Annotated in this window: 49 protein-coding genes and 1 pseudogene (1 of these 50 running past the window's edge); 15 read left to right on the forward strand and 35 right to left on the reverse strand. The window is 70.1% G+C overall.

All coding sequences use genetic code 11. From position 1 onward, the window contains the following. The first annotated feature begins 29 nt into the window (after positions 1-29). On the forward strand, positions 30-464 hold the full coding sequence (locus B073_RS0123135; protein ID WP_018540461.1) for a hypothetical protein: 435 nt from the start codon (positions 30-32) through the stop codon (positions 462-464). Between the two features lie 60 nt (positions 465-524). Here B073_RS0123135 and B073_RS0123140 read toward each other — a convergent pair whose 3' ends face one another. From B073_RS0123140 to B073_RS48825, 7 genes are all read right to left on the reverse strand, one after another. Beyond that, positions 525-1,274, reverse strand: coding sequence for an anti-sigma factor (locus B073_RS0123140; protein ID WP_018540462.1), 750 nt, complete (start codon positions 1,272-1,274; stop codon positions 525-527). Then, the gene (locus tag B073_RS0123145; RefSeq protein WP_037812445.1) at positions 1,267-1,881 is read right to left on the reverse strand and encodes an RNA polymerase sigma factor; all 615 of its coding nucleotides are present in this window, start codon (positions 1,879-1,881) and stop codon (positions 1,267-1,269) included. Before B073_RS0123145 ends, B073_RS0123140 begins: the two co-directional genes overlap by 8 nt. Positions 1,882-2,021: 140 nt before the next feature. Next, positions 2,022-2,834: a serine/threonine-protein kinase gene (locus B073_RS0123150; RefSeq protein WP_018540464.1), complete on the reverse strand. Its 813-nt coding sequence runs from the start codon at positions 2,832-2,834 to the stop codon at positions 2,022-2,024. After that, positions 2,831-4,744, reverse strand: a complete 1,914-nt coding sequence (locus tag B073_RS0123155) for an ABC transporter ATP-binding protein (protein ID WP_037812447.1) — start codon at positions 4,742-4,744, stop codon at positions 2,831-2,833. The genes B073_RS0123150 and B073_RS0123155 overlap by 4 nt, the downstream gene beginning before the upstream one ends. A 390-nt stretch (positions 4,745-5,134) precedes the next feature. Then, positions 5,135-5,431, reverse strand: coding sequence for a putative quinol monooxygenase (locus tag B073_RS0123165; protein WP_018540466.1), 297 nt, complete (start codon positions 5,429-5,431; stop codon positions 5,135-5,137). A 41-nt stretch (positions 5,432-5,472) separates the two neighbouring features. Beyond that, positions 5,473-6,216, reverse strand: coding sequence for an aldo/keto reductase (locus B073_RS40785; protein ID WP_267881428.1), 744 nt, complete (start codon positions 6,214-6,216; stop codon positions 5,473-5,475). Next, positions 6,213-6,539: an aldo/keto reductase gene (locus B073_RS48825; protein ID WP_267881429.1), complete on the reverse strand. Its 327-nt coding sequence runs from the start codon at positions 6,537-6,539 to the stop codon at positions 6,213-6,215. The genes B073_RS40785 and B073_RS48825 overlap by 4 nt, the downstream gene beginning before the upstream one ends. A 237-nt stretch (positions 6,540-6,776) precedes the next feature. Here B073_RS48825 and B073_RS0123175 point away from each other — a divergent pair, with 237 nt between their 5' ends. Beyond that, positions 6,777-7,655 carry a helix-turn-helix transcriptional regulator gene (locus B073_RS0123175; protein ID WP_026247644.1) on the forward strand — a complete coding sequence of 293 codons (879 nt, stop codon included), beginning with the start codon at positions 6,777-6,779 and terminating at the stop codon, positions 7,653-7,655. Positions 7,656-8,189: 534 nt separating this feature from the next. On the opposite strand, the gene B073_RS0123180 is transcribed toward B073_RS0123175, so the two are convergent. Continuing rightward, on the reverse strand, positions 8,190-8,597 hold the full coding sequence (locus tag B073_RS0123180; protein ID WP_018540468.1) for a hypothetical protein: 408 nt from the start codon (positions 8,595-8,597) through the stop codon (positions 8,190-8,192). Positions 8,598-8,930: 333 nt separating this feature from the next. Further along, positions 8,931-9,539 (reverse strand): TetR/AcrR family transcriptional regulator, encoded by a 609-nt coding sequence (locus B073_RS40790; protein WP_234025141.1) that lies wholly within the window; start codon positions 9,537-9,539, stop codon positions 8,931-8,933. A 71-nt stretch (positions 9,540-9,610) separates the two neighbouring features. Here B073_RS40790 and B073_RS0123190 point away from each other — a divergent pair, with 71 nt between their 5' ends. Then, positions 9,611-9,910, forward strand: coding sequence for an alpha/beta fold hydrolase (locus tag B073_RS0123190; protein ID WP_018540469.1), 300 nt, complete (start codon positions 9,611-9,613; stop codon positions 9,908-9,910). A 109-nt stretch (positions 9,911-10,019) separates the two neighbouring features. On the opposite strand, the gene B073_RS0123195 is transcribed toward B073_RS0123190, so the two are convergent. The 7 genes from B073_RS0123195 to B073_RS0123225 all read right to left on the reverse strand — a co-directional run bounded on the left by B073_RS0123195 (position 10,020) and on the right by B073_RS0123225 (position 16,521). Beyond that, positions 10,020-10,499 (reverse strand): GNAT family N-acetyltransferase, encoded by a 480-nt coding sequence (locus B073_RS0123195; protein ID WP_018540470.1) that lies wholly within the window; start codon positions 10,497-10,499, stop codon positions 10,020-10,022. A gap of 38 nt (positions 10,500-10,537) precedes the next feature. Then, positions 10,538-11,443 (reverse strand): MOSC domain-containing protein, encoded by a 906-nt coding sequence (locus B073_RS0123200; RefSeq protein WP_018540471.1) that lies wholly within the window; start codon positions 11,441-11,443, stop codon positions 10,538-10,540. A gap of 63 nt (positions 11,444-11,506) precedes the next feature. Next, a complete protein-coding gene (locus B073_RS0123205) occupies positions 11,507-12,964 on the reverse strand; it encodes an L-lactate permease (RefSeq protein WP_158690186.1) in 1,458 nt (485 codons plus the stop codon). Between the two features lie 188 nt (positions 12,965-13,152). Beyond that, positions 13,153-13,971, reverse strand: coding sequence for an AraC family transcriptional regulator (locus B073_RS0123210; RefSeq protein ID WP_018540473.1), 819 nt, complete (start codon positions 13,969-13,971; stop codon positions 13,153-13,155). A gap of 155 nt (positions 13,972-14,126) precedes the next feature. Beyond that, positions 14,127-15,020, reverse strand: coding sequence for an ABC transporter ATP-binding protein (locus B073_RS0123215; protein WP_018540474.1), 894 nt, complete (start codon positions 15,018-15,020; stop codon positions 14,127-14,129). Positions 15,021-15,156: 136 nt separating this feature from the next. After that, the gene (locus B073_RS0123220; RefSeq protein ID WP_158690187.1) at positions 15,157-16,083 is read right to left on the reverse strand and encodes a hypothetical protein; all 927 of its coding nucleotides are present in this window, start codon (positions 16,081-16,083) and stop codon (positions 15,157-15,159) included. A 135-nt stretch (positions 16,084-16,218) separates the two neighbouring features. Next, positions 16,219-16,521 carry a hypothetical protein gene (locus B073_RS0123225; RefSeq protein WP_018540476.1) on the reverse strand — a complete coding sequence of 101 codons (303 nt, stop codon included), beginning with the start codon at positions 16,519-16,521 and terminating at the stop codon, positions 16,219-16,221. A gap of 744 nt (positions 16,522-17,265) precedes the next feature. Between B073_RS0123225 and B073_RS0123230 the strand changes: the two genes are divergently transcribed. Further along, on the forward strand, positions 17,266-20,082 hold the full coding sequence (locus B073_RS0123230; protein WP_018540477.1) for a helix-turn-helix transcriptional regulator: 2,817 nt from the start codon (positions 17,266-17,268) through the stop codon (positions 20,080-20,082). 152 nt (positions 20,083-20,234) lie between these two features. On the opposite strand, the gene B073_RS48060 is transcribed toward B073_RS0123230, so the two are convergent. Beyond that, positions 20,235-20,636, reverse strand: coding sequence for a MarR family winged helix-turn-helix transcriptional regulator (locus tag B073_RS48060; RefSeq protein ID WP_037812458.1), 402 nt, complete (start codon positions 20,634-20,636; stop codon positions 20,235-20,237). On the opposite strand from B073_RS48060, the gene B073_RS48065 reads away from it, so the two are divergent. Further along, positions 20,604-21,470, forward strand: a complete 867-nt coding sequence (locus tag B073_RS48065; protein WP_026247646.1) for an SDR family NAD(P)-dependent oxidoreductase — start codon at positions 20,604-20,606, stop codon at positions 21,468-21,470. The genes B073_RS48060 and B073_RS48065 overlap by 33 nt on opposite strands. A gap of 352 nt (positions 21,471-21,822) precedes the next feature. Here B073_RS48065 and B073_RS0123245 read toward each other — a convergent pair whose 3' ends face one another. Continuing rightward, complete coding sequence (locus B073_RS0123245; RefSeq protein WP_018540480.1) at positions 21,823-22,707, reverse strand: sigma-70 family RNA polymerase sigma factor; 885 nt, start codon at positions 22,705-22,707, stop codon at positions 21,823-21,825. A gap of 369 nt (positions 22,708-23,076) precedes the next feature. Then, positions 23,077-24,063, reverse strand: a complete 987-nt coding sequence (locus B073_RS0123250) for an LLM class flavin-dependent oxidoreductase (protein WP_037812450.1) — start codon at positions 24,061-24,063, stop codon at positions 23,077-23,079. Between the two features lie 217 nt (positions 24,064-24,280). On the opposite strand from B073_RS0123250, the gene B073_RS0123255 reads away from it, so the two are divergent. Further along, a complete protein-coding gene (locus B073_RS0123255; protein ID WP_018540482.1) occupies positions 24,281-25,528 on the forward strand; it encodes an MFS transporter in 1,248 nt (415 codons plus the stop codon). Positions 25,529-25,627: 99 nt separating this feature from the next. Here B073_RS0123255 and B073_RS45865 read toward each other — a convergent pair whose 3' ends face one another. The 6 genes from B073_RS45865 to B073_RS0123290 all read right to left on the reverse strand — a co-directional run bounded on the left by B073_RS45865 (position 25,628) and on the right by B073_RS0123290 (position 34,243). Next, complete coding sequence (locus tag B073_RS45865; protein ID WP_018540483.1) at positions 25,628-27,532, reverse strand: IclR family transcriptional regulator domain-containing protein; 1,905 nt, start codon at positions 27,530-27,532, stop codon at positions 25,628-25,630. 5 nt (positions 27,533-27,537) lie between these two features. Continuing rightward, a complete protein-coding gene (locus B073_RS44280; protein WP_018540484.1) occupies positions 27,538-28,140 on the reverse strand; it encodes an RNA polymerase sigma factor in 603 nt (200 codons plus the stop codon). A gap of 754 nt (positions 28,141-28,894) precedes the next feature. Beyond that, positions 28,895-30,064, reverse strand: coding sequence for an anhydro-N-acetylmuramic acid kinase (locus tag B073_RS0123270; RefSeq protein ID WP_018540485.1), 1,170 nt, complete (start codon positions 30,062-30,064; stop codon positions 28,895-28,897). Between the two features lie 262 nt (positions 30,065-30,326). Beyond that, positions 30,327-31,451, reverse strand: a complete 1,125-nt coding sequence (locus B073_RS0123275) for an MFS transporter (RefSeq protein ID WP_037812464.1) — start codon at positions 31,449-31,451, stop codon at positions 30,327-30,329. Positions 31,452-31,869: 418 nt separating this feature from the next. Further along, positions 31,870-33,591, reverse strand: a complete 1,722-nt coding sequence (locus B073_RS0123285) for an acyl-CoA dehydrogenase family protein (protein WP_018540488.1) — start codon at positions 33,589-33,591, stop codon at positions 31,870-31,872. A gap of 94 nt (positions 33,592-33,685) precedes the next feature. Further along, positions 33,686-34,243, reverse strand: coding sequence for a PadR family transcriptional regulator (locus tag B073_RS0123290; RefSeq protein ID WP_018540489.1), 558 nt, complete (start codon positions 34,241-34,243; stop codon positions 33,686-33,688). Between the two features lie 277 nt (positions 34,244-34,520). On the opposite strand from B073_RS0123290, the gene B073_RS0123295 reads away from it, so the two are divergent. The 4 genes from B073_RS0123295 (at position 34,521) to B073_RS0123305 (ending at position 37,422) form a co-directional block, all read left to right on the forward strand. Further along, positions 34,521-34,805 carry a hypothetical protein gene (locus B073_RS0123295; RefSeq protein ID WP_018540490.1) on the forward strand — a complete coding sequence of 95 codons (285 nt, stop codon included), beginning with the start codon at positions 34,521-34,523 and terminating at the stop codon, positions 34,803-34,805. 40 nt (positions 34,806-34,845) lie between these two features. Next, positions 34,846-35,148 carry a hypothetical protein gene (locus B073_RS0123300; RefSeq protein ID WP_018540491.1) on the forward strand — a complete coding sequence of 101 codons (303 nt, stop codon included), beginning with the start codon at positions 34,846-34,848 and terminating at the stop codon, positions 35,146-35,148. 502 nt (positions 35,149-35,650) lie between these two features. After that, positions 35,651-35,857 (forward strand): hypothetical protein, encoded by a 207-nt coding sequence (locus tag B073_RS48070; RefSeq protein WP_234025142.1) that lies wholly within the window; start codon positions 35,651-35,653, stop codon positions 35,855-35,857. Between the two features lie 95 nt (positions 35,858-35,952). Then, positions 35,953-37,422 (forward strand): amidase, encoded by a 1,470-nt coding sequence (locus B073_RS0123305; RefSeq protein ID WP_026247649.1) that lies wholly within the window; start codon positions 35,953-35,955, stop codon positions 37,420-37,422. Positions 37,423-38,255: 833 nt separating this feature from the next. Here the strand turns inward: B073_RS0123305 and B073_RS40805 are convergent. From B073_RS40805 to B073_RS0123345, 8 genes are all read right to left on the reverse strand, one after another. After that, complete coding sequence (locus B073_RS40805; RefSeq protein WP_018540493.1) at positions 38,256-38,849, reverse strand: aldo/keto reductase; 594 nt, start codon at positions 38,847-38,849, stop codon at positions 38,256-38,258. A 277-nt stretch (positions 38,850-39,126) separates the two neighbouring features. Next, positions 39,127-40,962: a peroxidase family protein gene (locus B073_RS0123315; protein WP_018540494.1), complete on the reverse strand. Its 1,836-nt coding sequence runs from the start codon at positions 40,960-40,962 to the stop codon at positions 39,127-39,129. A 101-nt stretch (positions 40,963-41,063) separates the two neighbouring features. After that, positions 41,064-42,425 (reverse strand): hypothetical protein, encoded by a 1,362-nt coding sequence (locus B073_RS0123320; protein ID WP_018540495.1) that lies wholly within the window; start codon positions 42,423-42,425, stop codon positions 41,064-41,066. Positions 42,426-42,436: 11 nt separating this feature from the next. Further along, positions 42,437-43,870: a cytochrome P450 gene (locus B073_RS0123325; RefSeq protein WP_018540496.1), complete on the reverse strand. Its 1,434-nt coding sequence runs from the start codon at positions 43,868-43,870 to the stop codon at positions 42,437-42,439. Then, the gene (locus B073_RS0123330; protein ID WP_018540497.1) at positions 43,867-45,270 is read right to left on the reverse strand and encodes an FAD-binding oxidoreductase; all 1,404 of its coding nucleotides are present in this window, start codon (positions 45,268-45,270) and stop codon (positions 43,867-43,869) included. The genes B073_RS0123325 and B073_RS0123330 overlap by 4 nt, the downstream gene beginning before the upstream one ends. Positions 45,271-45,349: 79 nt before the next feature. Continuing rightward, on the reverse strand, positions 45,350-46,954 hold the full coding sequence (mdlC, locus tag B073_RS0123335) for a benzoylformate decarboxylase (protein WP_026247651.1): 1,605 nt from the start codon (positions 46,952-46,954) through the stop codon (positions 45,350-45,352). Between the two features lie 341 nt (positions 46,955-47,295). Then, positions 47,296-48,339, reverse strand: a complete 1,044-nt coding sequence (locus B073_RS0123340; protein ID WP_026247652.1) for a hydroxymethylglutaryl-CoA reductase — start codon at positions 48,337-48,339, stop codon at positions 47,296-47,298. A 109-nt stretch (positions 48,340-48,448) separates the two neighbouring features. Further along, positions 48,449-49,252: a GbsR/MarR family transcriptional regulator gene (locus tag B073_RS0123345; protein WP_018540500.1), complete on the reverse strand. Its 804-nt coding sequence runs from the start codon at positions 49,250-49,252 to the stop codon at positions 48,449-48,451. 265 nt (positions 49,253-49,517) lie between these two features. Between B073_RS0123345 and B073_RS0123350 the strand changes: the two genes are divergently transcribed. The 3 genes from B073_RS0123350 (at position 49,518) to B073_RS0123360 (ending at position 52,479) form a co-directional block, all read left to right on the forward strand. Then, the gene (locus B073_RS0123350) at positions 49,518-50,180 is read left to right on the forward strand and encodes a DUF4097 family beta strand repeat-containing protein (RefSeq protein WP_018540501.1); all 663 of its coding nucleotides are present in this window, start codon (positions 49,518-49,520) and stop codon (positions 50,178-50,180) included. A 307-nt stretch (positions 50,181-50,487) separates the two neighbouring features. Beyond that, positions 50,488-50,706 carry an EF-hand domain-containing protein gene (locus tag B073_RS0123355; protein WP_018540502.1) on the forward strand — a complete coding sequence of 73 codons (219 nt, stop codon included), beginning with the start codon at positions 50,488-50,490 and terminating at the stop codon, positions 50,704-50,706. A 252-nt stretch (positions 50,707-50,958) separates the two neighbouring features. Next, a complete protein-coding gene (locus tag B073_RS0123360; RefSeq protein ID WP_026247653.1) occupies positions 50,959-52,479 on the forward strand; it encodes a serine/threonine-protein kinase in 1,521 nt (506 codons plus the stop codon). A gap of 131 nt (positions 52,480-52,610) precedes the next feature. On the opposite strand, the pseudogene B073_RS40810 reads toward B073_RS0123360, so the two are convergent. Further along, positions 52,611-53,365: pseudogene (locus tag B073_RS40810) on the reverse strand (class I SAM-dependent methyltransferase). 551 nt (positions 53,366-53,916) lie between these two features. Between B073_RS40810 and B073_RS0123370 the strand changes: the two are divergent. Further along, a complete protein-coding gene (locus B073_RS0123370; protein WP_018540504.1) occupies positions 53,917-54,342 on the forward strand; it encodes a PPOX class F420-dependent oxidoreductase in 426 nt (141 codons plus the stop codon). A 231-nt stretch (positions 54,343-54,573) separates the two neighbouring features. Here the strand turns inward: B073_RS0123370 and B073_RS0123375 are convergent, their stop codons facing one another. After that, positions 54,574-55,611, reverse strand: a complete 1,038-nt coding sequence (locus tag B073_RS0123375; protein WP_018540505.1) for a polysaccharide deacetylase family protein — start codon at positions 55,609-55,611, stop codon at positions 54,574-54,576. A gap of 179 nt (positions 55,612-55,790) precedes the next feature. Between B073_RS0123375 and B073_RS0123380 the strand changes: the two genes are divergently transcribed. Then, a protein-coding gene (locus tag B073_RS0123380; protein WP_026247654.1) for a putative glycoside hydrolase crosses the window boundary here: on the forward strand, positions 55,791-57,194 show its 5' portion. The gene runs 186 nt beyond the window's last position; only the first 1,404 of its 1,590 coding nucleotides appear in the window; its start codon is at positions 55,791-55,793; the stop codon falls past the right edge of the window.

Genomic DNA, 57,194 nt, shown 5'->3' on the forward strand with positions numbered 1-57,194 from the left:
CGAGACTCAGACGAAAGGTCACCACGCACATGACCTCCCACGATCCCGCACTGCCCGCGTCCGGCGACGACCCCGCCTCCGTCGAGCGGCTCGCCGCCGCCCTGCGCCGGGACGCCGCCGATCTGGAGGTCTACGCCCAGGTGCTCACCGTGACGCTGGCGGACGCGCTGCCGCCGGGTTCGGTGGCGGTCGAGCGCAAGCGCACCATGGCCGACCGGCTGGCCGGGCGGGAGGGCAAGGTGGCCCGGCTGGACCTCTCCCTCGGCGAGCAGCGCCTGCTGCTCAACCTCTCCGGCGGTCGGCCGAGCGGCGAGATCTGCAAGGAGGTACGGGGCGTGATCCTCTCCCGGCGCCCGGCGCCCCTGGACGAGTGGGTGCGGGAACTGGCCGAGGCGATCGCCGCCCGCGCGGAGTCCGACGCCCGGGCCCGGGCGGCGCTGGAGCGGCTGCTCCTCGGAGGCTGACCCGCGCGGCGAGATTCCGATCAGGACACACCGTTCAGCGCACTCTTCAGCACACACCGTTCAGCGCACCGTGAAGTGCGCGGTGGCGAGCACGCGGCCGTCGGCCGAGGCGAGACGGACGCCGGAGAACGTGGAGGGGGTCACCGGTGCCGGACCGCCCCAGTAGCCGTCCCCGTCGCGCACGGTGAAGGTGCCGAGGCGGACGGCTGTGCCGTCCGTACGCTCCAGTAGGCAGGTCACCTTGCCGCTGTACGGAATCCCGGCATCGGCAAGATCGACGGACATGAACACCCAGCCCTCCGCCCCGGTGTGGGCGTAGATCTCACCGGCCGGGCGGCCGTGTCCCGCTCCGGCCCCGGTGAGCGGCGCCTGCAGCATCCCCGTGGCCGTCTGAACGGGCCGTGCGGGCCCGGCCACCACCTCTTCGATGGCCGAACCGAGGGCCCAGCCGCCGAACCCGAACCCGAGCGCCAGTACTGCGGCGGCGGAGGCGATCCGTAGCCGTACGCCCCTGCGGATGCCGGCGCGCCGGGACCCGAAACCGCGTGCGGTCTCGCGTCCGTTGCGCGCAGCCCGGGCCTGGGTCAGCCGCCGTGCCACCCGGGCCTCGAAACCGGCCGGCGGCTCGCGACCGGGCAGGAGGCCCAGCAGCCCGTCGCCGACGAGGGCGAGCTGCCCGATGTTCTCCCGGCAGTCGGCACAGCTGTCCAGATGGGCGGTCGCCTCGGCCCGGGCCCGTCCCGAGAGCACGCCCAATGCCAGCTCGGCACCGATCTCGTGCAGCTGTTCGCAGGTCAGGTCCTTATTCATGGCCGCCTCGCTCCGGAGACGTGGGGTGCGGAGGTGCGGAATCGGGTGAGGTGAGTGCGGTCCGTAGCTTTCCCATCGCGGTTCTGATCCGTGTCTTGGCGGTGCCCAGTGGGATGTGCTCCCAGTCGGCGACCTGCTGGGCCGTCATCCCGTAGATCCCGGCCATCACCAGGGCGCGGCCCTGTTCACCCGGCAGTCGCGCGACCGCGGCCCGCAGCGCGGAGGACGCCTCGTCCGCGAGGGCCTGCTGCTCGGGGGTGCTCGTCACCGCGCCCAGGAGTGCGTCGAGGTCCTCGGGGGCCACCGGCTCCGGCCTGCGGGAGCGGACGGCGTCGATGGCGAGGTTGTGCGCGATGGTCGTCAACCAGGCCGTCACCGATCCGCGGCGGGAGTCGTAGACCTGCGCGTGCTGCCAGGCCCGCTCGAACGTCTGCTGCGCGATGTCCTCGGCGAGCTGCTGATCACGGGTGACCGCGAGGGCCACGCCGAAGACCGTGTGCTGGAATCGGCGTACGAACGTGACGGCGAGCTCGGGGTCGCCGGTGGCCAGGCCGGCCAGCAGCGCCTCGTCCGGGATGCGTCCGACCGGGAGCCGCAAACTCTGCATACTCCTACGTACGGTCCGCCCCGGCCAGGGGATTGCCTGGCGGTTACGGAAGACCACACCACCATTCTGGCCGAGTCCTGACTGTTGCCGGCGAATGTGTACCGACGGTGTGCAGCCGGTGACTGGCAGGTCGTTGGGCTTCAGGCGGCCGTCGCGGTGCTCCGGCGGCCGTGAAGCGTCAACTCGTCCAATGCTGCAGCGAGTTGGGGCAGACGCGGTCGATCGGCCGGGTCGGTGGCCAGGCAGCCGTCGATGACTGCGGCGAGGGCGTGCGGCAGGCGCCGGTGGGTGGTGACGGGCAGGACCGGCATGGGGGCGCGCCCGGTGGCCGCCTCGTACAGGGTGCTGCCGATCCCCCAGACATCCGTCGCGGGGCCGAGTATCCCGCCGCGCGCCTGCTCGGGAGCGAGGTAGCCGATGGTGCCGATGCCTGGCGGAGCGGGCCCCGGTGGGCGGGCGATGCTCAGGTCGAGCAGCTTTGCGCGCCGGCAGTCGATCACGATGTTGGAGGGCTTCAGGTCCAGGTGCAGCAGGCCCTTTCCGTGCAGATAGTGCACCGCCGAGCAGAGCTGCAGGCCGAGAAGGGCCAGGTCGTGGGCGGCCAGGCGGTGCCGGCGGCGGTCGATGAGGTGCGCCAGGGTCTCTCCGGTGAGCGTCTCCAACACTGCGAACGGTTGGGGGTGCTCACCCGTCTCGTAGCCTCGGACCAGGTGTGGGTGGGTGAACGACTGGAGCCAGCGGCCCTCGCACAGCAGTTGCGCGCGCAGGCACCGGTCGCCTCGCCGATCCGGGCGCAGTACCTTCACCACGCATCGGCACTCCCGCTCCTGGCTCCAGGCGTCGTAGAGGTCCAGCCAGCCGGTGCGGCACAGGTGCGCGAGAACCTCGTAGCGCGGGGCCACCGTCGCGCCGGCCGCCAGCGGTGCCGGCTCAGGGGCCTGGATCCGGCTCATGGCAGCACCTCGGCCATCGGTGCGTCGCCCGTTCCAGGCCACCGGCGTGTGCCGTGGACCGACCCGTGCGACCCGCGGGTGTCGTCGTCCGCGCCGTGCAGCCGGTAGAGCCGCGCATAGACCGCGCTGCGGCCGAGCAGTTCCTCGTGCGTGCCGTGGTCGGTGACCCGGCCGTGTTCGAGCAGCACGATCCGGGTGGCGTCGCGGACGGTGAGGAGGTTGTGGGAGATCAGGATCGTGGTGCGTCCGCGCATCAGCAGACGCAGTGGTTGCAGGATGTGCCGGCCGGATTCCGCGTCGAGGCCGGTGGTCGGCTCGTCGAGGATGAGGAGCGGCGCGTCGCGGATCATGGCGCGGGCGATGGCGAGGCGCTGCCGCTGCCCGCCGGAGAGCAGCCGGCCGCGCTGGCCCACCACCGTGTCGTAGCCCTGCGGAAGCCGGCTGATGAACTCGTGTGCGTCGGCGGCGACGGCCGCTGCGACGATGGCGTCGTCGCTCGCGTCCGGGCGGCCGTAGGCGATGTTGTCGCGGACCGTGCCGTGCAAGACCAGGGTCTCCTGGAGCAGGATCGCGATGGTGTTCCGGATGTCGTCCAGGCGCAGGTCGCGAAGATCATGCCCGTCCAGGCGGATGGTGCCGTGGTCCGGGTCGTAGAAGCGCAGCAGCAGCTTGGCGACGGTCGACTTGCCGGCGCCGCTCGCTCCCACCAGCGCCAGGGTCTCGCCGGGCGCCACACTGAACGAGACCCCGGAGAGGGCCGGTTGCGTCGTGGTCCCCGGGTATCGGAACGAGACGTCGTCGAAGTCGATCGCACCGCGGGCACGGACGGGCGCCCGCGGCGCCGTGGCCTGGACGACTTGCGGCCGTTGGTCGAGCAGCTCGATGATCCGCTCTGCGGACGCGGACGCCGAGTAGAAGGTGTTGCTGAGGCCGGAGATGCCGCGGATGGGGCCGTAGAGCCGGCTCAGCAGGGTCAGGAAGACCATCAGGCCGCCCAGGGTGAGACGGCCCTGGGCCAGCTCCCAGATGCCCAGGCCCATCACCAGCAGCGCGCCGACCAGTTCGATGACGTCGACGATCGTGGCGTATACAGCACCGATCCGCGCGGACGCCATGGCGGCCCGGAACCTGCCGAGGTTCTCCCGCTCGAATCTGTCCTGCTCCCATCGCTGCCGGTTGTACGCCTGCACCAGGGCGATATTGCCCAGGGCCTCTTCGGTGATCGCGCTGATCGAGCCGGTGCGGCGCCGCCGCTCCCGCGACGCGGCCTTCACCCGCCGGGAAAAGCGCCGGGCGATGTACCAGAACGGCGGAGCGATGACGAGGGCGAGGACCGTCAGGTCCCAGCGAAGATAGAACAGCACACCGAGGAAGACGCCCAGGCGCATGACCTGTGCGAGGGCGTTCACGATCCCGGAGAGCAGAAATGTCTCCACCGCGTCGACGTCCCCGGTCACGCGGGAGAGCAGATCGCCGAGCCGCCGCCGCTCGAAGAATCCGAGGGACAGCCCTTCGACGTGACGGAAGAGAGCCGACCGCAGCGCCAGCAGAAAGCGCTCGCTGACCCAGGTGGAGGTCACGTCGTCGGCGAAGGCGAGCATTCCGGCAAGGAAGGTGAAGCCGACATAGGCAAGCGCAATCGGCAGGAAAAGGTGCAGATTGCGCGGGATCAGCATGTCGTCGATGACGATTTTGAAGAGCCAGACCTCGGCGGCGTCGACGACCGGCCCCAGCACGACGAAGACCAGAATCACCGCCAACCAGCGACGACCGCCGCGCGTATAGGGCCAGAAGCGCCGGAAGATCTCGCGCAGTGGCACCGGCGGGGCGGCCTCGACGATTCCGGCCGCATCATCGGGATCCTCCGCGACGGACAGCAACCGCCGAACGGCCCACCTCAGACGGCTCATTTAGCCTCACCGACCGACCGATGCGGCCGGGCGGAAAGCCCGGCCGCTGAACAGAAACGGCGAAGGTTCAGTAACCCTCTCCACGGTCCCGGCCGTGGCCGTGGCGATCGTCGCGGTCGTGGTCCCGGTCGTGGCGTCGACGACGATCGTGGTCGCGTTCGTCGTGGTCCCTGCGCCGGCCTCGCGTCGTGTGGTCACGACGGTCACGGCCCAGCGCGGGAGCCAGGTTGTCCAAGACTCCCATGCTTGCCCCTTCCTCCTGGTCCCCGGTGAATCCATCCATCAATTGCGTATACGGAAGGAAACGCAAAAGGGATTGCAGGGATGCAGAAGATGGGGGATGCGGGCGCCACCCCGGCCGGCCGGATCGCCAGTCTCTCGGTCGCTGCCTCAGGTGCCGGGCGCGGCCACCAGTTTCCGTACGGTCATCGGTTCCGCGAGGACGAGGTCCAGGACCCGGCGGACGTGGTGGAAATGCGCGGTGGCGAAGTGGGCGTCAAGGGCCTGCGCATCGGTCCACTCCTCGACGATCACCATGCGGGCCGGTTCGTTGGGGTCCGCATAGGGGTGGTAGGCCAGGCAACCCGGCTCGTCCAACGACGGTTCGATCATGGCTTCCAGGGCGGTGCGGAGCCGGTCCTCGTGTCCGGGGGCGGCCAGGCATTCGGCGACGACGGTCAGTGACATGGCAGGCATTCCTCCAGTGGTGCGTGGGGATGGTGGGGATGTCAGGGGCGGGCCGGGCCGGTGCCGGCGCCGGAGGCGGTGATGGCGCCGGAGGTGGTGATGGCGCCGGCCACTTCGTCCATGTCGGCCGAGGTGAGCTGGAGGGTGCCGGCGTTGATCCATCCGTCGACCTGGGCCGGTTGGCGGGCGCCGACGATGGTGCCGGTGAGGCCGGGCCAGGCCAGCGCCCAGGCAATGGCGATCTCGGCGACGGTGGCGCCGTGGCGTGCCGCGATGGGGCGCAGGGCCTCGGCCAGCTGGAGGTTGGCGGCCAGGCCGGTGGTGAAGTCGGGGTGAACGGCGCGCCAGTCGTCGGCGGGCAGATGGGCCACGCGCTCGGCGGAGAAGGTGCCGGTGAGCAGGCCGGACTGGAGTGGTGAGTAGACGATGACGCCGGTGTCGTGGGCGTGGGCCCAGGCTATTTCGGGGGCGGCGGAGCGGTTGACGGCGGAGAACGGCGGTTGGATGACGTCCACGTGCGCGATCTCCTCGGCGGCCGCCAGCTGCTCGCGGGAGTGGTTGGACAGGCCGATCGCACGGACCTTGCCTTCGGCCTTGAGGTCGGCCATGACCTGCCAGTACACCGCCAGCGGCGTGGCGTCGGGAGAGACGGCGCCGGAGCCGTCGCCGACCTGCTCCTGCGATCCCCCGGTGTCCGGCCAGTGCACCTGGTAGAGGTCGAGGTGCTCGACGTTCAGCCGCCGCAGCGAGTCCTCGACCTCACGGCGGACACTGGCGGGCTTCATGGTGCGACGCGGCGGTGCCTGGGGGCGGTGGGGTCCCAGACCATGCCGACCTTGGTGAAGACGTAGGGGCGTTCGGACTGGGGCAGGTCGGCGATGGCCTTGCCGACCAGTGTCTCGGAGTGGCCCAGGCCGTAGACGGCGGCGGTGTCGATCCAGTTGACGCCGGAGGTGAGGGCGTGGCGGATGGCGGCGACGGATTCCTCGTCGTCGGTGGCGCCCCAGCCGAAGCGCCAGCCGGTACCGGAGACGGCCCAGGAGCCGAAGCCGACGGTGCTGATGTCCATGCCGGTGGTGCCCAGCGGGCGAGTGGGGAGGCTGGTCATAACAGGTCTTTCCTGTCCGGGAGTTGGTATGCGTGTTGGATATGCGCGTGGGGTGCGAGTCTTGGGTGTACGTGCGAGGGGTGCCGAGGGCGTCGTCGGTGGTCCGGGTCGGCTTCCGTCGGTGGACACCACTCTGCTCGACCGGTGGAGAGGAAGGGAGCGGCAGGCGGTGCCTGGGCACGGCATGACCAGGCTGAGCGGGCGACACCGAGCACCGACAGGGGCGATACTTCCGGCATGGCATTGGATCGACGTGCAGAACTGGGTGAGTTCCTCCGCTCCCGCCGGGCCCGCCTGCGGCCGGAGGAACTGGGATTGCCGGCATACGGCGGACGCCGCAGGGTTCCCGGACTGCGGCGGGAGGAACTGGCGCAACTGGCCGGAGTGAGCGTCGATCACTACGTACGGCTGGAGCAGGGCCGCACCCTGCACTTCTCGGAAGCGGTACTGGACGCCGTCGCCCGGGCGCTGCGCCTGGATGCCGTGGAGCGCGCGCACCTCTACCGCCTGGCACGGCCGTGGCCGGAGGCGGGCGGCGCGGACGGTGCGGCCGACCAGGAGCAGGGGCGGGTGCAGCGGGTACGGCCGGGTCTGCTCCGGCTGCTGGACTCGACGCCCGACGTCCCGGCGTACATCGTCGGCCGGGACACCGACGTGCTGGCCTGGAACCGCCTCGCCGCTGCGCTGATCACCGATTTCGGCGCCCTGCCGCCCCGCCAGCGCAACCTGGCCCGCCTGGTGTTCCTGGACGAGGGCATGCGCAGCCTGTACGCCGACTGGCGCGGCAAGGCATCCGATGTGGCGGCGTACCTCCGCCTGGACGCCGGCCGCCACCCGGACGACCCGCGGACTGCCGAGCTGCTGGACGAACTCACCGCCGCCAGCCCGGAGTTCCGCGAGGCATGGGCCGAACACCGGCTCAAGGACAAGACCCACGGGCGGTATGTCTACCGTCACCCCGTGGTGGGAGAACTGGACCTGGGATTCGAGACGTTGCGACTGCCCGACGACCCGGACCAGGCACTGATCGCCCACACCGTGGACGAAGGGACACCGTCGGAGACGGCCCTGCGACTGCTGTCGAACTGGGCACCCGAAGCACTGCCGGTGGGCTGAGCCGGTGGACTCCTGTATGCCTGCGGGGGTCGGCCTCCCCGCGCGGGCTTGCGTGTCTGTGGGCGCTCCGGGGCCGCAGGCCCGTTCGGTATCGCGGGCCGCCGCAGTAGGGCCCGGCCCATCGGACAGACCCGCCGAGAACGCATCCCTGGCTCCGCTGGCCCCCGACTCGGGTAATGAATCGCGCCGCGCGGATTGAAGGTGGAATCAGTCGGTAAAGAGTTCCCCCGCGTCCGGTGAGAAATTCCTTGCAAAGGCCGGCTGCGGCGTAAGAGGCCCCGAACGTGCCGAAGACTTCTGCGCATGGCTACGACAATCCTCGACAGAACTGCCCCGACCGGCGGCGCCGTCCGGCGCGCGTCCTGGCGATCTCCGGTGGGTCAGCCCGCGTACGCCTGTCCGGCGCTGCTGGTCATCGCCGTGCGCTCCGGCTCATCAGCCGACCATCGCCGCCAGACAACCGCCCCTGCCCGTTCTGTCACGTCGTCATGGTCGGAACTGGAAACGCCCCCTCGTCGGAGGGGGCGTTCCGCGCTACTTGGCAGCGCGCTTCTTGCGTGCCGGCTTCGCCGCAGGAGCCTCGGACTCACGCGCGATACCTACGAAGGACTTGACCGATTCCTGGAGCTTGACCAGATTCTCGGCGCCAAGGTCGGCCTCGTACCACTTGAGGTCGAGAACCTGACGGATGCCGATCTCCTTGGTGCCGTCTTCGTTCGTCTCCCCGGTCTCGTACTCCTCGTCGACCATCGCAGGCACGGCGAACTTGACCGTGGTGACGCCGTCCGTGACCTCGGGGTTGAGGTCATCCTGGAGAATCGAGCGCCAGTAAGTCGCCTTCTTGACGATCTGATTGCCGACCGGAATAGGAGTAATTACCTCCTGAACGCCCGGCTCGCCCTTCTGGGATTCGTCAACCTGGATGGTTTCCTTCACGGTCATTCTGCCGCCCCTTTCCTGTTTGGTGCGACACGAATTCTAGTGGAAATAGGGGAGTTGAAGCCAATCGGCCTTGGGGTGAACTTCTCTGGTTTCCGTGCCTCGGTGTATGTACCCGAGCTGTCGATGTGCGTGATGTCGACTGTTGAGAAACGTAGATTCGCGTCGAGAACCGAGCTGATCAGTGCCCGCTGCGGTGAGGAGAGTCCCGCTGACCCTGCTGTGTGATGGCGGTGCCGTCAAGGAGATCGGCGGATCGGGAACCCAGGTGGTTCACTGTCCCTTCGCGCCCGTACGGCCACTCTTCGGTCTCCGCCCGGCCGCTGTCAGGTCTCTCTATGAGGCCTCTATCCGTTCGTGGCTGTCGTCAGGCCGTCGACGACCAAGTCGGCGAGCACGCGGGGGAGTTCGTCGCTGAGAGGTTCCTGCGTCAGGAGTGCTCGGCTGTGCAAGGGGGGCGATCAGTGCTTCGAGTGCCAGGCGTGGGTCGGTGCCTGGACGGAGCTCGCCCCGGGCGATGCCGCGTTCGATCATCACCGTGGCCAGCTCGATCCGGGACCGCCAGAATCGTTCGCGCGCCTCGGCCAGTTCGGGATCGTCCACCGCCATCAACGTGACGCGGGCGAGCGCGGAGCCGAGTGGGTCGTTGAGGTAGTGCGCCACCAGGGTGGCGAAGGTCTGCAGATCCTCACGCACGGACCCGGTGTCCGGTACGGGGATGTGCTGGTCGCTGGCGGCGAGTGCGGCGTCGACCAGGAGGTTCTCGCGAGTGCGCCAACGGCGGTAGAGGGAGGTCTCGTTCACCCCGGCCCGTTTGGCGACGTCGGCGAAGCTGAACCGAGCCGTGCCGCCTTCCGTCAGAGCCTCCACCGCGGCGTCCAGCACCGCCTTCCGTACGCGTGCTGCCCGGCCACCTGGTCTGCGCCGGATCTCGCCGTCGCTCACTCGCCTCACCCTCTCCCCATAACCCTAACGTCGAAGAAGCCTTCACCCCCGGACGCTCCTTCGCCTTCGGCATGGAAGGCATCGTCGGCAACGCCCTCGGCCTCGACGAACTCCCCGCGCCTGAGCAGATGTCGGCCCACTTCTCCGGCTTCGACCTGCGGCCCCTGCTCGACCGGGACGCCAACGCCCCCATGCTCGTCATCAACGGGGCGGACGACGTCCATGTGCCGCAGCACGACACCCTGGCCTTCCAGGGCCGCCGCGACACCCGCGTCGAACTCCACCCCGACACCGGCCACTGCGCCGTCACCAGACTGTCCGAAGTGATGCCGATCATCTTCACCTGGCTCAAGGAGACCTTCAAGAGCTGAACGGTCTGCGGCAACGGCCGGTGGGGGAGGAGGGGGGTGGTGTGTTGTGGGTGGCAGGTGGCAGGTGGCAGGTGGCAGGTGGCAGGTGGCAGGGGCGGGCCAGGCTAGGTCATGGTGCAGGTCGGTACTCCATCAGAAGGGATGCGCCGGCATGTGACACGTGGTGGAAGCCGGCCTTCTGCCATGCGCGTATGGCCCGGGTGTTCGTCGCAAGTGGGTCGACCGTTATCCGCTGCCAACCGAGGGTGCCGCACAGATGGGAGATGAGGGCGCGGGTCGCGTCCGGTCCCAGTCCGCGGCCCTGTGCCCCGGTGGTCAGAGCCATGTCGATTCCTCCTTCGTCAGGGCCGCCATGCCAGTACTGTGCATAGCCCACCGGCACGCCGTGCGCGTGGATGAGGAAGGACTCGACCTGCGGTCGGCGTCGCCCCACGTACTTGGCTGCGACTTCGGCACGCGACAGCGGCACCCCGCCCCAGTGCTCGACGAAGTCCGGGTCCGCGAACCAGCTCGCGAGCAGGGTCAAGTCGCCCTCGGATGTGGGGACGAGGTCTGTCAGCTCTCCGCTGATGGTCGGACAGGTGGGCATGCGACTCCTCGTGTGCTGTTGCCGTCAGTCGTTCGACGTTACTCCGACAGTCCGAAGCTGCGGCCTGACGGTCCAGCAGTCACCAGGCCGGTGGTGGTGACAAGCTCGGTCGATAAGCGGACGGTGTCGCCTGGTGTCACGCGGCCGGGGCGGACGACCTGGGCGTAGACGCCGGCACACGGTTCGGGGCGGCGGCCGGGCATGGCGACGATTCGGTGGTGTTCGGCGAGGGTGCGCAGGGCGGCCTTGTCCTGGGGGAGTGGGCCGTGCGCAAGGGTTGGCACGGCACAGCGGGGCGTGGAGGCGACGATGCGGAGGACGAGGTGCTCGCCGATGCTCAGTTCTCCGCCCATCCAGGCATGTTCGGGGAAGCCGAGGCCGTCGGTGGTGATCACGATGTTGGGGCGATAGCGCACCGCCTCGATGCTTTTGCGGGGGCTGAGGGCGGCTACCTGGTTCAGGGTCGAGGTGCTGATCAGGTGTACGGGGGCGAAGTCGAAGAAGGTTCCGGCGGGTGCCAGTGCGCCGAGATCGACGATGTCCGCCTGTACTTCGGCGTCGAGGCCGTCGCGCAGCACCTGCTCGGGTACGGATCGGTCGAGCGTGCCCCTGGACGGAGCGGTGTCGGTCAGGGTGACGGTCCGGCCGAGGTAGGCGGAGAGCGCGTCGTCGATGTCGGGGTCGTCGCTCCGGAGCAAGGTGCCGTCGGGTAAGGCGATACGGGTGCGGTCCCGTTCGAGCATGGCGGTGCACTGCAGCAGGTTCCGCCACAGGCGTGGGCTCTTCGCGCTGGCGATCTTCCCGGAGTCCTGATCGACGATGGCCAGTGACCGGTCTCCTGCCAGGCCGCGTTCGGTCACCTCGGCTGAGGCTACTGCCTGGCCGAGCATCGACTTGACCGGGTAGCGCCACAGGCCGGCCACGGTGCCGAGTTCGTTCTGCATGATGGCGTCTCCTTGGTCTGCTTTGCGTGGTGTAGTGGTGAGAGGCGTGAAGTCACCGGCTTCTCAGGCGGTTTGTGTGAAGAGGGTCACGGCGACGGCCGGCACCGTCAAGGCGCCGTACACGGCGGCCGCCACGCGCAGGCCGAAGCGCAGCAGACCGTGCTCCACTACTCCGGCGGTCTTCGCGCGGTCGCCGGCCACTGCCAGGATCAGCATGATCATGGGCAGCGAGGTGAAGACGGTGTGCCCCGCCGCGCTGTTCTGCAACGCCGCGAACCACGTACCGAGCCCGTCGCCGTGCGGAGCCAGGCTCTGCTGGAGCGGCATCATCAGCGCATTGCCACCGACGTTCGAACCGGTCAGAAAGCCGCTGAGCATGCCGAGCGCGGGTGCGGCCAGTGCGATGACCAGCGGCGGCGCCCCGGCAACCGCCGTGCCCAGTTCGCGGATCATGCCGCTGTCCACCATCAGGCGCCCCAGCGCCACAAACCCGGCCAGCGCGAGCAGTGGTCGGCCGACTCGCGTCAACGCGGCGCGGACGTCCGGGCCGTGCAGCCGTCCGCGGTCAAGCAGCACCGCGGCAGCCAGCAGCGGCAGACACGGCGAGGACAGCAGCGCGAAACCGGTCCGCCCCACGTGTAGTTCAAGAGGAGGAACGCCCACCGTCGCCATGGCCCGGAGGACGACGATTCCGCCCAGGACGAGGCCGTAGGCCCGCACTACGGTGCCTGGCGGCAGCAGTCGGCCGCCGCTTTGCCGACCTTCCGTGTCGGCGCCGGTCCGTCGGACCGCGCACAGCACCAGTCCGACCGTGGTGGTGCACAACCCGGCCAGCACGCCCGCCGGTTGCACCAGACCCGCCTGGTTGAGCGCCAGCAGTCCCCACGCCAGTGCGCCACCCGCACCCGCGGCCACCAGTACCGCCCGCAGTCGGCGCCGCGGGCGCGCCAAGAGCGCCGCCCACACCGCGACCAGCGGGAAGACCAGGCTGCTGGTGATCGCGGTGGCGGAGCCGAGCGTGGTCGTATCCGTATCCGAGAGGGTGGCGGCCACGACGGTGGCAAGGCCGAGGGTGCCCCACGGCATGATGTTCATGCCGAGCATTGCCTGTCGCAGCGCGGTTGCGGCCGGCCCGAGGGCCAGCAACACCGGCACGGTGACCAGCAACGACACCCCGAAACCGGTGAGCGCTTCCACGGTGGGGGCGATGCCGACCACCACGAGTGCGGCCTTCGCAGGACCGGGCAGCGGAAGCTCGCGGACCCACTCCTGCATCGACCGGTGAATGCCGTGGCGGGTCAGCACCTGGCTGAGGTAGACGCCAGGCAGCATCACCGCCGCGGCGTTGAGCACCAGCAGAGCGGCGCCGCCGGCGCCTTCGGCCGCCGCCTTGCCCGACAGCGCAAAGTCCGGCAACCACCAGATCAGCAGCGCCGCCAACACGGCACCCGCCAGTGCCGCCCAGTGCGCGGGCTTACGGAGCCAGGTGATCACCCCCAACACCAGGACAAGTGGGGACACCGCTATCGTCCACATCGCTCCAGCCGCCTTTCGCTTCCTGCTATACGCGCTATACGCGCTATACGCGCCATACGGGCAAGGCACAGCATCGCCGAGCGGCCGACGGCGGTCTTGAACAAAAGTCGCGGGGGGAGGGGGAGATGAGAGACGGGGCATGGGAGCCGGATTCCGTCGGACGGGATCTGGTTCTAGGGACGGATGGCCCCGGGCGTCACTCCGAAATAGCGCTTGCACACCCGTGTCAGGTGTGCCTGATCGGCGAAGCCGGTGGCCGCCGCTACCTCGGCCGGGCGCTGTCCGGACAGCAGGAGACGGCGCGCGCGATTGGCCCGCAGCCGCAGCAGATAGGCATGCGGTGGCAGTCCGTACCTCTGGCGGAACGCCGTGATGAGTGAGGCCCTCGGCATGCCTGCGGCCGTGCTGAGTTCGGCCACGGTGATGGGTTCCGTCCATCGGTCGTGCAGGAGCTGCCTGGCCAGGTCAGGGCCGCTGCGCGCGCTCCCAGGAGCGTCGGAGGCGAACGTCCGGCCGGTGCGGGCATGTCGGCGGAGCACCGCACCCAGCCCTTCCAGGAGGAGCGACTCGGCGGTGAGAGGGTCTTCTGCCTGCTCCTGTACGCGGTGGACGCGACGCAGCCGGGCGAACAGCGCGGCGTCCTGCACGGCTGTCTGTGGAAACCAGACAGTTGCGCTGCCGGTGTGGGCGCGGGCCAGCTCTTCGACCAGGGCCGTGTCGAAATAGAACATGCGGTACCGCCAGCCCTCGCCCCCGGCGGCGTAACCCGTATGCACCTGCCCGGGATTGAGGATCACCAACTGCCCGGCCGGCACGACCACCTTGCCGCCTGGCATGTGCAGCCCCTCCGCGCCCTGTTCGATGACGCCGACCGACAGCTGCTCGTGACTGTGCCGGTCGAAGGCGAAGCGCTCGAAACGGGCGGCCAGCAACTCCACCCGTGGACTGCCGACCGCGGTCCACAGCCGCGCGTGCTCGGTGCCCGTTCCCATCGGTCCATGATCTCAGATGGGCCCGGAGAGCGCGGAGTTGCGTCGTCACGTAGTTGCGTACTGCGGGTGTCATGGTCAGCACTCTGGTGCCTGTGCGGTCGCCGCCGAGGGCGGGTGTGCTGGGCGGGGGCGGGCCGGTGCGCGGCGGTTCGCGGTCATGCGCGCTGTCCGATCATGTCCAGGTAGATGTCCTCCAATGTCAGGCGTGTGACGGTGAGTTCGGGGACTTCGCCGCGGAATTCGGTGGTCAGTTTGCGTACGAGTGCGGTGGGGGTGTGGGTGCGGACGGTGCGTGGTCCGTCGGGGGCGCGCCAGCGGACCTCGGCCGCGCTGGTCCGGCGGCCGCCCAGTCGCGCCGGGGTGTCGACGGCGACCATCCGACCCTTGTTGATCACCGCGACCCGATCGGCGAGGTGTTCGGCCTCGTCCAGGTGGTGCGTGGTCAGCAGGATTGTGGTGCCTTGATCGCGCAGGGTCCGGATCAGGGACCAGAAGCGGCGGCGCACTTCGGGGGCGAAGCCGGTGGTGGGCTCGTCGAGAAAGAGGAGTTGGGGGCGGCCGATGATGCCCAGGGCGATCTCCAGGCGGCGGCGCTTGCCACCGGAGAGCGTGTTCAGCCGATGGTCCGCCTCCTCCATGAGCTCGGCCAGGCCCAGGGCCTCCTCGACAGGCATGGGATCGGCGTAGTAGACGCCGAAGAGGTCGACGACCTGGCGCACGGTCAGGGTGCCGAAGTCGGCGGCTCCCTGGAGGACGATGCCGATGCGGTTGCGCCAGGCAGGAGTGGCGTGCCGGGGATCGACGCCCAGGACGCGGACCTCGCCGCTGTCCGGACGGCGGTGCCCCTCCAGGATCTCCATCGTGGTGGTCTTGCCGGCGCCGTTCGGGCCGAGGAGGGCGACGATCTCCCCGGAGTGGACGTCCAGGTCGATACCGTCCAGGGCGGTGACGGAGGGGTAGTGCTTGGTCAGTCCGCGAACGCGGATCGCGGGGTGTGCCCTGCCTCCTCGGGGGCGGTTGCGGGGACGGGGGCGTGCGGGCGCGGGCATGGGGCTGTCCTTCGGCGGTTCAGCGGGGCTGGGGAGGGGCGGGCATGCCTGGGCGGGAGCAGGGTGTGTCACCGGCGGTTGTGGTTGGGGTTGGGGCTGGGGTGGGGCCGGCGTCTCGACCGCCGTGTGCACGGGTTCATCGACGAGGGCCTCCCTCCCTCGGGGCCGGGACCAGCGCCCGGACCGAGGCCGCCGCCAGGGCCAGCAGCATCCGATGGCGACCGCCAGACACGCCCAGTCGGTTGCCCATCAGTGCTGTGTAGTCGTCGAGGAGTCGAAGTCGCCGCAGATGGACCTCCGAGACTGTGCAGGCCGGTGCCCGGGAGGCTCCGACCGCGCCGGCCAGCCTGGCCAGCAGGGGTTGGGTGGCGGTCATCCAGGCCCCCAGCGCCCAGAAGTCCTCCTCATGCGGCCCCGGCGCGCACGGCCCGCCCTGGTACGGGCCCAGCGTGGCCCCGTCCCACCCCTTCGGCAGCGTCCATATGCCCCGCAGCAGGGCGACGAAGTCCCGCCGCCCGGCCGCGAACTCCGCGGTCAACTCCGCCGAACTCAGCACCTCCTCCAGGCCGTCGGCGGCGACCAGGGCCTCGGACCGGGCGCGCAGCTCGGGCGGGCGGCGCAAGTCGCGGGTGCGGTTGGCGAGCAGGAACGAGAGCACCTCGGTGTCGCGGTCGGCCTCGTCCAGCCCTTGGAGCAGCATCCGCAGGGCCAGTTCGCTGGCGGCCGCCAGGTGCTCCTCCTGCCATCGCACGACCCAGGGCGTCCCGTCGAGCAGCACCGGCGGACGTCGCCGGTCGGGTGGCGGGGTGAGCCGCTCCTGTCCGCAGGCGGTCAGTCGGCGGTCCAGTTCGTACCGTACGGCTTCCTGCGCCCCGGGGTCGGCGAGGTGGAACCAGGCGCGCAGCCGGCCGCCGGACTTGACCGTCTGGAAGACGAAGCGGTACGTGGCGCCGGCCGTCGTCAGACGCTCCACGGCGGGGGCCAGTACGTCCTGCACGGCGGCCCCGAGCCCGGGCTCCGCGATCAGGTCGTGCGCCACCCAGGGAGCTGTCTCCGCCGTCACCTGATACCTCCCGAAATTCGCATGGTTGCCTCTCCTCCTCCGTGGACCGCTGGCCAGCGGCCGCTGCCACGGCGCGTCCCCGTCGCCGTCCCGCTTCCGGTCACCGCCCCGCCCCCGTCACCATCCCGCTGCGCGTCACCACCCGCCCCCGTCCCCGTCCGGCGCGTCCGTCGCCGGCGTCCGGACCGGCCAGATCCACACCGCGTCCGTCACCGCCAGGCCCTGGACCTGGAAGCGGCGCTCGGCCGAGTCGGTGAAGCAATCGATGAACTGGACCTGCGCGGCGTACCGTTCGGCCTCCTCGTCATCGAGGGTGTGCGGGGGATCGGAGCCGGTGTCGCGGGCGAGGTCGCGCTCCAGCAGTGTGCCGATCAACTGCCGTACTGAGGGCCGCTGGTGTGCCGGCACCTCGATCAGCAGATCCTCCGCCACCGCCACCGCGGCCGAACCCGGCCGTGGGCAGGGGCGACACCCACCGAATTCCGGCCAAAGTCGCCGTAGCCGCGGTAGTCGCCCGATTTCCGCCCCTCAGCGGCCGCATCCGTGTAGCCGGGTCGAGCGATGGTCCGCTGAGCGCATCGCGCCGTCGTTCACCAAGGCGGCCTCGGCGGCGAGTTGCCCAGGATGGTGGAAGGCGCCCAGGGCGCGGCCGATCACCAGCCCTAACCGCTCCGTGGCGCGGGCCGCGACCGCGCCGAGAAAGGACAGTAGGCTCGGACAGTGGCTCGGGCGGCAGGCGCCGCACTAGTCGATGGGACAGCGCACGCGCATCTTCACCGCTACACATCCGGCCGATTCCGCGAGCGGACACAGATCCGGTCGATTCCATGCGGGGACACTGAGCCCGCGCGTCGGAGAAGTATCCTGCCGCCGACTTCCACTTCTCGCGGCAGACGCCAGGAAGGTCGGGCACTCCTAACTGCATGGCTGCTCCTCGCTTGTCCCGGGCGGGGCGCCCGCGGACCGCCCCGTCTGTTCCGGTCCTTACGTTTCGTCAGTCTGTGCGAACGAGCGTTCCGCAGGCATCCGTCACCCGACCTGCCCCCGACTGGGCCGCCATCCGCAACGGCTGCCCGGAAAACTGCCGTGACCAGCGGCTGAATGCGATCGGCGGATGCAACCTGCCGCTATACACACCCGTCATACGCATGAGGAACACTCAAGGAGAAGGGACACCGCCGGATGCTGGTCGGGAGAGAGCCGGAGCGGGACGAGCTGGGCAGGCTCCTCGACGACGCACGCAACGGCAGCAGCAACACCTTGGTGCTGCGCGGGCCCGCCGGGATCGGCAAGAGCGCGCTCCTTGCGGACATGGTGCAGCGGGCCGAACCGGACGTGCGGGTGCTGCGGGCGGTCGGCGTGGAGGGCGAGGTGGAGCTCCCGTTCGCCGCACTGCATCAACTGCTGAGGCCCCTGATGCGGTATGTGGCACGCCTTCCCGAGCCTCAAGCCGCTGCCCTGCGCGGGGCGTTCGGGATGGCCACCGCCTTCGCCGACCCGTTCCTGGTGGCACTGGCCGTACTGACCCTGCTCTCCGACGCCTCCGAGGACATCCCGCTGCTGCTGATCGTCGACGACGCCCACTGGCTGGACTCCGCGACGGCGGACGCGCTGATGTTCGTGGCCCGGCGGATGGAGCGGGAGAGCGTGGCCCTGGTCTTCGCGGTCCGCGACCACTCACGGCCCTTCCCCGCACCTGGTCTGCAGCACCTGCGCGTCGGGCCGCTGTCGGCGTCCGCCGCGTCGGACCTGTTGGCCTGCCATCTGCCGCAGTCCGCACCGACCGTCCGCGAACGGCTGTTGCGCGAGGCCGGCGGCAACCCCCTGGCCCTGATGGAACTGCCCTCCACGCTGCGCCCCGAGCACCTGGACGGCACCGCTCCGCTGCCCGACCATCTGCCGCTCAGTGAACGGCTGCACCAGATCTTCCGGCACCGCGCGCTCCGTCTGCCGGCCGACCACCACCGCGTACTGCTGCTCGCCGCGGCGGAGGCCGAGGGGGACCTGGCCACCGTGCTCGGTGCCGCCGGCGACGCCGAGGCGGCCATGGACGTGCTGTCCGCGGCCTCGTCCCAGGGACTGCTCCACCTGGACCAGCAGCACGTCCGCTTCCGGCACCCCCTGGTCCGCTCCGCGCTCTACCAGGGCGCCTCCCTCAACGACCGGCGCGCCGCCCACCTGGCCCTGGCCGAGGCCGTCGGACGCCAGAACGACCGGTATGTCTGGCATGCGGCGGCGGCCGCGGTCGGCACCGACGACACCGTGGCCGAGCTGCTGGCCGCGCTCGCCGAACGCAGCCGCCGCACCGGCGGCGTGACCACCGCCGCCCAGGCGCTGTGCCGCGCCGCCGCGCTGGCCTCGGACTCCCGCCGACGGGCCCGGTGGCTGGTGGACGCGGCCGAGTGCGCATGGACGGCGGCCAAGACCGCCCACGCCGAAGCCCTCCTGGACCGCGCCGAGTCGCTGACCGACGACCCGGCGCTGCGGGCCCGCGCCGCCCGGGTGCGCGGCGCCATCACCCACGCCAGCAGCGACCCAGCCCTGGCCTGCCAGATGCTGCTGGACGGCGCCCGCCTGGTGGGGGAGACGGACGCGGAACTGGCAGGCGAACTACTGGTGATGGCCGCCCGCTCGGCCTGGGTGGCCGGCGCCCCCGCGCATCTGACGGAGATCGCCGACCTCCTCGCCCGCCTGCACTCCCGAGCGGCCGCCCAGGGCGACATCGCCACCACCGGCACCGCGGTCGGCCCCGCCCCCACCACCGACCGGGCGGCGGCCATCACCGACCAGTTCTCCCGCCACTTCCACTACCTGGGCAGCCTCGCCCCCGGCACCCACCCGACAGTCCACCCGACAGCGCCCCCGCGCCCCCCGGAAGTCCCGGTCGCCCGCATGGCTTGGCTCTCCCCCACGCACCCCAGGCCCTGGATCTGGCCGCCGGTGTTCCTGCCGTATCTGACCGGGACGACCGAGGAGATGCTGCACGCCCACCAGCGCGCCGTCGACGAGTTGCGCAAGGTCGGCGCCGTGGGTGCGCTCCCGATGTCCCTCGCCCCGCTGGTGGCGCTGCAACTCATCACTGGCCAGTGGCCCGCGGCGATCCCGCACGCCATCGAGGCCATCGCCCTCGCCGACGACACCGGCCAGCTCGGCGCCGCCAGTCACCTGCGGGCCATGCTCGCCTGGGCCGCCGCCGCCCAGGGCGAGGGTGACCGCTGCCGCGCCCTGGCCGAGGAGTCCCTGGCCCTGTCGGTACCGCGCCGCATCACCTCCGCCATCGGCCTGGCGCAGTGGGCCCTGGGACTGCACGCCCTGGCCGAGGGCCACCCGGACCGCGCCGCCCGGCTCCTGGGCGAGGTCACCTCCCCCGGCGGACCCGCCGAGCACTTCATGGTCGGCTGGCTCGTACTCCCGGACCTCGTCGAAGCGTTGGTACGCGCCGGCGAACAGACGCAGGCCCAGGCAGCCCTGCAACGCTTCGAGCACCAGGCCAACCCCGACCACCTCCCGCACCTGCGCCCCATGTGGCTCAGGTGCCGAGCCCTCCTCGCGCCCCGTCAGGACGCCGACGACCTGTACAACCAGGCCCTGGACGCCACCCACCCCTCGACCTTCGACACCGGCCGCACGCACCTCCTCTACGGCGAGTGGCTGCGCCGCAACCGCCGTATCAAGCAGGCGCGGGAACACCTCCACCAGGCCGAGACCTATCTCCGCACGCTCGGCGCCCGCCCCTGGACCGACCTGGCCCGCCACGAACTGCGCGCCGCCGGTGACCGCGCCCCCGATCAGCCGGACCCCGCAGCCACCGCCGAAACCGCCCGCCTCACCTCACGGGAACTCCAGATAGCCGGCCTGGCCGCCCAGGGCATGAGCAACCGCGACATCGCCGCCCGCCTCTTCCTCAGCCCCCGCACTGTCGGCTACCACCTCTACAAACTCTTCCCCAAACTCGGCATCTCCTCCCGCACCCAGCTCTACGGCAAGAACCTGGGCTGACGCCTGCTGTCGGGGCCTTTGCCAGGCACCGGCAACCTCCCGCCCACGTCGTTTCGGTGGACGGGGGCTGAGCCTCGGGGACGCAGTTCGTAGCACTTGGCGTCGGGTCGTAGCGCTTGGCCTCGGGGTGGCGGGTGAACGCAAGCGTCGTGTCAGCAGGCTGCGTCGCGCTTGAGCTTGTTCCAGACGGTTTGGAGGGCGGTGATGTCCTCGTCGTCGAGGAGATCGTCGAAGACCTCAGCCAGGGCGGCGCGGCGGGTGGCGTTGGCTTCGGCGAAGGCGGTGCGGCCGGCCGGGGTGAGGGTGATCTGCACGGAGCGGGCGTCGTGGGGGGAGGGGGTGCGCTCGACCAGTCCGCGCGCCTGGAGCGAGTCGATGACGCGGGAGACCTGGCTGCGGCTGAGCAGCGCCTTGGCCCCGAGGTCGGAGGCGGCCATCGGTTCGTCCTGGGTGTGGAGCCAGAGCATGACCTCGAACCACGTCAGCGGCAGGTCGTGCGTGCGGGTCAGGGCGGCGTCGGCCTGTGCGGTGAGGGTGGTGCAGGCCCAGATCAGCCCGTCCTGATCACCGGCACCTCCTCCGGCATCGGCCTGGCCACCGCCCTCGGCGCCGCCCGGGCCGGCTGGACGACCATCGCCACCATGCGCGACACCGCCAAGGCCGAGGCCCTGCTCAAGGCCGCCGCCGACCAGGGTGTCGCCGACCGCATCCAGGTCAATCGCCTGGACGTGGTCGACGCCGAGACCATCGCCACCTGCCTGGACGAGGTGATCGCCGAACACGGCCGCCTGGACGCACTGGTCAACAACGCCGGCGCCGGCCAGGTCGGCACCGCGGAACTCATCGAGCTCGACGACTTCCGCACCGCCATGGAGGTCAACTTCTTCGGCGTGGTGGCCCTCACCCGCGCCGCCCTGCCGCACCTGCGCGCCTCCCAGGGCCGGGTGATCACCGTCACCAGCGTCGGCGGCATCGTCGGCCAGCCCTTCAACGAGCCCTACTGCGCGGCCAAGTTCGCCGTCGAGGGCTTCATGGAGTCCCTCGCGCCCGTCGCCGCCGCCGTCGGCGTCGATGTCGCCGTGGTCGAACCCGCCGCCGTGGCCTGCGAGTTCGTCACCAGCATGAGCCTGGACCGCCCCGCCATGATCGCCGAGGCCGGGCCCTACGCCCCCGCCCTCGAGGCGTACTTCGACCGCATCCAGAACGTCTTCGTCACCGCCCAGTCCCAGGCAGCGGCCGCCGCCCCGATCGTCGAGGCCCTGACCGGCGACCGCCCGGCCTTCCGCATCCAGACCTCCGAACGCGCCCGCGAGGTGGTCAGCACCAAGCTCGCCGACCTCGACGGCTCGGCCGTCCAGAACCTCACCCGCCCCTGGCTGACCAACTGACCGGCGACTGCGGCGACGTGCATGCGGCGAGGAGAGGGGAGGGGCGATATCGAGTGCCGAGCCCGCACCGGCGATCGCCAGGCTGGCCGCTGTCGGTCTTCTGCGCCAGGCGACCGCACTGCTGCCACCTCGCGAGGCCGCCCCGCCCGCGTGCGGGGGCAGCGGTCTCGGCCAGGCTCTGGTGCGGCTGGGGAAGTATGCCGAGGCCCGCGCGGCGGTCGCGGAGGTGATCGAGACCGCGCGCGGGCTGGACCGGCAGGCGGAGCGCATGTGCCTGGACGTACTCGGCCGGGCGGCACTCGGCCTGGGTGACGTCCGGACCGCCTCTCCGGGTGGCCACCTATTGAGGAGTTCAGGCGCTGAGGCCCAGCGTGGACAGGCGGTCGGGATCGGTGAGGATGTCGAGTCCGGTGATGCGACCGTCCCGGATGGTGAACGACATGACCGACATCGGCCGTCCCTCGGCGAACGCGACCACACCGGGAGTGCCGTTGACCAGCACCGGACGCGCGTCCGCCGCGAAGCGGGCGAAGGTGATCGCCTGCGACGCCACATCGGCCGCACCACGCCGCAGGACGCTCGGGATGCGCGTACCGCCGTCGGACCGCGCGACCACCTCCGGGTCGAGAACGGCCAAGAGCGCCTCGAAGTCGCCGCCACGGGAGGCGGTCAGAAAGGCGTTCACGACGTCGCGCTTGCGGGCGTTGTCCGTGTCGGCCGCCGGGGCGGCGCCCTGGACCCGGCGGCGAGCGCGGCTGGCGAGCTGCCGGGTGGAGACCGTGGTACGGCCGAGGACGGGAGCGATGTCGTCGAAGGGCACATCGAACATGTCGTGCAGCACAAAGGCCAGCCGCTCAGCGGGGGAGAGGGTCTCCAGCACGACCATCAGCGCGATGCCCACCGCGTCCGCGACCAGGACCTCCTGCTCGGGATCGACGTGCCCGAGCTGGGTGACCACCGGGTCCGGCAGCCGGACCGCCTCCTCCTGCTCGGGCAGCGGATCCTCCCGCCGGGAGGTACGCGAACGCAGCATGTCCAGGCAAACCCGGCCGGCGACCGTGGTGAGCCAGGCACCCAGGTTCTTCACCTCGCTCACGTCGGTGCGGCCGAGCTTGAGCCAGGTCTCCTGGACGGCGTCCTCCGCCTCGGCCAGCGACCCCAGCATCCGGTACGCCACCGCCCGCAGTCCCGGCCGCTCCGCCTCGAAGCGTTCGGCCAGAGAAATGTCGTCGCTCACCTGTCACACCCCCGTGTCGGGATCCGTCGGTCCAGTGACAGACGCTAACCGATCACCAGCGGAGCATCGCATGACCGCCCGATCCCCCAGCCACCACCCCCCCCGTCAGTGCCCGTCAGGCACCCGCTTCCGCGGCCAAACCACCCAGGGCGCCACGAGCGGCGAGACGACCGGCTACTGCCCGCCGGTCCGGCACCAGTGACTGGGACAACACGTTTCGCACGCGTCCCGATCCGGTTCGTTCTGGATCGGGACGCGTGGGCGTCGCTTGGTGGCCAGCCAGCTCCACATCGGCGACGCCGCCCATGGCGTGGCATCGGCAACGCCGTTCCCTTCCATGGCGCGGCATGGCGTGGCGTCGAAGCGTGCCTACCGTGCAGTCATTCCGTTGGAGTGCTCCTTGATCAGCTCGTAGGAGCGAAGGCGGTCATGGAGGTCGTAGACCGGAGTGGTGAGCATCAGTTCGTCTGCTCCGGTGTCGTTGGCCAGCTGTGCCAGTCGGTCCGCGACTGCCTTGGGTGATCCGTGGGCCTGCTGTGCACGGAAACCGGCCAGTGCCGCTCGCTCCTGTGCCGTGAAGGGGTGGTTGGCCGCTTCCTCGGGCGTGGGGAAGGGGATATCGCTGACGCCCTTCAGCAGCCCGGCCTTGACGACGTTCATCGGTCCGGCGCGCCAGGCGGCTTCCTCGTCGGTCTCGGCGCACACCGTCTCCACGCAGACCAGCACCCGGGGCTGCTCGCACCACCGGGACGGGGTGAAGGCGGTCCGGTAGCGTTCCACTGCTGCCTGGGTGTTCTCCGGCCGGATGTGGTGGGCGAGGGCGATCGGGAGGCCGAGTTCCGCGGCGAGGGCGGCACCCGCGGTACTGGAGGACAGCAGCCAGGGCTCCGGCAGCGGGCCGAGTGAGACTTCGTCCACCAGGAAGGAGAGGATCGCGGCCACATCGGCGCGGTACTCGGCATCAGTCGTCGGGCCGGCTCCGCGGCGCAGCGCCCGTGCGATGGCCTCGTCGAACGTGCCTGGGCCACGACCGACACCTATGTCGATGCGGTCCGGGTGCAAGGCGGCCAGCGTTCCGAACTGTTCCGCCAGCATGATGGGTGCATGGTTGGGGGCCAGCACTCCGCCCGAACCGAGACGGATCACCGAGGAGGACGCGGCGGCGTGCGCGATCAACACCACGGGCGGAAACGCGCCGATGGCGGGGGAGTGGTGATGTTCGGCGTACCAGATCCGGTGGTAGCCCAGCCGTTCCAGCCCCTGTGCGAACGCGGCGGTGTCGCGCAGGGTCTTCACGGCCGGGGCACCGGACTGCACCATTGCGACTTCGAGTGCGGAAAGACGTACGTCAGTCATGCGGTCAGCCTAGGACGTCATCTCGTGTGGTACGGCACGTTGTGCGTCATGTCGGGAACTCGTGGGACGACTGTTGCCGGCTGAGCCATGGGAGTGTTCCAACGGGCCTGCTCCAGCGAAGGTGATCCAACGGGGCTGTTCCAACGGGTGGTTGCTGAGGCGCCGTCGCAACCGCGGGGCTCTTCTGCGTGGTGATCTCCGTTGGTAGGGTCCGGCCATGCCGCGCCGCTTGGTCGACGTCCCCGGGTACGTACGCTTCTGGATCGCCGACGCCGTCTCGGCGGTAGGTTCTCAGTTCACGACGCTCGCCCTGCAGATCCTCACCGCTGTCACCTTGAGCGCGTCGGCTACCGAGGTCGGTCTGGTCAACGCTGCCCGGTGGCTGCCGTACCTGCTCTTCGGCCTCGTGGCCGGGGTTCTGGTGGATCGCTGTCGCCGTAAGCCGCTGCTGGTAGCAACGGATCTGGCACGGGCGGCAGTTCTGGCGGTCATCCCCTTGCTGTATGCCGTCGATCGGCTGAGCATCGCCGCTCTTTGTGCGTGCCTCTTTGTCTTCGGGGTGCTGTGTCTTGTGTTCGAGGCCGCGAACCAGTCCTTCGTGCCGCGACTGGTGCCCAAGGACCTGCTGGGCGCCGGCTACGCCCGTCTGGAACAGGCAGGCGCGGTGTCCACCTCGGTCGGCCCTGTGCTCGCCAGTGTTCTGGTCAAAGCTGTCGGGGCGCCGCTCGCGGTGTTGGTTGACGCGCTCAGCTATCTGGCTTCCGGCCTGCTGCTCCTATCCGTCAAGGCCCATGACCCGGCACCTGACCGCGCCGAACGGCGCAGCCTCGCCGCCGAACTACGTGCCGGCGTGGCCTGGGTCTACCGGCACCGCACGCTGGCTCCCGTCGCGTTGACCTCGCATGCGATGTTGCTGTTCAACAGCATGGTCAGCACAGTGTTCGCGGTCTTCGCGCTGCGCGAGCTGAAGATCGGCAGCCTCGGCCTGGGCGTTGCCTACGCGTGCGGCGGCATCGGTGCAGTGATCGGCGGCGCGCTGTCCACACGAGTGGCCCGACGGCTCGAGGTCGGAACGACCCTGATCGCCTTTCGACTGCTGGCCGCCATCGGCTGGCTGCCGCTGGTGCTGGCCGTGCGCGGCCCGTGGGCCCTGCCCTTGAGCGTGCTGGCGTTCTTCACCCTGTGGGTGGCCATCGGCATCGAAAGCCCCGTAGAGGTGAGCTACCGGCAAGCGGTGACCCCCGACCGGCTGCGCGGGCGCATGAACGCCACCATCCGCTCCTGCAATTGGGGCATGGTGGCGGTGGGAGCGCCGATCGGTGGGGCGCTCGCCGATGCTGTCGGCTACCGCTTCGCCCTCTGGGCCGGGCTTTCCGGAGCGCTCATGCAGGCCCTCCTCCTCGCTGTCTCCCGCGCTCGAGAAGCCCACACTAGGGACGAACTCCAACCCGTCGCGGCGACTTGAGACAGCCGGCGAGACAGTCAGCAAGAGCAGCCGGTGAGACGGTTGTCTGTTCCTCCCGCCCCGCCCTGCCGGGCCGAGGCGGGAGGAACAGGCGTCGTTTCACCGATGGCCCAGGTGGAGCTGGAGTCGTGGCAGGGCAGGGCCGGTGCCAGTGGCTGCTGCGGGGGGCGTTCCTCCTGTGGTGGTCGAGGGCGGTGGCCGTCGGATGGTGGCGGCTTCATCCGTCAGCATCAAGGCCATGAGCAGGCCGGCGGAGCGTTCGCTGAGTGCCTGTGCCGCGGGTAGCAGCCGGTGACGCTGCTGGGCCGGCAGGGACAGGGCCACACAGGTGGCGTGTCCGGGGATGCCCAGGGGGAAGGCGGCGCAGACTTCGCGGTCGGAGTATTCCAACAGGTCGAACTGGGCGGCGTGGGGTCCATGGCCGTCGAGTGCCTCGAAGAGTGCGCGGGGGTTGGTGATGGTGCGGCTGGTGAGCTTGATGGGCCGGTGGCGGGCCAGATGGTTCATGCGGTCGTCGAAGTCGAGTTGGGCAAGCAGGCTCTTGCCGACGGCGCTGGCGTGGGCGGTGTCGCGGAAGGCGACCCACTCGGTGACCGGGGGCGCCTGGGGCCCGTACGCGGTGTGGAGCACGTTGACGTCGCCCTCGGCGTAGTCGCTGACGTAGACGGCGGCGCCGAGGTGGTCCCGCAGTCCGGTGAGGGTCTGCTGAAGCAGCTGTGCGCGTCGCTCGGGGCGTCGGGTCATCTCCATCAAGGGGCCGGGGAGGTGGACGCCGGCGACCGTGGAGATCAGCTGCTGGCCCCGCAACCAGTGCAGCAGCCAGGCAACCGGCCCCAACGCAAGCCCACTTCGGCGTGCCAGATCCCGGGTGGTGATCCCGTCGGCGCCATCCACGAGGTAGAGGACGTCCAGCGCTCGGGCGGCGGCCTTCCACTGCTGAGGGGTGTCGGTGTACACCACGGTCCGGCGGGCCATTTCGGTCAGAACCGCCGGGCGCAGCGCGTTCGCCGACCACCACGGATCGCGCCCGCGCGTCCCGTCCGCTGCTGCGTTGGAGGCGTGGGGAACGGGGCCGGGCTGGCGCGGGGGCAGCGGAAGCAGCAATCCCGCACCGCGCAGCGCGGTGTAGCTGGGAGCCGGAGTGGGGGCGGGAGCGGGAGCCGGAGTGGCGGCGGGGCCGACGCACTCGCCGTGGGGACGCGACAGCCACGCGGGCGAAGACTCCAGCTGTGACTGTGACTGTGACTGTGACTGTGCCTGTGACTGCGACTCCGGCTCCGGCTCTGGCTCCGGCTCCGGCTCTGGCAGCGAAGGGTGTCCGCCCCGGCACCAAGGGTCGTCCCGGCGACTGGGCCCAGAGTGGGGCACGTGGACGCGGCCCAGGCGGGGTGCGGGCACCGGAACGAGTCGGCCGGTGACTGCCGTCACCTGCCCGCTCGGCTCCGGGGTGTCGGAGGGCGCGGAGACGGGATCGGCATCGACGTCGTGCGGCGTGCCAGGCACCGCTGGCCTGCCCATGCCTTCCCGGACTTCGTCGATGAACTGCGGGTCCTCGATGGCCACGGATGGTGTGGAGGTGGCCGTAGGGCCGGTCATGGTCTCCATCAACGTACAGGCGTCACCGTGGCCGTGCCGTGCGGCTTCAGCGACCAGGAACCGCACGTTTTCCCGCTCACCTCGCCTGCTGCCTGCCCGGGCGGCGAGGGCGGCCAGCCGGAACAGCGCCCCGGGGTGACCGGCCTCCGCGGCCGTGCCCAGCCACTCGGCAGCCGAGGTCAGCTCGCCACGAGCCAGCGCCTTCGAGCCCAGCCGATAAAGGGAGTTGGCGTGCGCCCGCTCCTCGGCGGTCAGTGCGTAGGCGGCGGCCAGCGGACCGAAGTCCCCACACGGCCGGTCCCAGAAGTCGGGCGGACCGGCGAGCTGGGCCAGCAATGCTGCGAGCCCGGCCGGGACCACCGGCTCCGGGCGCCCCGCCCCGCCGCGGTGGCCGTCGTACCTGCTCACATCCCTCACCTGTCCCTCACCCCGTGCTGCTTCTGCTTGCGGTGCCCAGACCGAATATGCCCGGCGAGCATGCTCCTTAGTTGTGAAACGGCCTTGTTCCGCATTTTGTGGAGCTGGCGTGCGGAAATACCGAGCACGAGTGCGATCTCCACATCACTGAGCCCCTGGCTCTGCAGATCCACCACCTTCTGCTGCAGGCTCCTGGGCATCTCCTCGATCGCCGGCCGCACCAGCTCGTGCAGCACCCGGTCCGCCTCCTGCGCCACCCGCCGCTCCGGCACCGCGTCCAGACCGTCGCTGGCCAACAGCACCAACCGCTTCCTCTGCAACTCCGTACGGAAGCGGTCGAGGGCCAGGTTGCGGGTCGCCCGCTGCAGATACGCCATCACGTTCGTCTCCGGCGCCAGCCCGCCACCTGCCGCCTTCGACCCCACCCGCAAATACGCCTCCTGCGCGATGTCCTGACACGCAGCCAGCGAGAGCTCCTGGAACTCCCGCCGCAGCGCATAAGGCTGCCTGGCCATGAAGTCCGGGTAGCACTCCAACAGCCGCTGAGCCACCTCCCCACCCATAACCGCCGCCTCTGTGCGCAGGCCGTCGCCTACCACGGTCCCCACTCCTCACCCGCCATGCCACCGCCCGGGACGACCTCGACGGTCACCACCACCTGCAATGGCACGGATACCGGCGGCGGGGTCGCGACGCCCACCCGCACCACCAAGGGCCCGCCGTCGCACCGACATTTCTCACGCCATTTCGCATGTCGCTTCTCAAGCCCACCTCGCCCACCGGCAGTTCGTGACCCACCGGGGCCGCCTCCGCCAGGGACGCGCTCCCAGCAAAGACGCAGCACGACGCCCAGCGCGTGTACCGCGCTCACGACGGCCGGGAGGTATCCGGTCCATTCCAGCGAAGTCATGAGTGGTTCTCCCTCGATCGGGCCCGGACGCGGTGTGCGTCCTCGCTTTCCCGACGAACCCAGGGGCCCACTTCTCCCTCCAACCTCCCACCAATCAGCCGAACGGGTGACGAGATCCGCGCCGGACGCCCGTCGAGCCGGAGGCCGACTCGTCCGGCCCGCACCTCCCGCACCGTCCGCATGGCCCGCACTTCCGGCACGCCCCGAATCGCCCGTAGCAGACGAACGCCCCTATATATGCAACAGAAGCGCCCTGCTCGGTGCCGGCGCGCGTAACGACGCAACCGGCCCCGAACTGTCCGGTCCCAGGCACTCCGCTTCAGCTCCACCACGGTGCGCGGGCGGGCGCAGCTCATCCCGGCAGCACTGCAAGCGTCAACCGCCAGGCGCTTCGGTTCCCGCCATGCCCTCCAGGACGTTGTCACGGTCGTGAGCAGGCGTGGTCAGAGCGTGATCCGCAGGACGCGAGGGGAACGGACTGCCGGTTCGGGTAGCCGAAGGGGAGTGCGGCCCGGCGTGATGCTCCCCAGGAGAGTCGCATGGCGGGCGCCCGTGCTTGAGGGGATCGTGCCGGGCAGTCCGTGGAAGGTGAGGAATCCCAGGATGGCGAAGGCAAGGGCTTCCTTCGCGTCGGAGGGCAGTCCGAAGTCGTCGCTTGGACGCATCCGCACGTGGGGGAGTTCCTCGGCGATCATCCGCATGAGCGTCGGGTTGTGGGCACCGCCTCCGGAGACGACGAGGTCGGTGACGCGCTCGTTCCGGCAGGCGTCGGCCACGGTGATCGCGGTCAGGCGCGCCAGGGTGGCCAGCACATCGTCGGCGTCGAGCCCTGGCGTCGCGTGCAGCGCCTGCTGCAGGTAGGGCAGATGGAAGTGTTCCTTGCCGGTGCTCTTGGGTGCGGGCCGGCGGTAGTACGGGTCGGCCAGGAGGCGGCGGAGCAGGTCGGGACTGGTTCGGCCGGCGGCGGCTCTGCGTCCGTCCTGGTCGTAGCGTGCTGCCCCGTTGGTGAAGTGGCGGACGGCGGCGTCCAGGAGGGCATTGGCGGGGCCGGTGTCGAATGCCAGCGGCTCGGTGCCGGGGGCGACGATGGTGATGTTGGCGATGCCTCCGAGATTGAGGGCCGCCGGCGTACCGGGCAGCGCACCCAGCAGCAGGCTGTCGATCATGCTGACCAGCGGGGCGCCCTGTCCACCGGCGGCGACGTCTTTGCTGCGCAGGTCGGAGACGACGGGGAGCCCGGTTCGCTCGGCGATCCAGGCAGGTTGGCCGAGTTGGAGCGTGCCGCGGACGCTGTCGTTGGCAACCCAGTGGTAGAGGGTCTGGCCGTGCGAGACGACGAGGCCGGCGGCGTCGGCGCACAACTCGTGCAGGGCCCGTTCGGCAACGGCGGCGAAGGCCCGTCCGATGCCGGTATCCAGAGCGCAGATGGCCTGCACGGTCGTGGCGGCCGGGGGCAGGGTGTTGGCGATGAGGTTCCGCAGATCGTCGGGGTAGGGGGCGGAAAGATGTCCGAGCGGGCGCAGGTGCAGGGTGTCGCCGTCGAGGACGAGTTCAGCGGCGGCGGCGTCGATGGCGTCGTAGGAGGTCCCTGACATCAGCCCGATCACGCGCATGGCATCGTCGGGTAGGTCGGTTGCACGGTCGTGGTGGGAGGGAGGCACGGTTCCTTCCCGGGGCTGCTGGCGGGGGAGGGGGAGAGGCAAACTTTACCGGCGCGGCCTCCGTCCGGAGACGGCACACGTCGGAGTGCTGCTCGTGGACATCGAAGCCGGCCTGGTGATCCGGGACGGCGATCGCGTGGTCCGGCACTGCTCCGATCTGGTGGATGATCTCCACCATGGCGGAGATGATCACGGCTTTTCCACCAACCGGGGCTTATGCACGGGGCGTTCGCCCGTAAGGCAGTAGTCGTTCGCAAAGGAGTACTACGCAGGCTCCGACGGTCAGCAGGCTGCCGGTGAGGAAGGTGCTCCGCACGTCGGCCAGTGTAAGGATCAGTGCCCCGAGCGCGGCGCCCGCTGCGATGCCGGCGTTGTAGACACCGGAGTTGGCCGCCAGGGCGATGTCCGTGCGGCCCGGTGCACACTCCAGCATGGCGTTCTGGGTGGTCATGAACACCGGCCCGAGCGCGCCGCCCATCAGAGCCAGGAACGCCACCGCTGCCACCGGTTCGCTGCCTGCCGCGTACAGGCCGAACATGCCCACCGCCTGCGTGGCCACGGCGGCGACCAGTGCGGCGCGGGGAAAGCGGTCCAGCAGCGCTCCGGTGATGCTCACCCCGGCCAGGCACGCAACACCGAACACCACGAACAGGGCGCTGACGATGCTTGGCGAGAATCCGCTCACATCGCCCAGTAACGTCGAGATGTAGGTGTATCCCGTGAACGCCCCGGTGGCCGACAGGGCCCCACCTGTCAGCACTGTTGCGAACCGGCGGGTGTTGGGGCTCGTTCCGTAGGCGGCAGGTTCTTCTTCCGGGCGAGAGGTTGGCAGCAGTGCGGCGGTCGTCACCCAGGAGATGCACCCCGCGGCCGCGAGCATGGCGACGGGTACCCGCCAGTCGCTGTGCTGGCCGAGCCAGGTCCCGGCGGGAACACCGAGCACGAGAGCGAGCGAACCGGCGACGGACAGCGCCCCGACCACCCGCCCGCGGAGCCGCGGCGTGAACAGGCCCACCGCGACCGGCCCCAGCACGGCCCAGAAGAGCGCCTGGGCGAGCGCGGTCAGCAGCCGCGCGGCAAGGAACAACCAGTAGGAGTTCGCCGACGCCGCCACCAGACTGGACACGACGAGCGTGCCGAGGAGTCCGGTGAGCACATGACGTCGGGGCACCGCACGCACGACGTGGGCCAGCGGTACAGAGGCGAGGGCCACAGTCAGGCCGTAACCGGTGACCAGGAGACCCACCGCAGACTGGGACACCCGCAGGCTTCGGGAGATGAGCTCCAGGAGGCCGACCGGCAGGTTCTCCGCCGTGTTGAAGGTGAAGGCGGCCAGCATCAGGGCGACGAGTACCGCCGGACCGTGCCAGGCAGCCGGTGGCCGAGTGCGCACGCGGACTCTTCCTGCCCTCGCCGGTTGCGCCTCTTCCGCGGCCTCATCCATGGAGGTACCTCATCGGGCTCACCGGCCCTGCCGCAACCCAATTCCTCTGCCGGGTGGGGCTCAGGGGGCAAGTATGACTTGGCGGGTTGGCGGAAGTGCTCCGGCTCCGCTTGATCTGGCACGACGCTGACATCGCACGCCAGGCACTGGCTGATGTCGTCGTGGACGCGGAGAGTGGACTCAGCTGCTTCGACGACATCGTGCGGCTCCTCACGCGCACAGGTGCCACCGTGATCCTGCGGTAGCCGAGCCGAGCGCGGGCACGCCCGGGGCCGGCGGGCGGCCCCGGGCGGGCGAGTTGCGCATCAGGTGGTTACGGCGCCATCTCGTAGGCCCCGGCCAGCGCCTCGACGCGCTGCCAGACACGGGCGGAGCGGGCCTCGTCGGTGACCGGGCGGCGGACCGCGCCCAGTGCCCAGCGCTGCTGGTCCTCGGTGGCGGAGTCCTTGCCGTGCAGTTCGACGGCGTGCGCGGAGAAGTCGCGGACGAGCACGGCGAACAGCTCGTCCAGGACGTCGGTTTCCAGTCCGGTCAGCTGCGCCTGCTCCAGGATCAGCTGGCCGTGCACGACCAGTGCGAAGAGCTGGCCGACGGCGAGGAGCAGGTCGAGGTCGCGGCTCTGCTTCTCGTCGGGGGCGGCGGTGGTGACGAACTCGCAGAGCGCGTCGGCCTGTTCGCGGAAGCGGGCGACGTTGGGCACCTCGGCGTAGCGGTCGTAGGCGGTGCGCCAGTCATGGAATCGGATGGCGCCCAGTCCGCGCGCGGGCCCCTGCTGGAAGAGGAACGCGTCGTCGGTCGCGTCGAGGCGGGTGGGCACCGGCGCGTACTCGGCCGGGTTCAGCAGGTGGTTGCCCATGAACTTCAGGATCAGGGCGAGGTTGACGTGGACCGTTCCCTCCAGCTTCGGCAGACCCCGGATCTCGGTGGCCGCCTGGGCGAAGTAGGTGTCCTTCTCGAAGCCCTTGGCGGCGATCACGTCCCACATCAGGTCGATGACCTTCTCGCCCTCGGTGGTCACCTTCATCTTCGTCATGGGGTTGAAGAGCAGGTAGCGACGGTCCTCGGGGCCGGCGGAGCGGAAGTAGTCGACCGCGCGGTCGCTGAACAGCTTCATCCCCACGAGACGGACGTAGGCGTCGGTCAGCTCGCGGCGCACGTGCGGGAAGGCGGTGACCGGCCGGCCGTAGAGGATGCGGTTCTGCGCATGGGTGACAGCCTCGTACATCGCGTGCTCGCAGATGCCGATGGCGCCGGTGCAGAGGTTGAACTTGCCGACGTTGACGGTGTTGAGGGCGGCGTCGAAGGCGGCGCGGCCGGTGTGCAGGATGTCGTCGGGGCCGACCGGGTAGTCCTCCAGACGGAACTCGCTGACGTACTTGGATGAGTCGACGACGTTCTTCACCAGGTGGTACGCCGGGTGGCGGCTGTCCGCGGCGAAGAAGACATAGCCGTCCGGGCCCTCGATGTCGGTGCGCCGGCCGAAGACGGAGACGAGCCCGGCGGCGTTGCCGTTGCCGATGTAGTACTTGGAGCCGCTGGCGCGGAAACCGCCCTCGCCGTCGGGCTCCAGCAGCATGTCGGTGGAGTAGATGTCGGCGCCGTGCGCCTTCTCCGACAGACCGAACGCGAACACCTCGCCCTGGTCGAGGAGTTCGGCCGCGCGGGCCCGGACAGTGGCGTTGTCGCTCTGCCAGACCGGGCCGAGCCCGAGGATGGTGACCTGCCAGGCATACCAGTAGTCGAGCCCGTAGAAGCCGAAGATCTCGTTCAGTGCGGCGATCCGGGCGGTGTCCCACCGCTTGTCCGGCTGCCCGTCGGCGGCCGAGGCCGGGGTCAGGAAGGTCGCGAACAGCTTCTCCTTCGCGGCGAACGCGAGGAACTCCGCCAGCCAGGCACGGGAGCGGTAGTCCTCGATGAGCTTGCGCTTGCCGCGCTCCTCGAACCAGTCGACGGTGGCGCGCAGCAGCCGTCGGGTCTCGGCGTCGAAGTGCGCCGGGTCGTAGGTGCGCGGGTTGAACAGCAGGGAATCCGCCATGAGGGTCGCCTTTCCGGGCTGAGAGGTTCTTCGGTTGTGGGACTGCGGGACTGCGGGACTGCGGGACTGCGGGACCGTGACGTCCGCCTGAGGTTCAGGGCGTGGGGCGGAGCCGGTGCAGGGTGGCGAGGACGTCGTCGAGCCAGGCGATCGTCATCCGCTCATAGGCGATTCCGCCGCGCAGCACGACGTGCTGGAGTTCCTGTCCGTCGTCGAGCGGGGCGTCGGCGGCGGGGCCGGTGAAGTCGCGCCGCTCACCCGCGAGATAGTGGGCGAGCTGGTCGGCATGTGCCTGGCGGTGCCGCTCGACCTCGCGGATCAGGGCGGCCGGGTCGTCGAAGGCCGCGCCCCGGATCTTGACGGCGAGATCGTGCCGAACGCTCTCGGGCTCGACCGGTTCGTTGAGCCACTGGGAGAGGGCGGCCCGGCCGGGGGGCGCGACGGAATACTCCTTCTTGTCCGGCCGGCCCTGCTGCGGCACGTCCCGTACGTCGATCCAGCCGTCCTGCTCCATCCGCTTGAGCACGCGATAGATCTGCTGGTGGGTGGCGGTCCAGAAGTAGCCGATGGACCGCTCGAAGCGCCGGGACAGCTCATAGCCGGACCCCGGCTTCTCCAGCAGGGACACGAGGATCGCGTGTTCGAGCGCCATGCCCCGATCCTGCTATGCAACGAGTTGCATAGACAAGCGCTCCTGCCGGGGTGAGACGCGGGTCACTCTGGTGGGGCGGGGCGGGGCGGGGCGGGACCGGGATGGCGTGGCACCCCGCCGCCGCATCGTCCCGCGCCTTGCCGTCCAGCCCGGCGCCGTCCGGCCCCGCGCCGCCCCGCGCGAATGCGCATATGCCTGCGACGCGAGCGCTCGCATTGCTGGTCGATCGCTGCGCTATCTTGTCTCGTGATTCGCGATTCCCGCTTCTGGAGGCGGCATGAGCACTGAGCCGTGGACCATCGAGAGCATCGGTGACGCCCTCGGGAGCCCCGCCCTCGCCCAGCGTTTCCTCGGCGAGATCAGCCGTGCGCCGGCCCACCAACTCCTCGCGGTCTTCGCGAGGTGGGAGCGGATCGCCAAAGACCTCCGAGCAGCCGTCGACCGCGGCCATGTCCTCGCCGAGCACGACGTCCGAGGCGAGCACCTTCCCGGAGCGTGGGTCGAGCGGACCGACGCTGTTTCACGGAAGGCGGCACAGATTCGGGCGCGCGGCGCAGCCTGATCACCTGAGTGCTGGTCACTTACCCAGTGGATACGCCCAGTTGGCGATCCGCTACGCTCGCGCATGCGTGGGGGAGACGGGGCTGGTCCTGGAGGAACGCGTGTATCGCCTCAAGTACGACCCGGCTGCCGAAGCAGTTCACGAAGCGCTGCCTGCGGGTGCCAGCGAAGAACTCACCCTTGCTCTCGCCGATGCCTGTACCGACCCCTTGGCCGCCACGATCCCTTACGGCGAGGAGGACAAGTACGTGCGGATGGTCCTCGGCAGGCAGATCGCCGCCGTCATCCTGGTCGGCGAGACCTTGCAGACCGTCACGGTCCTACAGGTGACCTATCTCGGCTGACGCGAGTGACGCCCTGGTTCTCCAGCGTGTGGCTTGCAGACACGTCCTCGGCGGCGCCGGAGTCGGCGGCACACTGGCGGGCATCGCGCGGAAATAAGCGGAAGCATTCAGGGGCGGACCCTGGCGACTGCTTCTACGGTTGTGTCCGTGCCGACGATCGCCAAGTCCGCTTCCCCGTATCCCCCGTTGAACGTGCAGGTGCATACGCCCCGGCTGTCGCTGCTCGGGGCGACGGACGCGTTGCTGGCGCGACTGGTGCCTGTGATCCGCAAAGGGGTGGTCACGGGGCCACCATGGCCGTTCGACGATGCGATGTCGCTGTACAAGGACAACCCGGCCCGAGAATGGGCCTGGCTCCGCGGGATCTGGGCCGGCCGCGCGCATGGACTGGGACACCCGCCGAACTCGTCGGTGTGGCCGACTGCCTGCCGGTCCTCGGAATCCCGCGCCCACGTGATCACTGAGCACGCAGGGGAGGGACCTTCAGTCCGACGCGACCACCGTGAACGGCATCGCGATCGACGTCCCGTCCAAGAACTACGGTTGGGTCGACTTCGCCGTCGTCGGCAAGAGTGACGCCGACGGCAGCACGATGGCAACGGTGCAGCCCGGCACCGTTACGGACACGAACGGCAACGGTTCAGGCCGTCCAGTACGGGAGCCTCGATGGGTCCGGCGCGTTGTCCGTGACCTGCGAGGAACACCATGAGTACGAGAAGCACCATGACTATGCAGACATCATCCAACGCCATTGCGTAAAGCGGCATTTCATGACCTCTCCCAGGGGTCGTTACGGTCGGATTCATGGAGTGGAATCTTTCGACGGCCGAAGAACTCGCGGCTGCTTTGCGTGCCGGTGAAGTGACCTCGGCGGAACTGACCGACGAGGCGATCGCCCGTATCGAGCGGGACGACAAGGAAATCAACGCGATCTGTGTGCCGGACTTCGACCGTGCACGGTCCGCCGCGCGCGACGCCGACCAGGCGCGCGCCCGCGGTGAGGACCGGCCGCTGCTCGGCATTCCGGTGACGGTCAAAGAGTCCTACAACATCGCCGGGCTGCCCACGACCTGGGGCATGCCGCCGCACCGGAACTACATGCCGGCCGAGGACGCGGTGCAGGTGTCGCGGCTCAAGGCCGCAGGCGCGGTGGTGCTCGGCAAGACCAATGTGCCCGTGGGGCTGCAAGACGTGCAGAGCTTCAACGAGATCTACGGCACCACCAACAACCCGTGGGATCACGCGCGCACGTCGGGTGGGTCCTCCGGCGGATCGGCGGCGGCCCTGGCGTCCGGATTCGGCGCGCTGTCCATCGGCTCCGACCTCGCCGGTTCGTTGCGTACCCCGGCACATTTCTGCGGGATCTACGCGCACAAGCCGACGCTCGGGCTGGCGGCGATCCGCGGTATGGTCCCGCCGCCCGCGCCGGCCTTGCCGACTGGCTCTGACCTCGCAGTCGTCGGTCCGATGGCGCGCACTGCCCGCGACCTCATGCTCCTGCTCGATGTCATGGCCGGACCGGACCCGCTGACGCTCGGTGTGGCGCACGACTTGAGGCTGCCGCCCGCGCGCCACGAACGGCTCGGCGACTTCCGGGTCCTGGTCCTCGATGAGCATCCGCTCATTCCGACCGGGTCCGCCGTGCGGGCGGGCCTGAACCGGGTGGCCGACGGGCTTGTCGACGGCGGCGCCCGCGTCGAGCGGCACAGTCCGCTGCTGCCCGATCTGGCCAAAGCCGCGGTGCTCTCCATGGAGTTGCTGGTCTCGAGCACCGTTGCACGTTTTCCCGTCGAGTCGTACGAGGAGCTGCGGACCCGCGCCGCCGGGCTGAGCGCCGACGACCAGAGCCTCGATGCGGCGCGGCTGCGCGGCATGGTCTTCAGCCACCGCGACTGGATCGAGGCGAACAACCGCCGTGAGCTCCACCGCCACGGCTGGCGGCAGCTCTTCGCCGAGTTCGACGCCGTGGTGTGCCCCATCACACCCACTCCCGCGTTCCCGCACGACCACCACCCCGATCCGAGAGAACGCCGGCTCGCCATCGACGGCGTCGAGTACCCGTACTTCGACCAGCTCGTCTGGGCCGGTCTGGCCACCATGCCCGGTCTGCCCGCCACCGCCGTACCAACGGGCCGGTCTCCTGAAGGGCTGCCGGTGGGAGTGCAGCTCATCGGTCCGATGTTCGAGGACCGCACCCCGCTCCGGCTGGCCGAACTGCTGGAGCAGCAGATCGGCGGCTTCCAGGCACCGAAGCAGGGCGTACTGCCTGGGTGACCGTCGAAGGTGAGGCGCGGATCACGGCGGGTCCCCCGAAGCGCACAGGCGCAGACACCCCCCATCGGGCCAGCCCCCAGCTATCGGGCCAACCCCTGGCACAACGCGAGGATCTCGGGGTCGACCCGGCCTACCGCTGCCTGGCACAGCGGTCGCATCTCTCGCCCCGACACCCGCGACGGCACGGGCGGCGTCCACGACGGTTCCGGAGTCGGGGCGGGTGTGGGGCGTGCTGGGCGCCTGGCAACGGGTGGCCGCGGCGCAGCCGCCGACGGCCGTGCCACAGGCTGCGGGCGGGGATGCACTACCGCTCCATCCGCCTCCCACTCCGGCCCCCTGCCCTCGCGTACCGACTCCTGACTGCTTCCGCCGGACGACGTCGCCGGGGGAGTGGGTCGGGTGTGCTCATGCGCCGACGACGCACCGTCGGTAGGCATCGGCACCGGCACCGGCACGGTCAGCATCCGTTCGTGTCCTGGGCCTGCCGTCCAAGGTGACGCCGACCAGGACCGTGAAGGCATTGGCCCCGGCACCACGGACCGCCGCATCTCACCCGTCGGCCCTGGCACCACCGCCACACACCCACTCAACCCGGCAGCCACCACCCCGACCAGGCCCAGCCGGCCCACCACGCGCCCCATGCCCATGCACTGACCAACGCTGCACGGCTCCCCACGTCACCATCACAGAGCCCGCGGCGATTGCCCGGCCGAACGCACGCATGACTCAGACAGCGAGGCCCCATGAGATGTCCAGGCGCGGGGCACCATGAGCGTCGATGATCTTGGAGTTGTGGCCCTGGCGATGGCGAAGAGGGAGCTGGCCGGGGCCACTTATGCGTGGCGGGCGGGGCCGTCGCCGGCGCCGGAGGCGGTGACCGCGGTGGCGATCTCCTCGATGTCGGCAGGGGTCAGCTCCAGCGATCCCGCGCCGATCCAGCCGTCCACCTGGGCGGACTTGCGCGCGCCCACGATCGCCCCGGTGATGCCCGGCCAGGCGAGTACCCAGGCGATGGCCACCTCGGCCACGGTGCGCCCATGGCGTTGGGCGATCGGCCGCAGCGCCTCGGCGAGGTGGAGATTGGCGGTCAGGCCGGTGGTGAAGTCGTGGTGGGCGGTCCGCCAGTCCTCGGCGGGCAGGCCGGCCACCCGCTCGGCGGAGAAGGCCCCGGTGAGCAGGCCGGACTGCAGTGGCAAGTAGACGATGACGCCGGTCTGCTGTGCGTGTGCCCAGGCGATCTCGGCGGCGGCGGACCGGTTGATGGCCGAGAACGGCGGCTGGATGACGTCGACATGAGCGATCTGCTCGGCGGCCTGGAGCAGGTCGGTCGTGTGGTTGGACAGGCCGATGGCCCGGACCTTGCCTTCGGCCTTCAGGTCGGCCATGACCTGCCAGTACTCCTCCAGCGGGGTGGCGTTGGGCGACACGGCGCCAAAGCCGCAAGGGCAGCTCACTAAATGTCGAGATGGGCTGCCGATCGGGTGAGGGCCTGAGCGGCGACGGAGCAACGGTCGGCGAGTTGCTCGATCTGACGGTGGAAGGCGGTTGCCTCCGGGCCGGTCCAGGAGACGGCGGCGGCTCTGGTGCGCAGGCGCTCGGCGTGGGCCTGGAGAGCTGCGGCGTGGGCGCGTAGCCGGGAGGCGGCAGTAGGCCGGTCATCGGCGGCTGGCCGGGGGGCTGGGACCGTGGTCGAGGACAGGGGCGTCACAGGTTCCTCCACGGAGCGAAGGCGTTGGAGACACCGTCCAACGCGGGAGCTAGTTCGGGGTGATGGCGCAGGAGGACACGGATCATGCCGTTCCGGTCGATCCACTCCAGTCCTTCGGGCGTGTAGATCTCGGGCCGGTAGTCGGTGGTGAAGAAGCGGTCGCTCTTGAGGCGCCGGCTGGCCATGAGGATGAAGATGCGGAAGAGGGAGTCGCTGAAGCCGAAGCCGGCGGGGCGCGGCTCGGCGAGGTTGCCGACGAGGACGTCGACGCGGTCGAGGCGGCCCTCGTACAGCTCTTCCAGCAGCCGGGTGTCGGTGGGATGGCCGCCGGTGAGTTCTTCGAAGGAGGCGACGGGGCGCTTGTGGAGCATCTTCCGGTAGGCGTTGTAGCGGGGGATGCCGCGTTCGCGGTCCCGGAGGATGTCGACGGTGCCCAGGTCGATGTGCTCGCCGGTCAGCCGGGTCAGGCTGCGCAGTGCATCGGGATGGTTGTGCAGGACCAGGGCGCCGGGATGGGCGGTGCCGAAGCTGTAGAACAGGTCGCTCATGCCGTGTGCGTCGATCGCGGTGCGGGTGGTGGCGCCCTGCATGTCGTTGAAGCCGATCGTCTCGCCCCGGCGACCCGAGCGGTGGTCGCGGAGGGTCAGTTCGTCCGGGATGAGGGGGTGGAGCCGATAGGCGGAGACGAACTCCTCCGTCATGGAGAACGGTGCGGTGTGGTGGTCGGTCGGAGAGCCGAGGATGCCGCTGAGCATCTCGCCGCTGCCGACCCGGCCGTACTTCCGGCGCACCCAGCGGGGCAGGACGCCGTACCAGTTGGCGTTCATCGCCCGGTGCAGGACGGGAGTGTCGAGAATGCCCGGTGTCCATTCCACCGTGTGGATCTTTGCCATCAGAGCGGTGTTGACGAGCCGGGCGGTGTGGAAGAGCCGTTCGTCGTCCCAGGTGGGGTAGTGCGCGCGCAGGTGGTCGCAGATGGCGTTGTGTTCCTTGGCGAACAGGGTGTGCAGCAGCGACAGGCCGGTCCAGTAGTCGCTGTTCATTCCGGTGGCGTCGAGGCAGGACAGGCCCGGTGCGGGATCGGCCGGCAGTCGGCCGTCCCGGAGGATGAGCTGCCCCGATTCGCCGGTGCGCAGCGATCGGCAGCGTTCTTCGGTGGAGCCGTAGATCTGCGAGCCGTCCCACCAGTGCGTGACGGTGTTCTCGTAGGTGGGCGGGGCATGGGGGGTGGTGTGCGCGACCGGGTCGGGACGGGTGCGGTTGATGCGCATCGGGCACTCGCCCGCCCAGTCGTCGTCCTCGGTCAGCGGAACGGTGAAGGGGTCGGCCTGGTGGTTGTCGCCGTGATTGGCCCAGCCGTGGTTCTCGAACTGGATCCACGCGGCGGCCAGCAGGTTGAGGGTGGGCGCCGGGATGAAGCCGCGCCGGGCCAGGAGGTGGCGGCTGACCTCGCGCGGGCTGGGCGACATCAGCTCGGCTTCGGGGTCGGGGAAGGCGAGGTGGAGCGGGGCGTTGCGGTCCAGGCGGGTGCCGACCCGGCCCATGTCCTCGTCGTGGGGGTCGTAGGCCGATCCGTCGTAGGAGCGGTAAGGCGGAAGGTCGGCCGGGGCGCGACGGGTGCGCTCGCCGCCTGCGCCGTAGGTGTCGTGCAGGTTGTCGCGGCGTAGCTCGTCGCGGAGGACGCGGAGGTTCAACAGGGCGAGGGGCGCCGGGAGTTGATGCCATTCGCGGCTTTGGTTGAGGCGGGCGAACGCCGCGGAGCCGAGGCGTTCGAGGAGGCCGGGTTGCGGGCCGGTGGACGTGCCGGTGGCGCGGGGCGAGGTATCGGTCATCGGGAACCTCCGGACGGACGGTCGGCGACGGATCGAGCGGCTGGAGCGGATCGAGCGGGCAGAACGATCGGGCGGACCGCAGCGGGCGCGACAACGCGAACTCAACGGTCGTAGAGCGCGAAGAGCCGGTTGGCGGTCACCCGGCCGCGGTAGGGGGCGAGCGCCGCGTCGATGTCGGCGCTCGCCTTGGGGACGTCGAACTCAAGGTTGTGCGCGTAGCGTTCGGCCGCGTGGCACAGCGGGAAGGCGTGGGTGTCGTCGGTCCAGGTGTATTCGGTGAACTGGGCCGGGAGGGCGTACGGCGAAACCGTCGAGCGGCCCTCCAGGCTGGGGATCACGTCGTGTTGGTTGACCAGTGAGAACACCCGGGTGCCAGGGTCGGCGGGGCGCTTGCCGTCGACCGGCGAGCCGATCGCCACTCCGTGCGTGACGCGGTACAGCGCGCAGAAGTCGGGGTCGGCGGCGAGGTTCAGTGCGGTGATGCCGCCGAGGCTGTGCCCGATGAGGGCGATGTCGGTGCCGGAGGGCACCAGGGTGCGCAGGGCCCGTGTGACGGCGCGGGAGTAGGGAGTGGAGGTCCGGGCGACCGCGTGGATGGCGCCGAGCAGGTCCTGGGGGCTTTCCTTGGAGATCGCGTCGGTGGCCATGCCGGCGAGCTGGACGACGTACCGCGTCACCGAGTCGGGGCCGGTCACCCGTTGGACGAGCAGCGTTCCCTCGGTGCCGAGGGCTCCGATGTTGCGGACGTAGCCGACGAGGGTGCCGGAGCAGTCGAGCCGTTCCAGCAGGGACGGGTCGGGGGCGACGGGTTCGGCCCGGCCGGGGCCGCGGTCGAGGAGGGCCCAGATGCGGCTGCTGATGCCGAAGAGCGGCTCCGCGGTGGTGAGGGTGCGGCCGGTGGCGATGTCCCAGCCGGCGGAGTCGTTGAACGGGTTCTCGTCGGTGAGCGCGTTCCACGCGAGGATGTCGCCGAAGGACGGTGCGAGCAGGGCGAAGGCGCGTTCGGCGCCGCGGCTGCCGATGATGGAGCGGAAGGCGCGCAGTGCGTCGGTCTGCCGGTCGTCTTCGATGGCCCGCAGCACCCGGCCGGTGTCGGGGTCGGTGAGCAGGTCGGGATGGGTGACGGCGGCCGCCCGGATACGTGCCTTGAGCCCCGCCACGGCCAGGCTCACCGCCAGGCTTTCCCGGCTGGTGAGTACCCCGGCCAACCAGGCGATGCGGGCGGCCGGCCCTCGGCCGTCGAAGGCCCAGCCCAGTCCCGCCGGGTCGGTGAGGGTGCCCACCAGGCAGCGCAGTACCGCGCGGGCCCGGCCGCTGCCCAGGGCCTGCGTCGGCAGGCGGGTGTCCAGGGCGAGTTCGCTGGTGTACTGCGCGGCTCGGCGTACGGCCTCCGCGGCCTCACCCAGCTCGCGGCTCAGGTCGTGCAGCGCGGCCACGTCCGGTTCGCTGTCGGTCTCGGGCATGGGTGGTGTCCCTAAGAATGGTCGGCGGTCGCATGGGGCCGGCGGCGGGCCAGGGTGAGGTGGATACCGGAGGATTCCAGGGTGTCCGGCAGCGGCCGGTGGGGATCGAGCCGAGGGCGGCCCGCGGTGACGCGGTGCTCGCGGAGCAGCTGTGCGCAGACCTCGGTGGCGACCATGAGCCCGAGCCGATCGCCCGGGCAGCGGCCCTCGCCATGGCCGAACGGCGCCATCCGCGGGTCGTGTTCGGCCCCCTCGGCCAGCCAGCGGCTGGGGATGAACAGACTTCCGCCGGGGACCACGTCGCTGTCACGCTGCAGGAACCCGATGGGGACGAGGACGTGCGTCCCGGCCGGGCAGGGCATCCCGCGCCAGGTGGTGTCGGTGCGCAGGATCCGTAGCAGGTCGGGCACGATCGGGTAGAGCCGCAGGCTTTCCAGGGCGCAGGCCCCCAGCCGGGTGGTGTCGAGCGCATGCGGCGTTTCGTGCAGCGCGGCCTGTTCGGCGGGGTGGCAGGCGAGCAGCAGCAGCGTACGGGCGACGATGGCGGCGACCGAGTCGAGCGCCAGGAGCCAGTGGTGGGCCTGGCCCACGGCGTCGACGTCCGCGTCACAGGCAGTGGCCCTGACCCGCCCGAGCAGGGTGGCCGCCGGGGCGTGCGGGGCGTAGGCATGCAGCCGGGTGGCAGCGGCTTCGTACAGCCGCTGGTTGGCCGCAGTGGGGCCCCGTCGCACCGCTCCCCAGTTGCCCTCCTTGCGCAGGGTGAGCAGCCAGCGGTGCAACTCCTCGTCCCCGGCGGCCTGGTCGCCCAGCGTGATACGGCGTGAGATGCGTTGAACGGTGTGCCGCAGCCGGGCGAACGGGAGGGCGGGGCCGGTGGTGAGCCGGGTGCATTCCTCGGCGACGATGGTGCGGAACGCGTCCCAGGAGGGGTGTACCGGCTCGTGGCGCGCCAGCACCTGGTCGTTGAGGACGCGCCGCCTGTCGCGCAGTTCGCCGTGGGAGCAGATGACCCCCGTGGGTTCGAAGACCGTGAGCATCTTGGTCTTGTCCACCGCGTCCAGGGCCAGTTCGCGCACCGGGCGGGCGAAGAACTCCTGGACGTCGGCGGGGTCGAGCAGGACGAGCAGGTCACCGGAGGGCCCGCCGATCCACACCGGGGCCCCGTCGTGGCCGGCGCGCAGGGCCCGCAGGGTCGCGGCCGACCAGCGTGGCTGCCCCGCCGCGCCCAGCAGCCTGATGACCGCGGGGCGCGGGGACGGGACCCCTCGTACGAAGGCGGGCAGGGTGTGGGTGAGAGCGAAGCGGAGGGATGCGCCCCGGCTCGCGCGGCGCGGCCGTACGGCGGTGTGCCCGTCTGGCGTGGCGGGCAGGACGCCGGCTTCTGTGGAGCCGTCCGCGGGGCTGTGGGGACCGGCCGGGCCGGCGGCGGACACGGGCTGGGTCATGCTTCCACGACCTTTCCCGGGTTGAGGAGGTTGCGCGGGTCGAAGAGCCGCTTGATGTCCCGGTGCAACGCACGGCTCACGGCGTCGAGTTCGCGGCCGAGCCAGTCGCGCTTCAGGGTGCCGATGCCGTGTTCGCCCGTGGTGGTGCCGCCCAGTGCCAGTCCCGCCGCCATGATGTCGTCATAGGCGGTCCTGGCCCGGTGCACCTCGTCGGGATCGGACTCGTCGAAGACCACCGTGGGGTGCAGGTTGCCGTCCCCCGCGTGGCCGAGGGTGAAGATCCGCAGCCGGTGGCGCCGCGCGATCTCCTCGATCGTGCCGACGAACTTGGGCAGTTCGGACGGGGGCACGGCCACGTCCTCGATGAACGCCGTCGGCCGCCCGCCGAGGGACGCGGCGAACGCACCCAGCGCGGGGGACACCAGCCGCCGGGCCTCGATGATCTTCTGCGACTCCTCCGCGGTGCCGGCGGCCACCACCTGGTCGGCGCCGGCGTCCTCGCACAGCGCCTTCATCGCCGCGAGGTCCGGTGCCGGGTCGGGGGCGTCGCTCTCCACGATGAGGGTGGCGGCGCTGTCGGGCCGCAGCAGCGCGTGCCCGAACTCGGCGACGGCCTGGGAGGTCGCACGGTCCAGCAGTTCCACGGCCGAGGGGGCGTACCCGCCGCCGGTGATGGCCGCGACCGCGTGCCCGGCCGCGGCCAGGCTCGGGAACTGCGCGAGCAGCGCGAGCGCGGCGGACCGGGCGGGCCGCAGGGCGAGCGTGGCACCGACGATGACTCCGAGAGTGCCCTCCGAGCCGACGAAGAGCCGGGTCAGGTCGTACCCGGCCACGCCCTTGGCCGTGTCGCGCCCGGTGCGCATGCGCCGCCCGTCGGGGAGCACCACGTCCAGGCCGAGAACGTAGTCGGCCGTCACGCCGTACTTCACACAACAGATACCGCCGGCCCCGGTGGCGATGTTGCCGCCGATCGTGCAGGTCTCCCAGGACGCGGGGTCGGGCGGGTACGTCAGTCCGTGCTCGGCGACGGCGTCGTTGAGGCGCTTGGTGACGACGCCCGGCTCACACTTCACGAGCCGGTTGACGGGGTCGATCGTGCCGATCCGGTCCATGCGGGTGGTGGAGAGCACGACGCAGCCGTCGACCGCGTTCGCACCACCGGCCAGTCCGGTGCGCGCGCCCTGCGGGACGACGGGGACGCCGCACTCGTACGCGGTCCTCATCACCTCCTCGACCTGGGCGGCGGTACGTGGCAGGACGACGACGGCGGGAGAACCGGCCACCGAGAACGGCGCGGCGTCCCGGGCATGAGCAGCCAGCGCTCCGGGGTCGGTCAGCAGGGTGTCGGCGGGGAGCCGGTCCCGGAGTTCGCTCAACAGCCGTGCGGAGTCAGGGGACATACAGCCTTCCAGAGTCGTGCCGGCACGGGGTTCGCGCGGCCGCGGGCGGACGAGCGGACGGCGGGAAGCCCGCCGGCAATCACAGCGAGGGCAGTTCCGTCGTGACGGGCACATCGATCAATACGGGACCGTCACGCTGCGCCGTCGCTTCCCGTACGAGTTTCGTGAGGTCCCCGGCACTCTCGGCGCGCAGGGACCGCACCCCGTACCCGGCGGCGATCGCGAGGATGTCGATTCCGGGAATCTCCAGGCCGGGAGCACCTTGGGCGTGTTCGAGCTGCGCGAACCACTGCAGGATCGCGTAGCGCGCGTTGCTCAGCACCACGAAGGTCACCGGCACCCGGTAGGCCGCCGCGGTCCACAGAGCCTGTACGGCGTAGTGGACCGAGCCGTCGCCGAGGACGGCGACGACCGGCCGCTCGGGAGCGCCGAGTTGCGCACCTACGGCCGCGGCGGCCCCGAATCCGAGCCCACCGCCTGCGGAGAAGAGATAGGAGCCGGGGGTGCCGATCCGTGCCGCCTGGTGGAACTGCGGAACGTTGGACGGCGACTCGTTCACCCACAGCGTGTTTCCCGGCGCTCCCTCCGCAACGGCCGCCAGCGCGGCACCAGGCGACAGCAGCCCGTCTTCCGCCTGTGGCACGGGCGTTGGCCGATGCGGCGGCAATGCGGACTCGCCGTCCGGGAAGTGTTCGGCGAGTGCCTGGGCCGTCAGCGCGAGATCGGCGACGACCGCGTCACCGACGGGCGCCCTGGCGGCCTCGTCGGCGTCCCTGGTGAGCAGGACGAGTTCGGCACCGTCGGGCAGGTACGGGCCAGGTACGTAGGGGTAGTAGCGGAAGACCTGCGCCCCGATGACGACGATCAGGTCGTGGCCCTCCAGGGCGCGAGCGAGCGGACCGATGGCGGGCGGCAACTCACCCCGGTACAGCGGATGGTCGTGCGGAAAGGAGACACGGGCCGAGGCGGGCGCTCCCCACACCGGGATGCCGCCGCGCTCGGCCAGGCGGACGACCGCGTCCCAGGCACCGGCCGCGTCCACATCGTCCCCCACGACCAGGACGGCGGAACAGGCTGCCGCGATGCGGTCGGCGAGCGCACGAACGGTCTCCGCCCGCGGTGCGCCGGCGTGCTCGACTCTACGAGCTGCCGTCTTCAGCGCGGCCCGATCCTCCTCCCCCGTGACGGCCGCGTCGAAATCATCCATGGGCAGGGAGAGGAACACCGGCCCGTGCGGCGGGGTTTCGGCGACCTGCACGGCGCGGGCGAGTGCGGCCGGTACGTCGGCCGGACGTGGCGGCTCGTACGCCCACTTGACGGCCGGCTGCGGCAACAGCGTGGGCTGAGGGTTGGACAGCAGCGCTTCCATGGTCAGCATCGCCCGCACCTGCTGGCCCGCGGTGACCACCATGGGCGTGCGATTGGCGCGGGCGTTCAGTATGGCGCCCATCGCGTTCCCGGTGCCCGGACCCGTGTGCAGGTTGACGAGGGCGGTGGTCCCGGACGCGAGCGCGTACCCGTCCGCCATGCCGACGACGACGGCCTCCTGGAGACCGAGGACATAGCGGAAATCGTCGGGGAAGTGCTTGAGGAACGGAAGTTCGGTCGAGCCGGGGTTGCCGAAGACCGTGGTCATGCCACGTGCCCTCAAGACATCGAGGGCCGATTCCCGGACTGTGCGCATGGTGGTCCCTTCCCGCGAAGTCGACGGTGACGGCGGTCACAGCGCGCGAAGGTCAATACAGCACGAGGGATGCGGTCTGACAAAACGTCCGGATCTCTCCGTTTGGCCGCCTCCGAACCGCCGCACCAGGCTCTTCTCCGCAACAGCAACGGACTTCTGTCAACGACGCGTTCGGCAAACCCCACGTGCCGGCGTTCTTCCGACTTGCCGCGGAGTGGATGCGATGAGGCCAGGCAGGTCACAGGAGTGCTCGGGACAGCTTTACTCGGTCAGCATGGATCCGGCGGCCGTCGACCGCTCGTTAGCCGACGATGGCCCGTTAGCCGACGGCGGCCCGTTGACTACCCTTGCTTGCGCTCCAGGTGGATGTGCGCGCGCATGAGTTCGCCCGGGTTCGTCAGCGCCGCCAGGGTCGAGAGTTCGCCGCACAGCACCGTGGCGGCCGCGATGACGGCGAGCCGGCGCGCGTTCGCTCCCGGCTCGCGCTCGGTCCGGCAGCCGAGCCGCGTCAGATTGGCCTCGACGAAGTCCAGATCCTTGCCGTTGCCGACCGTACCCACGATCAGGTTCGGCAACGTGCACGAGAAATAGAGGTCGCCCTCCCGGTCTTCGGCCACGGTCACCCCCTGTGAGCCTTCGACGATGTTTGCCGCGTCCTGGCCGGTGGCCAGGTAGAAGGCGAGCAGCATGTTCGCGTAGTGCGCGTTGGCCGAGCGTATTCCGCCGGCGAGCAACGTGCCGATCAGGTTCTTGCGCACGTTCAGTTCGGCAATCTTGGCGGCCGTGGTGTGCAGCATGTCGGTAACCACGGAGCGCGGCACGAGCAGTTCGGTTACCACGTTCTTTCCACGGCCCAGGATTCCGTTGATGGCCGTCGCTTTCTTGTCGGTGCAGTAGTTCCCGGAAATCGACCCGTAGGAAACCCCTGGAACGATGCTCAGGATGTGCCCCAGGAGCGCGTCGGCCGCGAGCGTCGCCATGTTGTGTCCGGACGCGTCGCCGGTGGTGAACTCGAACCGGATGAACAACAAGTTGGCCGTGATCTCGTGCCGGATGCCTACCAGTTCGGCGAATCCGCTGCAGGCGCGCACGACCTTGCACAAGTCGTCGAACTGCGCGTCGAGCTGGCGCGCGGCCGCGTAAGCGGTCTGCGCGTCCTCGGCTTCGACGAGCACCGAGCGGGTCATCCGTTCGTCGACGAGGGTGGCGACGATACCGCGCTCGGTCTGCCGGGATATCTTTGCGCCGCGCCCCACGGAAGGCCACAGCGGTGACTCGTAGGTGGCGAGCGGGACTTCGGTCTCCGTCGTTGCGATATTTCCCGAAATCCTCAGTGGGCCCACCCACCGCATGGGGACCCCGGCGATTCCGTGAGCGTCGTTCATCGTGCATTTCCCGTCGTCTGGCAGATGGCACCAAGGCGCCGACGACGCGGGCCCATTCGCGCGCGTCTCGACTCCGCGGTCGGTCCGCAGCAGCGTAGAGCGCCGTGGATCATCCAGGCGCACCGGTCCCCGCACGGTGGGTGGTTGTCCGTCCGTCGTTCGAACTCGGCTCGGTGGCGCTGTTGGGGGTGCGGGTTGTTTCGGTTCTGGTGTAGAGGACTTCGCGTCCCTGGTCGGCGGCGCGGATGAGCGCTTCGCTGACGAAGTCGAGGAAGCGGGCGGCGTTTTCGAGGCGGGCGGCGGCAGGGGTGCCGTGGCCGAGGACGCCGACGCCTTGCCGTGCGGTTTCGATGAACTGGTCGTTGGCTCGGGCGCTGCGGATCATTGCCTGATACCAGAGGTCGTCGTCGACGGTGTAGCGCTCACGGCGGTGGTGTTCGTCGCGTTCCCGGCGGACGAGGTCCTGGCTCTCCAGGAAGGTGATGGCCTTGGAGATGGATGCGGGGCTGACCTGGAGGCGTTGGGCGAGTTGGGAGGCGGTGAGGCTGCCGGTGTCGGTGGTGTAGAGGCAGCCCAGGACCCGGGCCATCATCTTGGGCAGGCCCGAGTTCATATAGACGGTGGTGAGGGCCTCTTGGTAGTCGCGCACGGCCTCGGCGTCGCGTCCGTAGGGTTGCGGGGATGCCTGTGCTCCCGCCGGTGCGGCCTGTCGGCGCCGGTGAGTGCGTTGCTGGGTGGCGCGGTGGGCGAGGTCGGCGCGGTAGGCGGTGGGGCCGCCGTTCCGTGTCACCTCACGCGTGATGGTGGAGGTTGGGCGATCCAGGCGGCGGGCGATCTCGGCGTAGGCCAAGCCGTCGGCCAACCCCGTCGCGATCTGCTGGCGTTCGGCCTGAGTGAGCCTGCCTCCCGGCATTACGGCCCTCCTTCGTGCCCCGCGGGCGCTCTCGTTGGTGCTGCTCGGTGTTCCTCGACGCCCCCACCATAGCGTTCACCGCCAGAGCATTGCAACGGCCAATGAATCTATCGTTGCGTTAAACAAGAGGTCGTTGCAATGATTCTCCCCATTCAACCTGCAGAGATGGCGTTTTGTGGCGAACTCATTGTTGTCCAATCATGGAAAGCAACGTAGCGTTTCTGTCGTTGGGAAACACCGAGTCGTGAGTGCAAGGGAGAGCATGATGCAGAAGTTCGACACCCCCGCCCCGATCGCCGTCGTTCTGGATGTCCCCGCCGGACGTGTCCAGTTCATCGCCGCCGACCGCGCCGACACCGTGGTCGAGGTCCTGCCTGTGAGCGCCTCGAAGAGCCGCGATGTGAAGGCAGTTGAGCAGACCACGGTTGAGTACGCCGACGGCGTCCTGCGGATCGTCTCTGCGGTCAAGGACCAGTACTTCGGCCCCTCCGGTTCGATCGAGGTGACGGTCAAGCTGCCCGCTGGTTCGCGGGTCGAGGCCAGGACCGCCAGCGCCGAACTGAGGACCCTCGGCCGCCTCGGCGACGTCACGTTCGAAGGTGCGTACCGTCAGATCAAGCTGGACGAGACCGCGAGCCTGCGCCTGACCGCGATCGACGGTGACGTCGAGGTCGGCCGACTGGGCGGCCCCGCGGAGATCAGCACCACACGGGGCGACATCCGCATCACGGAGGCCATGGCCGGCAAGGTCGTGCTCACCACCCAGTCCGGCGACATCACCATCGGCGCCGCCACCGGCGTCTCGGCCACCCTGGACGCTGGCACCAGCCACGGCCGCATCAGCAACGCCCTCAAGAACAACGGCGCCGCCGAACTCGACATCCGTGCCACCACCTCCAACGGCGACATCACCGCCCGCAGCCTCTGAGCGAGCAGGGCCAGGACAGGACTGGCCGGCCGGGCCCACCGCCAGGGCGATCGGGCCCACCGCCAGGGCGGTCGGGATCACCAACTGGACTCCTCGGCCGGACAGTTCGCCCGGATCTGCGCGACCGTCCGCGCCGCATGCTCACACCGTGCGCGCCGCGCGCTCACGGAGCTCAGCAGGGGAGGGGACAAACATGCCAGGACTCGATCGTCTCAGGGAATCGAGCGTCCACCAGACCCGGAGCGGTTCAGAGCGGACGGACGGATAATCTGGGCCTGCCAGCAAAGATCGCGGAAGGGCGGAGCACATGGCAGACATCGTGGAGACGGCGGCGCGGAAGGTCTTCGACCGCTACGACATCGACGGGAACGGTCAGGTCACCGCAGCGGAATACCGGCAGGTCGTTGCGGAGTTGGAGGGCTCGGAGATCACCGAGTCGCAGGCTCAGGAGCTGATCGACTCCCTCGACACCAACGGCGACCGCCAGATGTCCTTCGAGGAGTTCTGGGCGGCCATGAATGGCTGACACGGTCGGGTCCGGCACGTGAACGTGCCGGACCCGGTTCGCCACCCTGCCGATGCTGGAACAAGACCACCGCATGGCTCCGTCATGACTGCCGTCAGCGCAACGATCCCGGCGGGAACGGAAGGGGCTGCCCATGGGATGGCGTGAGGTCGGGAAAACTGCTGCTGTGGCCATGCAACCGGCACGCGTCTAGGGTGCTCCCGCAATCTGTCAGGCATGCTCAGGCGTGCGGGGGAAGGTGAAGGTTTCACGGTGTCTGATCTGGGACGGCTCATAGCCGACCGATATCGGTTGGTGGAGCGTGTGGGCCGTGGCGGGATGGGCACTGTGTGGCGGGCCGAGGACGAGGTGCTCGGCCGGTACGTCGCAGTGAAGAAACTGCACGTTCCGCCGCACCTGCACGACGATGAGGTGCGGCGGCTCCACGAGCGCACCCGACGGGAGGCCCGCAGCGCCGCTCGGATCACCCATCCCAACGTGATCGTGGTGCACGATGTCGTCGATGACGAGGGGCTGCCGTGCATCGTCATGGAGTACATCCCCGCGGTGACACTGAGCGACGTTGTGAAGCGGCAGGGTACGGTGCCACCCGGCGAGGCGGCCCGGATCGGCCGCGCCATGGCCGCGGCGTTGCGCGCCGCGCACGACGCCGGAGTGCTGCACCGGGACGTCAAGCCCGCCAACGTTCTCCTGGGGAGCGACGGACGGATCGTCCTCACCGACTTCGGGATCGCCGTGGAGCCCGGAACGCCGTCACTGACCAAGACCGGCGAGTTGGTCGGCTCGGTCCAGTACCTGGCGCCGGAACGCCTCCGGCCCGGCATCGCCGAACCCGGCCCCGCCTGCGACCTCTGGGCCCTCGGAGCGACGCTGTACCAAGCAGTCCAAGGGCACCCCCCGTTCCAGCGGGACACCGCGATCGAGACGGCGTACGCCATCGCCACCGAGGAGTGCCCGCCTCCGGCCAACGCCGGGCACCTCGCGCCGGTGATCGAGGGCCTGCTGGCGAAGGAACCTGACCAGCGCATGGACGCCCAGGAGGCCGAACGCCGCCTGGACCTTGCGACCGGAACGGGAACCGTCCCCCTCGACTCGCCCACGCGATCGGAGGCCCATGCGGACAGTCCGGTGGCTTCTCCGGCGCCGGGTGGCAAGCGCGGCCGCCGCATGGCGCTGTGGATGGTCTCGACCGTAGTGGCGGCCGCTGCCGCGACGGGCGGTGTGCTGCTCTGGCCCGGGGGCGGGGAAGCTTCGCCGAACGCTCACCCCTCGGGGGCCGCCACCTCCAGCCACTCACCGGCCCCCAGTCCTTCGTCGTCGCCATCACCGCCACCACTGCCCAACGGGTACCACCTTGAGCAGGCGGGCCAGGGCTTCTCCGTCCCCGTGCAGGATGGCTGGACTTTGAAGAACATGCCTGGCGGCGAGGTCGCCTACCTCTCCGGGCTGGCCAGTCTGCGGATCGACGTCGTCGAGTTCGCGGGCGGTGATCCTCTTCGGCACTGGCGGGAGACCGAAGAGGCCCAGACACGTCGCGACAACCCGGGCTATGAACGGGTCAGGATGGGCCCCACGACGTTCCGGGGACGGCCCGCGGGATACTGGGAGTTCACGTTCCAGGGCAGAGCACGGGAGTACCGGGCGGTGGAACTGGCCTTCAGCGGCGCCGACGGCACTCAGTACGTGATCTACCTCTCCGCGCCGAACGAGCAATGGGGCCGGTACCGGCCGGTCTTCGACACCACCGTCAAGGGAATCCACCTCCGCGAGTAGAGGGCGCCCATCGGGCCTGAGCGCCACCTCGCCGCACGCCACCTCCGTGCAGCAGCCATCTGGATCAGCTGGCTCAGCAGCTGCTGGAAAGCCCATTGATCACAACCGAAGCGGTCCCCGTCAGAAGCGCCCTAGTCCGCCGAGTCGGCAGTCGACGACGGTAGCTCGACGACGAAGAAGAGGAAGCCGGTTTTGGTCGAAAGGGCTTGGAAGTCGTCGGGGAACAACTCACGGGCGGCCGGGTCGGGCCGCGGCTCGCTGATGACGGAAAGGCGGAAGCCGGCGGTGGTGAAGGCATCGGTCATCGCGTGCAATGGCTTGCGCAGAACCTCATCGGGAAGAGTTGCCCGTTGAACGACCAGTCGAAGGTATAGCTGGTGGTCGCAAAGTAGTCGGGCCGAGGATCCTGGATCGTGTAGGCCACGAAAGGGTGGTCCACCGACGCGATCAGCCGGCCGCCGGGCTTGAGCACTCGCCGTATCTCGGCCAGCGTCGGCCCCCAGTCCTCCAGGTAGTGCAGCACCAGCGACGCGACCACGTCGTCGAACGCACCGTCGGCGAACGGCAGGGGGCCGCTCAGGTCGACCACGTGCAGGTCCGCTTCGTCGCCGAGCCGCCGCCTGGCTAACGCCAACATCCCGGTGCTGGCGTCGATGCCGGTGACGTCGGCACCGCGGTCGCGCAGCGCAGCGGACAGGCAACCTGAGCCGCAGCCGGCGTCCAGCATCCGGCGGCCGGCCACGTCTCCGGCGAGGGCGATCATCGCGGGCCGCTCGTAGTACGCGTTCATCAGGCTGTTCTCGTTGTCCGCCGCGTACGCCTCGGCGAAGCTGTCGTAGTCGTTCTCCTGGGCCGGGTCCGCAGACTGGGAGAGGTTCTCGGGCACGTCGGTAACGCCTTTTATCGTGGCAGCCTATGGGCACATGACGCGCCGCACAGTACCCGCTCGCTGACCATCCGTCCGGTGAACTGCAGCCTGCCCGCGGCCTGTTCTGACACTCCACCCCAGGCACCACCCCCCGAACACGACATCTGGATCCACCACGGTTTCAGCGGCGCCAGGGGCTCCGGAGCAGGCCAGCCATTGATCAGGGCGAGCAGGGCGGGGTGGGTGCCTGGATCGACGGGTTGGTAGCCGTACGGGGGGCGGCACCACCCGGCACCCGGCGCTGGGATCCACAGACGGGGGCACCATCGTCGTCGAAGAGTGCGGCCATGACGGTGAATTGGTTGCCGTAGCAGGCGCGTTCGCAGGAGCCGATGACGAGGGTTGATGAGGGTGTCGAAGTCCCGGTCGGGGGCGGCGAGCGAAGCCAGGCAGGGGTGTGGGGCCACCCGGGTGTCCGACCGAACAGCACCGGGGCGGGTTCCGCCGATCACGATAGGTTGGTGAGCTGGGGACCCTGCCGATGAGCTCTCAGGAGAAGGGATCAACCCATGACCGATCTGCCGCCTGAACTGCGCGATCTGATCGCCTCCGGCCCCATGGCCCACCTGAGCACCATCAATGCCGACGGGAGCCCGCAGGTCACCGTCATCTGGATCGGTTTGGAAGGCGATGATCTCGTCAGCGGCCACATGTCGCGGCATGTGAAGCTGCGCAACATCGAGCGGGACCCGCGGGTGGTGATCTCCTTCGACGCCCCACGAAAACCCGGCGTCTTCTTGAACCCCTACGCCGTGTTGCGGGCGAGAGCCACCGTTCAGCCGAGCGACACCGCATGGGACCTGCTCAACCGCTTGGCGAAGACCTACATCTCTCCCGATGCCGAGTTCCCGGGGGAGAAGAAGCCCGGCTACATCGTGCGCTACTCCGTCGAACGCATCGGCGGCGTCGGCCCGTGGGCGCCGACCGCGCACTGAGCTGCGAGAACTGACGGGGAGCAGCGGGAGCAGCCTTCTCGGAGTCGGATGGCGCTGGAGACTTCCGTAGCCGACCCGGCTCCCGGCTCCCGGCCCCCGGCTGCCCTCCGTACGCACCATGGCCTTGGCCTTGGCCTTGCCGTGATCTTGGTGGTCGGCATCGTCTTCGTCCTGCCGCTCTCCATGACCTCCTTGATCATTGAAGTTCGGGTCCCGCATGCGGTTGCCCGTTCAGTATGGCCGGGCGGCCTGCCGGTGGGCCGGGGCGAGGCGGGCCGCCTCGGACCTGGGGAAGCTGATCTTCTTCGGGTCTCCGTCCGAGGTGTACCGCTTGACGGTGCCGTCGCGGAGCTTGTCCAGCCAGGCGGTCGAGGTGAACTGGGCGTCGGGACCGGTCGCCGCCTGGGAGCGGATCCGTGGGATCGCCCCCGGGTCGAAGGCGGTCGAGAAGGGGGAGGGGGCGGGGTTGGCTCCCACCAGATAGACGCCCTGGTGCTGGTAGCGCACGCCGTCGGCGGCTCCTTTCAGCACCAGTTGCCGGGAGCGGGACATCGAACCGTTGGGAAGTGCCAGCGACACCACCGGCAAGCCGGGCACGGCTTGGTTGATCGCCCTTTGGTTGTCGGCGATGGCCTGCTGGGCGGTGGTGTCGTCCACCGTCCCCAGTGCGGTGTGCCGCAGGGTGTGGTTGCCGACCTCGAATCCGTGGGTGACGAGCCAGTCCAACGACTTTCGGCCGCCCGGCTCGCGGAACGGGTCGGCGTTGACGAAGAAGGTGGCCACGGGGCGGAACCCGGGGTGCTTCCGGGCGACGTCCAGCAGGATGCCCACCGCGGTGTCGGACGCGGGCCGGCCGTCCGTGCTCAGGCGGAACTGGCTGGCGGTCGAGTCGTCGAAGGTCAGCACCACAGGGTGGGTACCGGCGGGGATGTCGATCTTCCCGCTGCTGAACTCCCGCGCGGTGACCGGTACGTATCTCTCCCGTGCCAGCCGTTCCAGCTCGGCACGGAAGTCCTGCGGTGTGCGGTCGTACACACTCCGGGGCTCGGCCACCAGCTGGTGGTACATCAGCACCGGGACCGCACCGAGCTCGTCGGCCTGCACTGTCGCCGGGTCGGCGACCGCTGCCTGCCCGCCGGCCTTGTGCGCCCGTCCCGACAGTGCGCCCTGGCCCCCCTCCGGCGGGGACTGGGCTGCCGAGCAGGCGGTGAGCAGCAGGATGGCCGATGCGACGAAGACCGCGCCGCCGCTTCGGTGGGATGGACGCATGATGCCTCCGGATATCAACGAGATGCTTCCCCTCGCCTCCCAGCCTCGGGCAAAAGCGTGACGCACACCCCGGCGCGATGGGCCGAATGCATGATTACCCGCTCGAAACCTCTTGGGCGGACGGCGTGGCGGCTATGTCATGACGCAAGGAAACCTCTTTCGAGAACGGCAGAGTGGACATGCGCGCAAAACGACCCCGAACGCGATTCGCCGTCATAGCCATATCCCTGGTGGTCCCGGCCTGCACGGCGCTCGGGGCCTTCGCGATACAGTCCTTCTCCCGCCAGCTGCGGGTCGAAGGGATCGGCAGCGAGGGCGTGTTGGGCCGATCCGACGTCAGCAACCCGCGCCTTGCGATCACAGCCAAGGAAGGGACCGACCTGGCCGAGCTGGAGGTGCGGCTCGACGGGAAGCGGGTGCACACCCACCGGGCCGACGGCCGCCTGATACTCGACGCCCCCGCGCTCGCCGAGGGCAGCCACGAACTCACGGCCACATCCCACAGTGGCCTGCCCTTCCTGCACGACATATCCCGGACGTTCACTGTGGACACCACCGCACCGAAGCTGCGGCTGTCCCCCGCCCGGGCCGCCAGGCCCGGCGCACCGGTGACGGTAAGCGGCCGGGTCGAGGACGCCGGGCAGGTGAAGGTCTCCATAGCCGGTGCGCCCGTGCCCGTCGGCGACGACGGCACCTTCTCCCGGCGGCTCGCACAGCCCCCCGCCCGTATCGAGGTGGCGGCCACGGACGCGGGCGGCAACGTCACCCGCACCGACGTGAACGCGGTCGCGTCCTATCCCCTCACCCGGGCCGCGCACCTGACCGCCATCGGCTGGGCGTCGTCCGAGGTCCGCGAGCCGGTTCTCCAGCTCATCAAGGACAAGAAGCTCAACGCCGTCGAGCTGGACATCAAGGACGAAAACGGCGAGGTCGGCTACGACTCCTCCGTGCCGCTGGCCCGGCAGATCGGCGCCGTGAAGAACCGCTATGACGCACGCAAGGTGATCGACACCCTGCACGGCATGGGAGCCCGCGTCGTCGGCCGCATCGTCGCCTTCCGCGACCCCATCCTTGCCCAGGCATCCCACAGCCAGGGCAAGGACCACCGCCTGGTCCAGGCTCCTGACGGCAGCCCGTACAACGGCGGCCACTACGGCAAGCTGGCCTTCACCAACTTCGCCGATCCCGAGGTCCGCCAGTACAACATCGCCCTGGCCACCGAAGCGGCCAAGCTGGGCTTCGACGACATCCTGTACGACTACGTGCGCCGCCCCGACGGGAAGCTCTCCACCATGCGCTTCCCCGGCCTGGGCAACCAGACCCCCGAAAAGTCCATCGCCGAGTTCGTCGCCGACACCCGCCGCCGCGTCCGGCCCGAAGGCGCCTACCTCGGGGCCTCGGTCTTCGGCATCGCCGCCACCCGGCCCACCGAAATCGCCCAGGACATCCCCGCGATAGCCCAACAGGCCGACTACATCGCCCCCATGGTCTACCCCTCGCACTGGGCCGCCGGTGAGTACCGGGTCGCCAGCCCGAACGCCAGCCCGTACGACATCGTCAACCGGTCGTTGGCCGACTTCGCC

It is taken from the genome of Streptomyces sp. MspMP-M5 (genome assembly GCF_000373585.1).
Lineage (GTDB): Bacteria > Actinomycetota > Actinomycetes > Streptomycetales > Streptomycetaceae > Streptomyces.

Excerpts from the sequence above, each read along its gene's own strand:
- B073_RS0123145 (WP_037812445.1), bottom strand. The coding sequence starts at position 1,881 with ATGCAGAGTTTGCGGCTCCCGGTCGGACGCATCCCGGACGAGGCGCTG.
- B073_RS0123150 (WP_018540464.1), bottom strand. The coding sequence starts at position 2,834 with ATGAGCCGGATCCAGGCCCCTGAGCCGGCACCGCTGGCGGCCGGCGCG.
- B073_RS48825 (WP_267881429.1), bottom strand. The coding sequence starts at position 6,539 with ATGACCAGCCTCCCCACTCGCCCGCTGGGCACCACCGGCATGGACATC.
- B073_RS0123175 (WP_026247644.1), top strand. The coding sequence starts at position 6,777 with ATGGCATTGGATCGACGTGCAGAACTGGGTGAGTTCCTCCGCTCCCGC.
- B073_RS0123285 (WP_018540488.1), bottom strand. The coding sequence starts at position 33,591 with ATGGCGGATTCCCTGCTGTTCAACCCGCGCACCTACGACCCGGCGCAC.
- B073_RS0123290 (WP_018540489.1), bottom strand. The coding sequence starts at position 34,243 with ATGGCGCTCGAACACGCGATCCTCGTGTCCCTGCTGGAGAAGCCGGGG.
- B073_RS0123190 (WP_018540469.1), top strand. The coding sequence starts at position 9,611 with ATGGAAGGCATCGTCGGCAACGCCCTCGGCCTCGACGAACTCCCCGCG.
- B073_RS0123345 (WP_018540500.1), bottom strand. The coding sequence starts at position 49,252 with ATGCCGGGAGGCAGGCTCACTCAGGCCGAACGCCAGCAGATCGCGACG.
- B073_RS0123195 (WP_018540470.1), bottom strand. The coding sequence starts at position 10,499 with ATGCCCACCTGTCCGACCATCAGCGGAGAGCTGACAGACCTCGTCCCC.
- B073_RS0123295 (WP_018540490.1), top strand. The coding sequence starts at position 34,521 with ATGAGCACTGAGCCGTGGACCATCGAGAGCATCGGTGACGCCCTCGGG.
- B073_RS0123230 (WP_018540477.1), top strand. The coding sequence starts at position 17,266 with ATGCTGGTCGGGAGAGAGCCGGAGCGGGACGAGCTGGGCAGGCTCCTC.
- B073_RS0123135 (WP_018540461.1), top strand. The coding sequence starts at position 30 with ATGACCTCCCACGATCCCGCACTGCCCGCGTCCGGCGACGACCCCGCC.
- B073_RS0123215 (WP_018540474.1), bottom strand. The coding sequence starts at position 15,020 with ATGCCCGCGCCCGCACGCCCCCGTCCCCGCAACCGCCCCCGAGGAGGC.
- B073_RS0123165 (WP_018540466.1), bottom strand. The coding sequence starts at position 5,431 with ATGTCACTGACCGTCGTCGCCGAATGCCTGGCCGCCCCCGGACACGAG.
- B073_RS0123315 (WP_018540494.1), bottom strand. The coding sequence starts at position 40,962 with ATGACCGATACCTCGCCCCGCGCCACCGGCACGTCCACCGGCCCGCAA.
- B073_RS0123270 (WP_018540485.1), bottom strand. The coding sequence starts at position 30,064 with ATGCGCGTGATCGGGCTGATGTCAGGGACCTCCTACGACGCCATCGAC.
- B073_RS0123140 (WP_018540462.1), bottom strand. The coding sequence starts at position 1,274 with ATGAATAAGGACCTGACCTGCGAACAGCTGCACGAGATCGGTGCCGAG.
- B073_RS0123330 (WP_018540497.1), bottom strand. The coding sequence starts at position 45,270 with ATGTCCCCTGACTCCGCACGGCTGTTGAGCGAACTCCGGGACCGGCTC.
- B073_RS0123305 (WP_026247649.1), top strand. The coding sequence starts at position 35,953 with ATGGAGTGGAATCTTTCGACGGCCGAAGAACTCGCGGCTGCTTTGCGT.
- B073_RS0123180 (WP_018540468.1), bottom strand. The coding sequence starts at position 8,597 with ATGACCGTGAAGGAAACCATCCAGGTTGACGAATCCCAGAAGGGCGAG.
- B073_RS0123350 (WP_018540501.1), top strand. The coding sequence starts at position 49,518 with ATGCAGAAGTTCGACACCCCCGCCCCGATCGCCGTCGTTCTGGATGTC.
- B073_RS0123275 (WP_037812464.1), bottom strand. The coding sequence starts at position 31,451 with ATGCTGGCCGCCTTCACCTTCAACACGGCGGAGAACCTGCCGGTCGGC.
- B073_RS0123210 (WP_018540473.1), bottom strand. The coding sequence starts at position 13,971 with ATGGGAACGGGCACCGAGCACGCGCGGCTGTGGACCGCGGTCGGCAGT.
- B073_RS0123375 (WP_018540505.1), bottom strand. The coding sequence starts at position 55,611 with ATGCGTCCATCCCACCGAAGCGGCGGCGCGGTCTTCGTCGCATCGGCC.
- B073_RS0123155 (WP_037812447.1), bottom strand. The coding sequence starts at position 4,744 with ATGAGCCGTCTGAGGTGGGCCGTTCGGCGGTTGCTGTCCGTCGCGGAG.
- B073_RS0123340 (WP_026247652.1), bottom strand. The coding sequence starts at position 48,339 with ATGAACGACGCTCACGGAATCGCCGGGGTCCCCATGCGGTGGGTGGGC.
- B073_RS0123200 (WP_018540471.1), bottom strand. The coding sequence starts at position 11,443 with ATGCAGAACGAACTCGGCACCGTGGCCGGCCTGTGGCGCTACCCGGTC.
- B073_RS0123255 (WP_018540482.1), top strand. The coding sequence starts at position 24,281 with ATGCCGCGCCGCTTGGTCGACGTCCCCGGGTACGTACGCTTCTGGATC.
- B073_RS0123320 (WP_018540495.1), bottom strand. The coding sequence starts at position 42,425 with ATGCCCGAGACCGACAGCGAACCGGACGTGGCCGCGCTGCACGACCTG.
- B073_RS0123250 (WP_037812450.1), bottom strand. The coding sequence starts at position 24,063 with ATGACTGACGTACGTCTTTCCGCACTCGAAGTCGCAATGGTGCAGTCC.
- B073_RS40785 (WP_267881428.1), bottom strand. The coding sequence starts at position 6,216 with ATGAAGCCCGCCAGTGTCCGCCGTGAGGTCGAGGACTCGCTGCGGCGG.
- B073_RS0123370 (WP_018540504.1), top strand. The coding sequence starts at position 53,917 with ATGACCGATCTGCCGCCTGAACTGCGCGATCTGATCGCCTCCGGCCCC.
- B073_RS0123325 (WP_018540496.1), bottom strand. The coding sequence starts at position 43,870 with ATGACCCAGCCCGTGTCCGCCGCCGGCCCGGCCGGTCCCCACAGCCCC.
- mdlC (WP_026247651.1), bottom strand. The coding sequence starts at position 46,954 with ATGCGCACAGTCCGGGAATCGGCCCTCGATGTCTTGAGGGCACGTGGC.
- B073_RS0123355 (WP_018540502.1), top strand. The coding sequence starts at position 50,488 with ATGGCAGACATCGTGGAGACGGCGGCGCGGAAGGTCTTCGACCGCTAC.